67 protein-coding genes and 3 pseudogenes (1 of these 70 running past the window's edge) are annotated in these 57,671 nt (G+C 32.2%); 24 read left to right on the top strand and 46 right to left on the bottom strand.

Translation table 11 applies throughout. The features are described 5' to 3' along the window. Both SB717_RS27690 and SB717_RS27685 read right to left on the bottom strand, forming a co-directional pair. Positions 1-125, bottom strand: the 5' portion of a protein-coding gene (locus SB717_RS27690) for a sensor histidine kinase (RefSeq protein WP_410905788.1). The gene continues 1,168 nt to the left of window position 1, outside the view; the window shows 125 of its 1,293 coding nt (coding positions 1-125); its start codon is at positions 123-125; its stop codon lies off the left edge, out of view. Positions 126-205: 80 nt separating this feature from the next. Next, positions 206-838 carry an HAD hydrolase-like protein gene (locus tag SB717_RS27685; protein ID WP_410905787.1) on the bottom strand — a complete coding sequence of 211 codons (633 nt, stop codon included), beginning with the start codon at positions 836-838 and terminating at the stop codon, positions 206-208. 927 nt (positions 839-1,765) lie between these two features. On the opposite strand from SB717_RS27685, the gene SB717_RS27680 reads away from it, so the two are divergent. From SB717_RS27680 to SB717_RS27660, 5 genes are all read left to right on the top strand, one after another. Further along, a complete protein-coding gene (locus tag SB717_RS27680) occupies positions 1,766-3,049 on the top strand; it encodes a replication protein (protein ID WP_410905785.1) in 1,284 nt (427 codons plus the stop codon). Between the two features lie 107 nt (positions 3,050-3,156). After that, entirely contained in the window at positions 3,157-3,912 is a 756-nt protein-coding gene (locus SB717_RS27675; protein ID WP_410905783.1) for a ParB N-terminal domain-containing protein, read from the top strand. Further along, positions 3,896-4,861 carry a hypothetical protein gene (locus tag SB717_RS27670; protein ID WP_410905781.1) on the top strand — a complete coding sequence of 322 codons (966 nt, stop codon included), beginning with the start codon at positions 3,896-3,898 and terminating at the stop codon, positions 4,859-4,861. The genes SB717_RS27675 and SB717_RS27670 overlap by 17 nt, the downstream gene beginning before the upstream one ends. Before the next feature lie 304 nt (positions 4,862-5,165). Then, complete coding sequence (locus SB717_RS27665; RefSeq protein ID WP_410905779.1) at positions 5,166-5,735, top strand: MerR family transcriptional regulator; 570 nt, start codon at positions 5,166-5,168, stop codon at positions 5,733-5,735. A gap of 521 nt (positions 5,736-6,256) precedes the next feature. Continuing rightward, positions 6,257-6,484, top strand: coding sequence for a helix-turn-helix domain-containing protein (locus SB717_RS27660; protein ID WP_029325668.1), 228 nt, complete (start codon positions 6,257-6,259; stop codon positions 6,482-6,484). A gap of 295 nt (positions 6,485-6,779) precedes the next feature. On the opposite strand, the gene ltrA is transcribed toward SB717_RS27660, so the two are convergent. The 9 genes from ltrA to SB717_RS27615 form a co-directional block, all read right to left on the bottom strand. After that, positions 6,780-8,429: a group II intron reverse transcriptase/maturase gene (gene ltrA / locus SB717_RS27655; protein WP_410905777.1), complete on the bottom strand. Its 1,650-nt coding sequence runs from the start codon at positions 8,427-8,429 to the stop codon at positions 6,780-6,782. A 679-nt stretch (positions 8,430-9,108) separates the two neighbouring features. After that, entirely contained in the window at positions 9,109-9,516 is a 408-nt protein-coding gene (locus SB717_RS27650) for a hypothetical protein (RefSeq protein ID WP_410905775.1), read from the bottom strand. Positions 9,517-9,825: 309 nt separating this feature from the next. After that, a complete protein-coding gene (locus SB717_RS27645) occupies positions 9,826-10,062 on the bottom strand; it encodes a hypothetical protein (RefSeq protein WP_410905773.1) in 237 nt (78 codons plus the stop codon). Positions 10,063-10,154: 92 nt separating this feature from the next. Beyond that, a complete protein-coding gene (locus SB717_RS27640; RefSeq protein ID WP_410905771.1) occupies positions 10,155-10,850 on the bottom strand; it encodes a hypothetical protein in 696 nt (231 codons plus the stop codon). Beyond that, positions 10,847-11,980 (bottom strand): FtsK/SpoIIIE domain-containing protein, encoded by a 1,134-nt coding sequence (locus SB717_RS27635; RefSeq protein ID WP_410905769.1) that lies wholly within the window; start codon positions 11,978-11,980, stop codon positions 10,847-10,849. Before SB717_RS27635 ends, SB717_RS27640 begins: the two co-directional genes overlap by 4 nt. A gap of 12 nt (positions 11,981-11,992) precedes the next feature. Continuing rightward, positions 11,993-12,292 carry a hypothetical protein gene (locus SB717_RS27630; protein WP_410905767.1) on the bottom strand — a complete coding sequence of 100 codons (300 nt, stop codon included), beginning with the start codon at positions 12,290-12,292 and terminating at the stop codon, positions 11,993-11,995. A 461-nt stretch (positions 12,293-12,753) separates the two neighbouring features. Beyond that, positions 12,754-13,212, bottom strand: a complete 459-nt coding sequence (locus SB717_RS27625) for an SMI1/KNR4 family protein (protein WP_410905765.1) — start codon at positions 13,210-13,212, stop codon at positions 12,754-12,756. 27 nt (positions 13,213-13,239) lie between these two features. After that, positions 13,240-13,416: a DUF8096 family protein gene (locus tag SB717_RS27620; protein ID WP_410905763.1), complete on the bottom strand. Its 177-nt coding sequence runs from the start codon at positions 13,414-13,416 to the stop codon at positions 13,240-13,242. 63 nt (positions 13,417-13,479) lie between these two features. After that, entirely contained in the window at positions 13,480-13,764 is a 285-nt protein-coding gene (locus SB717_RS27615) for a YolD-like family protein (protein ID WP_410905762.1), read from the bottom strand. 482 nt (positions 13,765-14,246) lie between these two features. Here SB717_RS27615 and spxA point away from each other — a divergent pair, with 482 nt between their 5' ends. Then, positions 14,247-14,648 carry a transcriptional regulator SpxA gene (spxA, locus tag SB717_RS27610; RefSeq protein WP_410905760.1) on the top strand — a complete coding sequence of 134 codons (402 nt, stop codon included), beginning with the start codon at positions 14,247-14,249 and terminating at the stop codon, positions 14,646-14,648. A 199-nt stretch (positions 14,649-14,847) separates the two neighbouring features. Here spxA and SB717_RS40285 read toward each other — a convergent pair. The 4 genes and pseudogenes from SB717_RS40285 to SB717_RS27595 all read right to left on the bottom strand — a co-directional run. Further along, positions 14,848-14,931, bottom strand: a pseudogene (locus SB717_RS40285) (DUF8096 family protein); the annotation flags it as partial. Positions 14,932-15,093: 162 nt separating this feature from the next. Beyond that, positions 15,094-15,840, bottom strand: a complete 747-nt coding sequence (gene map / locus SB717_RS27605; RefSeq protein ID WP_410905758.1) for a type I methionyl aminopeptidase — start codon at positions 15,838-15,840, stop codon at positions 15,094-15,096. A 451-nt stretch (positions 15,841-16,291) separates the two neighbouring features. Beyond that, the gene (locus SB717_RS27600) at positions 16,292-16,501 is read right to left on the bottom strand and encodes a YolD-like family protein (RefSeq protein ID WP_410905756.1); all 210 of its coding nucleotides are present in this window, start codon (positions 16,499-16,501) and stop codon (positions 16,292-16,294) included. Between the two features lie 261 nt (positions 16,502-16,762). Continuing rightward, positions 16,763-17,308: a transcriptional regulator gene (locus SB717_RS27595; RefSeq protein ID WP_013059946.1), complete on the bottom strand. Its 546-nt coding sequence runs from the start codon at positions 17,306-17,308 to the stop codon at positions 16,763-16,765. A 125-nt stretch (positions 17,309-17,433) separates the two neighbouring features. On the opposite strand from SB717_RS27595, the gene SB717_RS27590 reads away from it, so the two are divergent. The 3 genes from SB717_RS27590 to SB717_RS27580 are packed head-to-tail and all read left to right on the top strand — an operon-like array spanning position 17,434 to position 19,360. Then, a complete protein-coding gene (locus tag SB717_RS27590; protein WP_053487859.1) occupies positions 17,434-17,673 on the top strand; it encodes a PLD nuclease N-terminal domain-containing protein in 240 nt (79 codons plus the stop codon). Beyond that, positions 17,670-18,575 carry an ABC transporter ATP-binding protein gene (locus SB717_RS27585; protein ID WP_230185158.1) on the top strand — a complete coding sequence of 302 codons (906 nt, stop codon included), beginning with the start codon at positions 17,670-17,672 and terminating at the stop codon, positions 18,573-18,575. The genes SB717_RS27590 and SB717_RS27585 overlap by 4 nt, the downstream gene beginning before the upstream one ends. Continuing rightward, on the top strand, positions 18,572-19,360 hold the full coding sequence (locus SB717_RS27580; RefSeq protein WP_410905753.1) for an ABC transporter permease: 789 nt from the start codon (positions 18,572-18,574) through the stop codon (positions 19,358-19,360). Before SB717_RS27585 ends, SB717_RS27580 begins: the two co-directional genes overlap by 4 nt. Before the next feature lie 586 nt (positions 19,361-19,946). Here SB717_RS27580 and SB717_RS27575 read toward each other — a convergent pair. From SB717_RS27575 to SB717_RS27545, 7 genes are all read right to left on the bottom strand, one after another. Then, positions 19,947-20,213: a hypothetical protein gene (locus SB717_RS27575; protein ID WP_410905751.1), complete on the bottom strand. Its 267-nt coding sequence runs from the start codon at positions 20,211-20,213 to the stop codon at positions 19,947-19,949. Positions 20,214-20,244: 31 nt separating this feature from the next. Further along, on the bottom strand, positions 20,245-20,988 hold the full coding sequence (locus tag SB717_RS27570; protein WP_410905749.1) for an ABC transporter permease: 744 nt from the start codon (positions 20,986-20,988) through the stop codon (positions 20,245-20,247). A gap of 13 nt (positions 20,989-21,001) precedes the next feature. Continuing rightward, on the bottom strand, positions 21,002-21,760 hold the full coding sequence (locus tag SB717_RS27565; RefSeq protein ID WP_410905747.1) for an ABC transporter permease: 759 nt from the start codon (positions 21,758-21,760) through the stop codon (positions 21,002-21,004). Then, positions 21,757-22,677, bottom strand: coding sequence for an ABC transporter ATP-binding protein (locus tag SB717_RS27560; protein ID WP_410905745.1), 921 nt, complete (start codon positions 22,675-22,677; stop codon positions 21,757-21,759). Before SB717_RS27560 ends, SB717_RS27565 begins: the two co-directional genes overlap by 4 nt. Before the next feature lie 305 nt (positions 22,678-22,982). Beyond that, a complete protein-coding gene (locus SB717_RS27555; RefSeq protein WP_410905743.1) occupies positions 22,983-24,092 on the bottom strand; it encodes a sensor histidine kinase in 1,110 nt (369 codons plus the stop codon). Next, a complete protein-coding gene (locus SB717_RS27550) occupies positions 24,089-24,799 on the bottom strand; it encodes a response regulator transcription factor (RefSeq protein WP_410905741.1) in 711 nt (236 codons plus the stop codon). The genes SB717_RS27555 and SB717_RS27550 overlap by 4 nt, the downstream gene beginning before the upstream one ends. 1,369 nt (positions 24,800-26,168) lie before the next feature. Then, positions 26,169-26,444, bottom strand: coding sequence for a GNAT family N-acetyltransferase (locus tag SB717_RS27545; RefSeq protein ID WP_410905739.1), 276 nt, complete (start codon positions 26,442-26,444; stop codon positions 26,169-26,171). 544 nt (positions 26,445-26,988) lie between these two features. Between SB717_RS27545 and SB717_RS27540 the strand changes: the two genes are divergently transcribed. The 4 genes from SB717_RS27540 (at position 26,989) to SB717_RS27525 (ending at position 30,859) form a co-directional block, all read left to right on the top strand. Beyond that, positions 26,989-27,831 carry a manganese catalase gene (locus SB717_RS27540; protein ID WP_182007513.1) on the top strand — a complete coding sequence of 281 codons (843 nt, stop codon included), beginning with the start codon at positions 26,989-26,991 and terminating at the stop codon, positions 27,829-27,831. A gap of 1,322 nt (positions 27,832-29,153) precedes the next feature. Continuing rightward, positions 29,154-29,381, top strand: coding sequence for an alpha/beta-type small acid-soluble spore protein (locus tag SB717_RS27535; RefSeq protein ID WP_061860437.1), 228 nt, complete (start codon positions 29,154-29,156; stop codon positions 29,379-29,381). Between the two features lie 436 nt (positions 29,382-29,817). Further along, positions 29,818-30,027 (top strand): alpha/beta-type small acid-soluble spore protein, encoded by a 210-nt coding sequence (locus tag SB717_RS27530; RefSeq protein ID WP_013084404.1) that lies wholly within the window; start codon positions 29,818-29,820, stop codon positions 30,025-30,027. A gap of 319 nt (positions 30,028-30,346) precedes the next feature. Beyond that, complete coding sequence (locus SB717_RS27525) at positions 30,347-30,859, top strand: DUF3231 family protein (protein ID WP_410905736.1); 513 nt, start codon at positions 30,347-30,349, stop codon at positions 30,857-30,859. A gap of 196 nt (positions 30,860-31,055) precedes the next feature. Here SB717_RS27525 and SB717_RS27520 read toward each other — a convergent pair whose 3' ends face one another. The 6 genes and pseudogenes from SB717_RS27520 to SB717_RS27495 all read right to left on the bottom strand — a co-directional run bounded on the left by SB717_RS27520 (position 31,056) and on the right by SB717_RS27495 (position 34,766). After that, positions 31,056-31,694 (bottom strand): spore coat protein, encoded by a 639-nt coding sequence (locus SB717_RS27520; protein WP_410905798.1) that lies wholly within the window; start codon positions 31,692-31,694, stop codon positions 31,056-31,058. 269 nt (positions 31,695-31,963) lie between these two features. Further along, on the bottom strand, positions 31,964-32,152 hold the full coding sequence (locus SB717_RS27515) for a hypothetical protein (RefSeq protein WP_221791026.1): 189 nt from the start codon (positions 32,150-32,152) through the stop codon (positions 31,964-31,966). A 524-nt stretch (positions 32,153-32,676) separates the two neighbouring features. Next, complete coding sequence (locus tag SB717_RS27510; protein WP_410905734.1) at positions 32,677-32,919, bottom strand: hypothetical protein; 243 nt, start codon at positions 32,917-32,919, stop codon at positions 32,677-32,679. A gap of 86 nt (positions 32,920-33,005) precedes the next feature. Continuing rightward, complete coding sequence (locus SB717_RS27505) at positions 33,006-33,566, bottom strand: sugar O-acetyltransferase (protein WP_410905796.1); 561 nt, start codon at positions 33,564-33,566, stop codon at positions 33,006-33,008. 80 nt (positions 33,567-33,646) lie between these two features. Continuing rightward, positions 33,647-34,228 (bottom strand): annotated as a pseudogene (locus SB717_RS27500) (MFS transporter); the annotation flags it as partial. A gap of 178 nt (positions 34,229-34,406) precedes the next feature. Continuing rightward, positions 34,407-34,766, bottom strand: a complete 360-nt coding sequence (locus SB717_RS27495) for a carbohydrate ABC transporter permease (protein WP_410905732.1) — start codon at positions 34,764-34,766, stop codon at positions 34,407-34,409. Between the two features lie 183 nt (positions 34,767-34,949). Here SB717_RS27495 and SB717_RS27490 point away from each other — a divergent pair, with 183 nt between their 5' ends. Continuing rightward, positions 34,950-35,090 (top strand): hypothetical protein, encoded by a 141-nt coding sequence (locus SB717_RS27490; protein ID WP_410905730.1) that lies wholly within the window; start codon positions 34,950-34,952, stop codon positions 35,088-35,090. Positions 35,091-35,517: 427 nt separating this feature from the next. Here SB717_RS27490 and SB717_RS27485 read toward each other — a convergent pair whose 3' ends face one another. Then, positions 35,518-35,829, bottom strand: coding sequence for a hypothetical protein (locus tag SB717_RS27485; RefSeq protein WP_410905728.1), 312 nt, complete (start codon positions 35,827-35,829; stop codon positions 35,518-35,520). A 446-nt stretch (positions 35,830-36,275) separates the two neighbouring features. On the opposite strand from SB717_RS27485, the gene SB717_RS27480 reads away from it, so the two are divergent. Continuing rightward, positions 36,276-36,548, top strand: coding sequence for a GlsB/YeaQ/YmgE family stress response membrane protein (locus tag SB717_RS27480; protein WP_410905726.1), 273 nt, complete (start codon positions 36,276-36,278; stop codon positions 36,546-36,548). Between the two features lie 33 nt (positions 36,549-36,581). Beyond that, a complete protein-coding gene (locus SB717_RS27475; RefSeq protein ID WP_263033319.1) occupies positions 36,582-36,707 on the top strand; it encodes a hypothetical protein in 126 nt (41 codons plus the stop codon). Between the two features lie 299 nt (positions 36,708-37,006). Here SB717_RS27475 and SB717_RS27470 read toward each other — a convergent pair. Then, a pseudogene (locus SB717_RS27470) lies at positions 37,007-37,312 on the bottom strand (ArsR/SmtB family transcription factor). 313 nt (positions 37,313-37,625) lie between these two features. On the opposite strand from SB717_RS27470, the gene SB717_RS27465 reads away from it, so the two are divergent. Beyond that, complete coding sequence (locus SB717_RS27465) at positions 37,626-37,763, top strand: MerR family transcriptional regulator (RefSeq protein ID WP_410905794.1); 138 nt, start codon at positions 37,626-37,628, stop codon at positions 37,761-37,763. A 129-nt stretch (positions 37,764-37,892) separates the two neighbouring features. Here SB717_RS27465 and SB717_RS27460 read toward each other — a convergent pair whose 3' ends face one another. The 5 genes from SB717_RS27460 to SB717_RS27440 all read right to left on the bottom strand — a co-directional run bounded on the left by SB717_RS27460 (position 37,893) and on the right by SB717_RS27440 (position 42,907). Continuing rightward, the gene (locus tag SB717_RS27460; protein WP_410905724.1) at positions 37,893-38,615 is read right to left on the bottom strand and encodes a hypothetical protein; all 723 of its coding nucleotides are present in this window, start codon (positions 38,613-38,615) and stop codon (positions 37,893-37,895) included. A gap of 76 nt (positions 38,616-38,691) precedes the next feature. Further along, the gene (locus tag SB717_RS27455) at positions 38,692-39,507 is read right to left on the bottom strand and encodes an HNH endonuclease (protein ID WP_410905722.1); all 816 of its coding nucleotides are present in this window, start codon (positions 39,505-39,507) and stop codon (positions 38,692-38,694) included. A gap of 444 nt (positions 39,508-39,951) precedes the next feature. Next, complete coding sequence (locus SB717_RS27450; RefSeq protein WP_410905720.1) at positions 39,952-40,500, bottom strand: L,D-transpeptidase; 549 nt, start codon at positions 40,498-40,500, stop codon at positions 39,952-39,954. Positions 40,501-40,791: 291 nt separating this feature from the next. Further along, on the bottom strand, positions 40,792-42,213 hold the full coding sequence (locus tag SB717_RS27445; protein ID WP_410905718.1) for a sensor histidine kinase: 1,422 nt from the start codon (positions 42,211-42,213) through the stop codon (positions 40,792-40,794). After that, a complete protein-coding gene (locus SB717_RS27440; protein ID WP_410905716.1) occupies positions 42,206-42,907 on the bottom strand; it encodes a response regulator transcription factor in 702 nt (233 codons plus the stop codon). The genes SB717_RS27445 and SB717_RS27440 overlap by 8 nt, the downstream gene beginning before the upstream one ends. 154 nt (positions 42,908-43,061) lie before the next feature. Here SB717_RS27440 and SB717_RS27435 point away from each other — a divergent pair, with 154 nt between their 5' ends. Then, positions 43,062-43,811, top strand: a complete 750-nt coding sequence (locus SB717_RS27435) for an ABC transporter ATP-binding protein (protein ID WP_410905714.1) — start codon at positions 43,062-43,064, stop codon at positions 43,809-43,811. Then, positions 43,808-46,423 (top strand): ABC transporter permease, encoded by a 2,616-nt coding sequence (locus SB717_RS27430; protein WP_410905712.1) that lies wholly within the window; start codon positions 43,808-43,810, stop codon positions 46,421-46,423. Before SB717_RS27435 ends, SB717_RS27430 begins: the two co-directional genes overlap by 4 nt. Positions 46,424-46,442: 19 nt before the next feature. Here SB717_RS27430 and SB717_RS27425 read toward each other — a convergent pair whose 3' ends face one another. The 11 genes from SB717_RS27425 to SB717_RS27375 form a co-directional block, all read right to left on the bottom strand. Continuing rightward, positions 46,443-46,850 (bottom strand): vitamin K epoxide reductase family protein, encoded by a 408-nt coding sequence (locus SB717_RS27425; RefSeq protein ID WP_410905710.1) that lies wholly within the window; start codon positions 46,848-46,850, stop codon positions 46,443-46,445. Positions 46,851-46,923: 73 nt separating this feature from the next. Beyond that, the gene (locus SB717_RS27420) at positions 46,924-47,121 is read right to left on the bottom strand and encodes a hypothetical protein (RefSeq protein ID WP_410905708.1); all 198 of its coding nucleotides are present in this window, start codon (positions 47,119-47,121) and stop codon (positions 46,924-46,926) included. A gap of 77 nt (positions 47,122-47,198) precedes the next feature. Then, positions 47,199-47,396, bottom strand: coding sequence for a hypothetical protein (locus SB717_RS27415; RefSeq protein ID WP_410905706.1), 198 nt, complete (start codon positions 47,394-47,396; stop codon positions 47,199-47,201). Then, a complete protein-coding gene (locus tag SB717_RS27410) occupies positions 47,365-48,099 on the bottom strand; it encodes a DsbA family protein (protein ID WP_410905704.1) in 735 nt (244 codons plus the stop codon). Before SB717_RS27410 ends, SB717_RS27415 begins: the two co-directional genes overlap by 32 nt. Further along, positions 48,096-48,365, bottom strand: coding sequence for a hypothetical protein (locus tag SB717_RS27405; protein WP_410905702.1), 270 nt, complete (start codon positions 48,363-48,365; stop codon positions 48,096-48,098). The genes SB717_RS27410 and SB717_RS27405 overlap by 4 nt, the downstream gene beginning before the upstream one ends. Before the next feature lie 20 nt (positions 48,366-48,385). Beyond that, positions 48,386-50,152, bottom strand: a complete 1,767-nt coding sequence (locus tag SB717_RS27400; RefSeq protein ID WP_410905700.1) for an ABC transporter ATP-binding protein — start codon at positions 50,150-50,152, stop codon at positions 48,386-48,388. Between the two features lie 26 nt (positions 50,153-50,178). Further along, positions 50,179-50,592 (bottom strand): MauE/DoxX family redox-associated membrane protein, encoded by a 414-nt coding sequence (locus SB717_RS27395; protein WP_410905698.1) that lies wholly within the window; start codon positions 50,590-50,592, stop codon positions 50,179-50,181. A 19-nt stretch (positions 50,593-50,611) separates the two neighbouring features. Continuing rightward, positions 50,612-51,025, bottom strand: coding sequence for a hypothetical protein (locus tag SB717_RS27390; protein ID WP_410905696.1), 414 nt, complete (start codon positions 51,023-51,025; stop codon positions 50,612-50,614). 59 nt (positions 51,026-51,084) lie between these two features. Further along, a complete protein-coding gene (locus tag SB717_RS27385) occupies positions 51,085-52,875 on the bottom strand; it encodes an asparagine synthase-related protein (RefSeq protein WP_410905695.1) in 1,791 nt (596 codons plus the stop codon). A gap of 3 nt (positions 52,876-52,878) precedes the next feature. Further along, the gene (locus tag SB717_RS27380; RefSeq protein WP_146273904.1) at positions 52,879-53,307 is read right to left on the bottom strand and encodes a lasso peptide biosynthesis B2 protein; all 429 of its coding nucleotides are present in this window, start codon (positions 53,305-53,307) and stop codon (positions 52,879-52,881) included. Next, complete coding sequence (locus tag SB717_RS27375; RefSeq protein ID WP_410905692.1) at positions 53,304-53,588, bottom strand: PqqD family protein; 285 nt, start codon at positions 53,586-53,588, stop codon at positions 53,304-53,306. Before SB717_RS27375 ends, SB717_RS27380 begins: the two co-directional genes overlap by 4 nt. A 390-nt stretch (positions 53,589-53,978) precedes the next feature. On the opposite strand from SB717_RS27375, the gene SB717_RS27370 reads away from it, so the two are divergent. The 5 genes from SB717_RS27370 to SB717_RS27350 all read left to right on the top strand — a co-directional run bounded on the left by SB717_RS27370 (position 53,979) and on the right by SB717_RS27350 (position 57,590). Continuing rightward, positions 53,979-54,554, top strand: coding sequence for an accessory gene regulator ArgB-like protein (locus SB717_RS27370; protein ID WP_410905690.1), 576 nt, complete (start codon positions 53,979-53,981; stop codon positions 54,552-54,554). Positions 54,555-54,682: 128 nt separating this feature from the next. Continuing rightward, on the top strand, positions 54,683-54,811 hold the full coding sequence (locus tag SB717_RS27365) for a cyclic lactone autoinducer peptide (RefSeq protein ID WP_410905688.1): 129 nt from the start codon (positions 54,683-54,685) through the stop codon (positions 54,809-54,811). Positions 54,812-55,380: 569 nt separating this feature from the next. Then, the gene (locus SB717_RS27360) at positions 55,381-56,118 is read left to right on the top strand and encodes a sensor histidine kinase (protein ID WP_410905686.1); all 738 of its coding nucleotides are present in this window, start codon (positions 55,381-55,383) and stop codon (positions 56,116-56,118) included. Between the two features lie 13 nt (positions 56,119-56,131). Continuing rightward, a complete protein-coding gene (locus SB717_RS27355) occupies positions 56,132-56,854 on the top strand; it encodes a LytR/AlgR family response regulator transcription factor (protein ID WP_161595656.1) in 723 nt (240 codons plus the stop codon). Positions 56,855-57,431: 577 nt separating this feature from the next. Further along, positions 57,432-57,590, top strand: coding sequence for a hypothetical protein (locus SB717_RS27350; RefSeq protein ID WP_410905684.1), 159 nt, complete (start codon positions 57,432-57,434; stop codon positions 57,588-57,590). Positions 57,591-57,671 lie beyond the last annotated feature (81 nt).

Here is a 57,671-nt window from a genome sequence, read left to right as displayed (position 1 = left end):
GCATAATAAAGGAAAGTGTTAAGCCAATTAAAGTTCATATGATGCGTATTCAAAATAGGGATAAATGACTCTATGATAGCCCTAGAAAGGCCTGCAGATGATGCACATGCCAATAGCAGTGTCATCCACCTTAACGGAGGATATTTAGGATCATAACAATAACATATTAAAGCAAATAGTCCACTGATAACAAATAGAGCAACCATTAAGTTACCCCATCTATTACATTCAAAATTTGATTAGGACATTTCACTAAGTAGTCTGGTCTACCTGTTATAAGAAGTTCTTCTAAGTCATATCCCCATGTAACGGATACAATTTTTATGTTACTTTTTTTTGAAGCAATAATATCCCTATGCTCATCACCTATAAGAATAGTCTCATCCCTTCTTAAGTTATGAGATTTAATATAGCTATTAATTGTTAAATTTCTTCCAAAAAACCTTTTAGATCTAATAATTTCGTCGAAATACTCCATATCATTTAATTTCATAAACTTCTCAATATTTTCTTTTGAATTAGCTGAAATTAGTACAAGCTTAAATTCTCGATTTTTTAATTCTCTTAAAACTTCTTTCATTTCACTATTAACTTGTAAATATGGAACTGATTTCTTATATTCTTTAACAACATCCATAACTAAGCTAGGAATTTTAAAGAAAGATACATTATACTCTTTAAAACGTTGGCGAAAAGTTATTGATCTAATGTAATCCATTTTCTCTTGAGGCATTTTTTCATAACTATACTTGTCTGAAAAGCTGTTAAAAAGGTCGTATACTAACTGGGCTGAATTAACTATCGTTCCATCAAAATCGCAAATCACTGTCTTTATCACGTTTCCACATCCATTTTCATTAAACAATCAGAATAAAAGGCGAACATTTATTCATGTTATCTAATCGTAACAAACTATAAACTTCTTTAAAATAGCACATTTTCCTTATTTTGTAATTAAACCCTTTATAAACAAACATTCCTTAGCACTATATAATCTACTTTTTTTAACTATATATGTAAAATATTTCTTTGATTATTTCCCATCACATACAAATAAGGACTATTGACTCTACTTCAAGATTTTAAATAATGTAATTAGCAATTACTAAATATGGAGGGAAAGTTGGGAAATACTCCTGCTAATAATTCTAAAAATATATAGTGTTTTCAAACAAAGTGACTACTTCACAATTCTTAATATCTCCTATTACTGTATCCCCGCCTTTATCTGCACTAAGTTTTGTAGTCTTTATTAAAAAATAGACTATAAAACTTAGTACTTTTACAAAGAAGAGACTATAAAAGTTCACACTACCCAACGAACCTGTTTAGCGCTATGCTAATAATATGTATTACCACCCTCAGTGCAAAAAAATACACCTTGAAAAGGTGATTTCTTCACCAAGCTAGAGGTGACATTTAATAAATATACTCGTTTTGATATATTTTGCTAATTTTTATTGAATTATGAGACTAGTTAACGCTATAATAAAACTAACAAAAACGTGCGGATAGAAAAAAGACTTCAACTGTTTAAGTAGTGCGTCAACACTCTTAAACCGTTCCCCCTAAATACGGTAGGGAAAACACTTGTCGAAGTCTCTTGTTAATAGAGTTAGTTTTGTACAAAATAAAACTTATGGTTTTATTTTATACGAAATTGACATCTATTTCAAGGGCTTAGTTTATCTTAATCAAGGCATTGTTTTCCTTTTATAAGGGAGATAATGTCTTTTTTATGTTCCTTAAAGGAGAAGATGAACAAATGACAAAGATATTGACTTGCTATTTACCCGATGTAAACACCTTCAACGGACGATTCAAATGGTTATGGAAAGAAAAACCGACCCTTCGTAAAAAGAAAGAAGCGTTTTTAGAAACCCTTCGTACTTATTTTAAACAACAACAAGAAGCCCTACATAAAGTATTCCCTAAAAAACGTATGGAAATGTTAGATTACGTGATTTATAACCTTGTTGCTACAGGCATTCAAGCGATTCACTCCAAAACACTTATGGAAAAGTTTGATGTATCCCAAAGTACCGTTTCTCGCTTTGTGAAATCGTTAAAGGCAACACCGTTTATGATCGTGGCCCGTTATATTAAAGAAGATACAACAGGTGCTCATCCTGATAGCTATGTGTTTATCCTTAAAAGCCATACGAACTTTGATCAAATTTGTGAGGAAATCTTTTTTGCACACGATACAACAGGTATTCAAACGCTTCAACAAGAAGAAATGACAACTCCTGTGACAACTCCTGTGACAAGTCCAGAACGTGCTGAAAACGTTGATACACCAAGCTTTGAGGACGAAAAAGCATCGTCCCCCTTTATTAACCTTGATTTACCTAAAAATCATTTAAATAATCATTTAATATCTGCTTCACAGGCATTTGCGTATATCAAAGGTGTGCCTAAAAAAGTAAATAATGTGTATGCAAGCAAGTATGGTCATCAACTAAAAGATTTTTATGCGCGTATTCGAAATGCTGCAAAAGCTGTAAAACGAGATACAGAGATTGAGATTATCAAAGGGCAAGTACATGAAGTTGCTTATACAGCCATTGTTGGCTTAGATAAATATGTCCATGAGGCGAATCATAAGGGTACTCCCCTATCACTGGATGAAATGTGTCGTCTTGTTTATCAAATTGCTTACAATCAATTTACGAATCTACTTAAAGGGAATATAGAAGAGCCATCATCTGAGTCAGACATACATACGGAAACTGAAACAGCTCTATTTACGCCTAAACATATCATCCGTAAGGAAATCGTTCCTGCTTGGTTACAAGCCGAACAGGAGCAAAAAGAGTCTACACAAGAAACAGCTATTTCTTTAGATCAACAGCTTGAAATGATTCAATTAAAGCAAGATTTAGGGCAAGAACTAACGCCAGAAGAAGAAAACTTACTCAAAGAGCACAGCTCTACGTACAGTTCGTTAGAAATGGCGCAGCTGAAGCAGGATCTAGGACAAGCTTTAACACCGGAAGAACAGGCTTTATTACACGAACATGCCCAATTACAGGACACCGTTTCGTAATCAAAAAGTGAAGAAATCCCTTGGAAGCTGATGTTTACTAAGAGTATTATTATTTAGAAACATGTTCTAAATAATTAATATATAAATCTATGTAGGAGGAGTTCACTATGCCACATAAAATGACCCTAACAGGATCTGCGACAGGACCATTACGAGAATACGATCGCTACGTTGCCTTTGATATGCGTGAAAAAGGTTCACCTTCTGCGCCTAAAGGGCTGAAAAAGAGCACCTTTATTTCGTATACGGTGTTTGTTGCGAAGAAAGCCTTTAATAAAACCGGACTAACAAAAAAGAGTATTATGCATGAAAAAATTTTAATTCAAGGGGAACCAACGTTAGATATTCCCATTGATGAGTGCCCTGGGGAAATTGGTATCATCTGCTTTCAGATTACCGTTCTCCCGAATAAAAACGATAAAGAAGCCAATGAGTCAAAAAATAAGAAAGAAGCCCAACAAGAGGTTTCTAAGGCTCAACAAGAGGTTGCAGCTACTAAGCAGGAAGAAAAACAAGAGCCTGTAGCAAAAGAGGCGAAAACTGTACAGCTAGAAGTGAACGAAACACCTGTTCAAGAGAAAAAGACTGCACAACCAACGAAGCAGCAACCTATTCAGCCAAAAGGGACAAAGGATGTCGTGAGTTTTGATGACATTATCGTTCCTGAAGCCTTTTTAAAGACACGTCCAAACCCTGTGAAAACAGAAGAAGTCATTGAATTCGTGAAGCGTACAGGACACCTTGACAAGCCGTTAACGATTGAGAAAGAAACGAAGGTCTTAAAAGATGGCTATCGTCGTTATATTGTGGCCAAAACCATGAAAATAGACGAAGTTCCAGTTATCTATGACTATCAAAAATGAAGAAGTCATCAAAATAAGGAGTGGGTGTAACATTTTTGAGGAAAAGCTGCTATCTGTTGGTGTCTCAAAGGAACATATATCTTTTTTGAAACAGAATAAATTAAAGTCCCTTGGTGAACTCGCTGAATTTTTTGAATTAGGAAAAGTCGAAGAAGTTAAACTCGTACCAGTAAGTAAAATAAAGGGGTTAAATGGTCTTAGAGGTACATCAAACTACTCCTGGTTGGATCATGCCGATGGGAAAGTAGGAAACCTTTGTAAACGGAGATTAGATTCCTTCCAAAAGAAATTAGATAATACATCCTTAGATTCCTTTAGAAAATGGTTTGAGAGCGAAGAATTTTTAAACACACATGATAAGGTTCAATTTAATTATTATGACGAATACGATGAATACTATGTCGGTAATGGAAATCATCGAACATTATGGGCAAAGCTAGTTGATGCAAAGTATATTAATGCTAGAGTTGTTACACATCATTATAACTTTGTAAAACATGAAAATTATAAGAAAAACTATGAAGAGTATCATCAAAAAATAAAAAATTCAGATGAAAATTTCTTAAAACTTTTAAACACTTGCAACTTAGAACTCAAATACGGTGATAATAAAGTAGAACGTGATCAAATTGCATACAAAGATTTTCGCATATCTACTTATAAATCCCCCCACTTAGACAGTAAATACCGTATTAATTATAATAACAAATCAAGTATTAAAGAGTATTTTAGAATGCTTACAGAAGAAAAAGTATTATTAGAAAAAATTATGGATAGGTACTTTTTTTGCTTAAACATACCAAGAAAGTGGAGAGTTAAATTTATAGAGTTTCGTATTTCACAATCTAAGGAGTATCACTCATACCACCTATTGAAAGCTTTGAATAAAAGGAATTGGTCTCCTAAATGTGAGTTTAAAGAATGGAAAAAGATCAAGCAGACATTATAATAAAAAGTATTAAACTTCTAATATATAATAATCTTAAAATCCCTCTGTATGTTATTCTATACAGAGGGATTTTATTGAATTAATTAAACAATTCGCTTTTAAAAAGAGAAGATAATAAGTTTATCTTGAGTTCAACTAGTTTGGTTTTTAACTTAGTAAACTTAAAAATTTATGACCTTTAGTTCAACTTCAATTGAACTAAAGTCATTATTATAACGTATTTATACTATATTATGAACGTTATACGAACAGGATAATGTTATTTAAAGAACGAATAAATAACATAGAAAGGAAGTGGAGACTGTTGAGCGAACAATTAGGCTATTTTGCTAAACAGGTATGCGAAAAATTGAAATTAAACCCAAATACGTTACGTAAATGGGCAATTGAATTAGAAGAAAACGGTTATAAATTCGAACGTAATAATAAAGGCCCGAACGGTCAACGAATCTATTACGAACGTGATATTAACGTTATAGCAGAATTTAAAGTACTAGTGGATCGTACACACAGTGTCGAGAACACTGCAAAGCTAGTAATGAAAAGGGTTGAAGAAGGCTTGAACACTGAAATAACACATAGTGTTCGTGAGGAAAAAGAGCGTTCGAATTCTGTTACAGTTACGTTCACTAGAGAAGAATTAGAACAATATACTCGTGGGATTATCGAAGAAACTTCAGCAAAAGTTGCAGCTGAAGTTTCAGCGCAAACAGCAGAAGCAGTCTATAAAAAAATGGAAAACCTTATAGAACAACGAGATCACAAATTAATAAATCAAATGAACGAAAGTATGGAACAACGTCGCTTGGAAATTGCTGCGGCAAAAGAAGAACCTCCCTCTAGCCTTTGGAGCCGCCTCTTTAATCGAAAATAAGAAATTGATACGCATCTAAAATAAAAATCTTTCATTACTTTAAATGCAGTGCTAAGAACGCTAAAAACCTAGTAATAAGAAAGGTTGAAGAAGGATCGAACACTGAAATAACATATAGCGTTCGTGGAGAGAATGAGCGTTCAAACCCTGTTATAGTGATGTTCACAGGATGGAAATAAAAAATAAGATGCTATATATAAGATTTCAAGCCATGAAGTAAACAAGGGTTCTTCTTCTATTTTAGAAATTAGAATCTTTTCTAATTGAATACGAATATCTACAACAAAGACCGCCCATTATGTATTAGTTTATAAGGCGGTCTTAACTATATTCATGCTATATGATTATGACAAAAATCTCGACAGTATTCTTATTTATGATAGATTCATTTAAATACCGTAGCTGTATTTGCTTAATTAAGTATATGCACTATAGCTTGTATTTCATGAGCAAATTTGAGCAAATCTATGTATATATTTTTTCATACTGGAAATGATGTTAACATCAAGGAGGTTTTCATAATGTTCTGGTGGAAAAATCCCAAACGCTCAAAATTCGGAAAATGGTTAGATAAAAACGGTATACAGCAAACTGATTTTGCAATGAAAAGTAGTGTTTCTAGAAGAACAATATGGACAATTTGTAACGACAAAAACTACATACCTAGTGCAGCTATTTTAAGAAAAGTGATGGACACTGTAAAGAGCATAGATAGTAGTAAACAATCAAAAGATTTTTTTGACATATAACAAGGCACAACTATTGTGCCTTTACTTATTACATCTACTTTTAAAAGTAATGACCCTCTATATCAACAAATAGAAGGTCATTGATCCGTGCCTGCCTGTCACTAGTCAACCCTCGGAAGGTGACATCTCTATTCTTATCCAAAATAAACAGAATCTAAACTGGCTATATAAACATATATTTTCACTTCTAGTTACGTCGGGTAGGCAGGCACTCTCACGAGCGCCCGCCCCCCTAAGAACCGCACGTGACAGATTTCCCGTCATACGGCTCAAGCCTTCTTTTTATCCAAACAACTTATTTAATACAGGGTACATGTACTAATTTAGCAAAATTACCTGTAGAAACCTCTAGGTTTCGCACTGTAACTTTCTCTCCATTTTGTAGAGTCTGCTTGCACAACGCACAACGATATCCTTGTTTTCTTGCGAGTTTCATCCTATCTAAAGTATTTTCGCTATTAAAGACCTTACGGTCTCTTTTTTCCCAATACTCTCTTAGACTTGGATCATCTGGGCTGTTTTTATAGGCTACCATGACATGCCGTTCTATCTTAATCCAGGACATCTTTAACAATTGAATGTTAGTAACTGGACATGTGAGAATCCATTTATTATTTCCACCGTGGTGGGGCTTCTTAAAATAACGCTGGCTAATCCATTTTCTCGACTTCTTTGGATGCAATTGTTTCAAATGCTTTCTCACTTTTAGGAAAATATAATTGTCCATGTAGCTGTAAGTCTTTTTGGATACGACATGTTTCCAATACTGTCCGTAGCCACGAATAATCGGGTTTAAAACACGTATTATTTCTTTTACTGGTCGTCCTCTCATCATAGAGAACGTATCCTTTATCTTGTTTTTAGCCTTTTTAATGCTGTCTCTGCTAGGTTTGATAAATAACTTCTTTCCTTGTCCCGTATTATATTGACGCAGCGAGAAGCCAAGAAAATCAAACCCGTCCTCAATATGTGTAACCCTAGTTTTATCCATACTAAGTGTAATTCCTCGTTTTTGTAAGTAAGGAGCGAGGTTCCGATACATGCTTTCCGCATTTTCCTTCGTTTCCGTTACGATGACGAAGTCATCTGCGTAGAGAACACGTCCTATTTTACATTTTGGATCAATTTTATATCCTCCGTTTGGTTTGTATGTCTTTTTATAAACAATACCAATCTCTTCTTCCATACCGCATAAAGCGATATTAGCTAGAAGGGGAGACAAGATCCCCCCTTGAGGGGTTCCTTCTGTTGTCGTACGAAGCATATCCTGCTCTATGTATCCCATTTTAAGCCACCTTTTAATGAGAGTGTTTCCCGGAAACATAGGTGTCTGTTCCACTATCCACTTATGATTAAGATGGTCGAAACATCCTAAGAAATCTCCTTCGAACACCCACTTTTTTTTACTATTGGTGTTAAGCTTCTTAAACAGATTACTTATTGCATCATGCGTGCTTCGTTTAGGACGAAAACCGTAGGAAGTAGGTTCGAATTTGGCCTCCCATTGCGGTTCGAGTGCGTTCTTTACTACGCTTTGATAAACTCGATCTCGCATTGTGGGGATGCCCAAAGGCCTTAGCTTTCCGTTTTTCTTCGGAATAAACGTTCGTTTTGCTGGCTTTGGACGATGTCGAAAGACATTGCATTTAACTAATTGTTGATAAAGCTTGATACGTTCGCTTGGTTTTGAGGCCGTATAGCCATCTACACCAGGTGTTCGTCTCCCGTTATTTTGTTGTGTTACTCTGCGAATAGAGAGTAGTAGATTTGCTTTACTCCGGAGGAGTAAACGTTGAAGTTCCCTTACTTTTCTTTGTTTATTTTGTTGTTCGGCACGATAAATTCTTTGTCGTAACTTCGTTACATATCTTTGTATAGTATTCCAGTCAATAGAGGACCAACCTTTATGCGAGACGTGCGCCGACGCTCGTAGCGAGGTATTCATAACAGCACGCTCCTTTTCGTTAGAAGATAGCCACAAATTTATTTTCGTGTTGAAGACCAATGAGAAGTGGGCGCTCTTCCGAGCCTGTTATTGTCTATAGGGACAACAGTATCCGTCCAGTTATACAGTGTTACTGCTTTCCTGTCCCTTTTCAGGGTAACGGCTTTCGCTTTTTCTCATATCCCATACCCTCTGCCACATCGTTTGACTTTACAGTCATTCTACTGCTTGTGCAGATGACATAGGGTTTACCAAGTTCCACTTTCTTCAGATTCGATGGGGGTAGGTAGGTTCTTTACTCCGGGCAAGATGCGGGACGCATCAGAGTAGCTTTATGATTCTACTGTTCCTCTTACCAAGACCCAAGCGAGACTTATGCATTATCTTGAGCTAACACTGACGAAGCTTACAAACCTTCACTTGCGTTTACCATACCTATCTTCTCCTAGCAGTATTCTGGACCATGCATTTGTCCTCTGTTTCCACATTTCCTCATGCAACCGACAGACTCGTTACCAAGAAGGCCGTTTCGGATGGAGATCATCTCTGCGTCTAGATGAGTAGCGTTAGCTACACTGTAAGAAAGCGACTTCTTGTCGCACCATAAAACGTATTCTAGGTAGTAAGGTAAAAACAAAATTGGGCTTTTTCCTTGAGGTTGCTGTTTTTAGAAATAATCTTATAAGAACTTTACTTTATGAAGTAAATGTTCTTTTCCACTCCACTCAATAACAAGTTCTTCATAACCCAAGAGGGCAGTATCTGGTTTGTTAATTTGATCTTCAAGCCATTGTTTAATAGTTAATAGTATTTGGTTATTAAAATCGTCAGAAGCACTGTTTGAGTAATCTGCAATTAAAAGAGGATAAAGCGAAAAATCAACAGTTCTATCCCTGGAATAAGATATTGAAGCCACTACATTACCAACGATATTTGGCTTATTAGGACACCTACTATCAAATTCAAATTTTCTTACCAAACCAAATAAAACATCCATTTCTATGTTGGAAAAGACTGATTTAAGTTGTCTTTTAGTAGTCGAGTATCTCTCATTCTTGTTTAAATTACGGAAATATTTAAATTTCATTTATAATCACCCCTTGCTATCTAGAATTATAGCTTAGTTCAGAATGAATATCATATGCAAATCCAGTTTACATAAACACTCTTCAAGGAAGCAAGAAAGCAAAAGAACCCTTACAGGAAAAGGGTTCTCTCGTGGGTACCTTTAATCGGATATACAGTCTTTTATACATATGTCGATTCCTCTAAAAATAGCCATTGTGGCAAAAATATGCTATTGTCTACTTGCGGTTATATTTTGGTACTTTATAATTAGCAGTCCTAATAAAAAGCTATTTCATCATTCTACGAGATAGCTTTTTACTTTTATCTTTTACAGCATGTTTTCGGGTAAGAAATCCAAAGAAAAAATTAGAATAATAAGAGCCAAAAGAAAAGAAATAAGATTAATCCACCATTTATTTTTTGATTTAATACCCCAAATGCCAACTAGTATTACAAATAAATATTTTGCAACGGTCTCATTTACATTCATTACTTCAGGGAGAAAAACACTTGCTAAATAAAGACAAACAGCTATTATTAAAGAATTTCTAATTACGATTAACAAAATAAGTATCCTCCGTAAAACCTATCTTTTGTAATATTTTACCGTATCTTTAATAATAACTGAATTAGAAATTTTACATACCCTAGAATAGCTTATGTTAAGTTAATTCTAATCCCACCAGAAGAATGAGCTGTTTTTGTTCTTGCTTCTTTTTGAGAGTTTGCTGAACTCTTGTATTTCTCCATAAGTTCATGAATACTGGATACTTGTATAATGCGGATGTGGTCAGAATTAACAGCATACCGAACAGGTGTAATCAAAATGACAGAAGGGAAGATAGGTGACCGTTCTTCTGGTTGCCAATGTAATGCTTTCCACTCATCTGAAAAGAAAAACTCCTCATAGAGATTGATCTTCGCTTGCATTTTCTGTTCTGAATACTGATTGCGTTGTATTTCAGTCCAAAAAGGAGATCCTTTAAAAATACAAAACAGATCCGGTTCAATCCCTCCTTTTTGTCCGGTGGGCTTATCTTCGACAATGACCTGTTTAGGTTTGCTATACGTACACATCTGCTTATAAATATCTAAAATAGAAAGGAAATGTAGTATTTTTTGAGAGTTCTTTTTGATCTTCGCATCTACAGGTAAGTAGACCGTCGGAGAATACTGCTGTGTACGTTCAATTAGTTCTAATCTATATAAACGTACCATCACACTATTGCATGCATTTATAGGCGATTTAAGCTGTTTAAAGAATAGGTCAACTAAAGAGTCTCGATCCACGGCTCTAAATTGATTAATAAACGCTATGATGTCTTTATCACGCTGAGATAACCGGAAACTCATCGCTGCTCCTCCTTCTCTAATAACCCAAAGATGGACTGCGATACCACTTCTAGTTCTGGTTCAGGATCTTTCACGAGCGTTTTATAAGGCAAAAGTATTTCCTTACAAGCTTCTTCATCTAAGAAATAGGCTTGAAACTCTTTGACCTCATCAATTTTAATTTTCATGCGCCCCCTGGCTGCGGCATCGATTTCTTCTGCCCCAAGTACACCTGCCACCTTTGCATTCGTAGCATCGGCTTGCCTTCCAGAGATCCGAACTCTTAAGTTTGCTTTTAATGCGGAGTTTAATAAATCCGCATCCGGGCGCTGCATCGCAATAATCGTATGAACACCTAACGCACGACCTTGACTCGCAAACTGTTGAATCATCTCTACAAGATCTGTTTCTCTCTTCACGATGGACATTTCATCAATTACCACAACGATACGAGGCAGCTTAAAAGGTAGCCTGCTGATATGAGTAACCCCATGCTCTAACAATAAATCGCCTCGTCGATACATTTCAGCTCGTAATAAGGCAAAAGGTTTTCTCATGTCCTTTGCCTCAAAGCAAAGCGCATCCACATGCTCAATCCCATGAAACAGCCCCAAATCTGCTCGTTTAAGATCCACCAACACTAAGCGCAAGTCTTCAGGAGAGGCATATTTCACCCATGTTGTGAGGATCACACGCATGAGACTGCTTTTTCCTGCTCCAATTTCACCAGATATAAGCAAGGTTTCCAGATCCGCAAAGTCCCACGAAATGAAGTTTCCATAGATTTCTTGACCAATACAGACAGGCAGCTCCATCTTCTCAATGTGAGGATGGATTGTTTCATAATCATATTTAAGCATGGTAGGTAAGTCTTTGTGATGAACGGTAATACTAAAGTTTTTTAAGCCGCCATTCACTTCAATATTGCTGCCTAATACTTGTCGTAAGGCCCATCTTTTTTTATTTAAAAGTTCAGGATCAATGCCATTCAGTAATGAAAAAGCATACCGAGTGTAGGTGTGCTCATGATCGATCCGATGGATCTTCGGAAATTGATAGGAGGTACGATCCCCACGCTTTATAACCCGATAAATCTCTGCTGTACGAAACGCTTTAATAAGCTTTCCACGCAATTTTAGTTTCTCAAACATCTAGAACCCTCCCTAAAACATAAATGTCGCAAAGAAGTAAAATAGAGCCCCATAAAAGGTGACAGGCAAGATAAAGCGCATTACTTTTGAGAACTGATCAACGAGATCAATGACACCCCATCGCTCTAATATTCTTTCGATTATAGCAATTCCTAAGACAATGCCTCCTAGAGTCAAAATAGTGGGGTCAAGCATAGCAAATGGACTAAAAGGAACAAACGAATAAGCTTTAAAAGGACGAGGTTTTATTGAAGAGATTAAAGAAGGTTTATGAATGAAGTTTCGAAAATCAAACCATTGTGTTTTTCTCATGTTGGTACCTACTTTCATTCTTTTTATTTTTTCGCTTTTCATGTCTCAGTTATTTCATTTCAACACATCCGGTCGCCCCCTTCGCCTCTTCGGCTCAGCTCCCTTACAGAATCCATGAAGGGCTTCAATAGGCGTATACAGCTTGTGTTAACGCGGTAGCGATACTGAACGAGCTACTAATTAGATAATGAAGTTAAGATTCTTTAGATACTATGTAGCTACTGCAGTAAGCTTGCCTGTCCAATCAAAAAATAACAAAGACCCCTTACCGAAGTAGGTAAGGGGTAGCTGATTATGTAAGAAGTAATGGGTTTTTATATGTTAGGGATTGGCCTAGTCGCTTATATTTTTCATGAAATGGACGAGAGATCTAAAGATGTCCCAAGGACTAAAGTTGAACGTAATAATAAAAAAAAGAACTGACAATTGAATGTCAGTTCCTTTGTATTGTATAAAAGTAGTCATTCTTCATCTTCATAAATAAATAAGCCGTTTACGAAGGTTTCGAAATCAGGAGCTAATTCAAAAATAAATGTGTCTGCTCCCCATTCTAGATCCATATAAATTATAGGAGGATTATCTTTTGTATTCCGATAATCCAATGCAACCCACCAATGTCCTTCTCCACATAGTAGAACAATATCTTTAGGTAAGTCCCATTCTTCTATATAGTAATCACTGGATAAAATGCCTTCTTTCCCTATTCCATAAATTTCGGGAACATTTACATGATCGTTTGCCCAATTTGTTGGAACAGAGGTAGGGTAGTCACAATATTTTAAAGAGCCTCCATTCTGCATTTTACATAACTCAATATAGGATTTTGGTAACTTCACACCCAACTTCTTTTCTGCATCGTTGACCATTTCTTCTGTTAATTTTTTTGATTGACTGTATCCATCATCCCAAATATCTCTCATTTCCCCAACCCTTTCGATCAATACCAATTAAATGCTTTTCTTCATGCCACGTTCGCGGCATTCACGCAAGAAAACGCCATCTTTTACCGAACTTTTGAAGTAAGATGAGTTGCAGTTGTCGCATCTTCCACTAACCTTATCCGGAAATTCAGCATAGTCATACATTTTATCAAGATCTATTTCTGGCTGCTGGTTCTCTTCCATGTTGACCACTCTTTTCTAATTGACTTTTATTAGATTACCACAAAAAGTGAAGGTGACATTATTTTATGTAAAGCGAATATCAATTAGTTCACTTAACCTCATTTTGTTCTTTAATTCAAATACCTCATCGATAAAAATAAACAAATTCCCCAGGGAATCAACAAATTGGATGAGTCCCTTTTCTGTAATACATTGTCCCTTTTTGTAGTATGTAAGATAAACTTGTTTATTTGTATGTAATGCTTCAATCAATATGAAATTAATTTGTTCCATTTGCTCTTCTGTTAAAAGAGGTTGAGGTACTTCTGCTTGATTGTTTATGACTTCCTGTAATCCTATGTATTGCACTGGCAGACTGGCGAATGGTCGCTACTTTTTCATTCCTCTGTTTGACATACTGCAGTACGTGAGGAGTAAGTAGTCATGTAAGATAAACTTGGCCTTTATTTTTAAACACCTCACTATTAAAGATAAAGCTTGATTATCCTCCAATTTTACATCATTTTAATCTCCTTCTTTAAAACACTTGCTGCGCTGTAAAAAGTGGAATTATATGTTTCATTTCCTTGTTATAAAATATAGAAGATTAGTATCGTTCTTAATCATATATCTCAAATTTTTAGTCATATTAAGACCGAAAATTTATTAAACAGATGCACAAACTATGTTATAATAGTGATGGAAATAATACGTGAATTATCTAATGTGTTCAACGTAGCAAAAAGCCACTTGTAGTATACAAGTGGCTTTTACTTATTAGAAATCTATATACTTTTATTTACATTGATTAATTAAAGATAGAAAAAATACATATAGACGAGGTGTAAAAAATGATTAATCTATATACGACAACCAGCTGCGTTTCTTGCCGAAAAGCAAAGGCTTGGCTTGAGGAACATCAAATTGATTATATTGAGAGAAATCTATCGTATGAACCTATTACAGAAGATGAGATTAAAAATATTCTTAGTATGACAGAAAAGGGTACAGATGAAATTATTTCTACAAGGTCAAAGATCCCTCAAAAGTTAAATATAGAGATTGATGCACTGTCGTTACAGGGTCTGTATGATTTGATAAAGAACCATCCTTTTATACTTAAACGCCCTATTATCATACAAGATCGTAAAATAATGCAAATCGGATATAAAGAAGAAGAGATAAGAGCTTTTATTCCTCGGAAACTTCGTACTCTCACGATGACAGAACAGGCAGTAGTAGGTGATCATTAGAGGGTAATAGAAGAGCAATCAAAGGCTGCCTTAACTTCTAAAGTAGATTGTAATAAAAGGCATCGGCAGTGTAGTAAGGTATATATTTTAGATTCTAAAAATGAGTAAACACAACTACATCTCCATAAAAAGGAGAAGAGTAAAAACCCTTCTCCTTTTACTATATAATCCTCTATATTTAGATACTTTTCTTCATGCCTCATTCCCGACATTCGCGTAAGAAAATACCACCTTTTACAGAACTTTTGAAGTAAGATGAATTGCAGTTGTCGCATCTGCCACTGACCTTATTATCAAGACCCAAATCGAAAAAAACATAGAAAATGAAAGTTGATACATATTGCACATGAATAATAGGTATTAACCTTTTAATCTTTGCTCAACAAACACGCCCGGTTGATGAACTTCCTTAAACACCTATTGGCCTAACATCTGAAAACAATATCTAAGCTATCGTTGTAATTATTGGTTGATCCCTTGTAATAATTATTGTGTGCTCATATTGTGCACAATGACTATTATCGGGCACACATAAAGTCCACCCATCCGAACTTACAACTGTATACTCTGCTCCAGTTGATAAAAAAGGCTCAATAGTAATAACCATACCTTCTTTCAATACCCGTTTATCACCCTTGTCATAGATAGGTAAAATATCTTCAGGGGCCTCATGTAAAGACCTTCCAATACCGTGACTGCAAAGATCCGTAATTACCTTGTAACCACCTTTTTGGGCTTCATTTTGAATAATTCTTCCGATTTCATTCAATCTCACCCCATGTTTAAGTGAAGAAATAACTTTCATCATGGTATTGTGTGTGTATTGACAGAGACGTGTTACAGAAGGGTTATATAAAGGAATCTGAAAGGAATGACCTGCATCGGCAAAGTAACCATTTAACTCAGCAGAGACATCAATATTTATTAGGTCACCTTCTTGAATCTTCCGATTCCCCGGTATTCCGTGAGCAACTTCATGGTTAATGCTAATACATGTGTTACCGGGAAAATTATAGGTTATCTTTGGTGCAGAGACCGCACCATATCTTCTTAAAAAACGTCCCCCGATTTCATCCAATTCTTTGGTCGTCATTCCGGCACGTGTCTGATTTTTCATTTCACTTATTGTTAAAGCAACGATTCTGCCGATTTCCTTAAGCCCGTCAATATCATCCTTACCTTCAACTGTCATATATGAATCCTCCAATTTTTTTGATGTTTTCATTTTACCCAAAGTAATGTTTCCGATTATGCATAAACTGGTCCGATTGCTTAATATCACTTATTACAAAGTTACAAAACTCATACCACTCACCCCCTTAATCATGTTAATGCCCAATCTGAAGACCTCATCACGCTCCCATTTGCAACAAACTTAAGATTCTTTATAATCTATACATATTAAACTATATGTATAGTATCTAAATAACGAATCTAATACTTATAAGAAAAGAGGATATATGCTCGTATATTGAACATAATATCCTCTTATTAGTTTATTCTATTTAAACCTTATCTGGATATTCAGCGCATTCATACACTTTATCAAGATCTGTTTCTTACTGCGGTTTCTCCTCCATGTTGATCACTCTTTTCTAATTGACTTTTATTAGATTACCACAAAAATTGAAGGTGAAATTATTTTATGTGAAACGAACATCAATTAGTTCACTTAACTTCATTTTGTTTTTTAATTCAAATACTTCATCGATAAAAACAAACAAATTCCCCAGGGAATCAACAAATTGTATGAATCCTGTTTCGGTTATACGTTGCCCGTTCTTATAATATGTAAGATATACTTGCTTATTTGTATGTAAGGCTTCAAACAATGTAAAATTGATTTGTTCCATTTAATCTTTTGCTAAAACAGGTTAAAGGACTTCTAGTTGTTTGTTTACGACTTCTTGTAAGGGTCCCTGCTAACAAAAGCGAAAAACATAAGCCTAGCAAAATTGGACAAAAAGAAGGCCGATTCTCCCCACGCTAAGGAATCATCGACCTATACTTTTATAAGTTTTGAAGCTACCATAATCAATTAATTGACTGTCGAGTAAATAATGGATTCTTGTCTAGTATTCTAATCACCAAATCCCCCTAAACATTCACTTAGTTTAAGTTTCTGGAATAATTGTAATAGCGATGGTGCGAACTGGTGCTTCTTTTTCGTTTCCCTTACTCTGGTTATGGTAGTATTTAGTCATTAATTCGTTTAATTCGTTTTGAAATTGTGTAAAATGTTCCTCATCTATCTGTAATTCCACTACAGAAAAAGTAGCACCATCCTCTTGGCTGTTTTGTTCGCCTAATTTCTTAAGGTAACTTTGATACTGTGTCATAAGTGATAATTGATAATACGAAATGTAGTCTAACTTTTCCTTGCTAGATAGTTCTCTCCACTCACTTCCGTCAATTTTTGCCTCTTCTTCATTTATAGCGTAATATTTTTCAGAAACAGATTTTACTTTTTTTTCTTTAATCACACAAACAATACCAGAATCAAACATAATTTGAAGATGCCTATATAGAGTTGCTTGGGGTACATCTTTGAGAATCTTTACCATCTCTAATGGTGTTAACCCATTTTCTCTATTTCTCATTAATGCTTGGCAAATTTTTATTCTTACCGGATGCATTAATATTTCAACTTTAGTACTCATCCAATCACCTAATTATTTATCAAATTTAATTCTTATTATAAATAATGAGAATAATGATTGCAACGAATCCACATTTAATTTATCATTATTAATAATGATAATGAGATTAGGAAGGAATGTTGAAAATGCAACTACATTATGGATTAAACGACCTTAAAGACCTTGATTTTATGACTTTTCTGCCCGTTATATTGCCAGTTATTGCAGTGGGGGCGCTTTTAGTTTTAATTGCACTAATTGATTTATACCGAAATAGAAAGATAAGAGAAAATGTCCTTATATGGGCCCTAATTATTCTTTTCGTTAATACACTTGGACCTATTCTTTACTTTGTTATAGGGAGAAAGGATGGTGAGAACTCTTGAAATTAGAGATTATAAATGTAACAAAATTATTTAAAGAGAAAATTGCTGTCAATAATTTCTCGATGGAACTGAAATCGGGGGAATGTGTCGGGTTAATTGGGCCAAATGGAGCAGGCAAATCCACATTAATAAAAGTGATTTCAGATATCATTGATCCAAATTCTGGTGAAGTTTTATTGAATGGGAAAAAAATATCTAAAATGAAAAGAGAAATTGGTTACCTACCACAGTACCCTAATTTTTTTCATTGGATGACAGCAAGAGAAACTCTTACGTTTATGGGGCAACTTTCGGGATTGAAAAAAGAAGTATTAACAACCTCAATACCGGAGATTCTGACAAAAGTTGGGCTAAAGGGCGAAGAAAATTCAAAGGTTGGTACATTTTCTGGAGGAATGAAACAACGACTCGGTATAGCACAAGCCTTACTACATAAACCTTCTCTTATTGTCATGGATGAACCGGTATCAGCATTAGATCCACTCGGTCGAAGAGAAGTTTTAAACCTGATTGAAGAAATAAAAAAAGATACAACCATTTTATTATCAACACACATATTAAGCGATGCTGAAGAAATTTGTGAACGATTTGTCATTATGAAAGATGGAACAAAAATAGAAGATACAAAAATTACCGACCTTTTAAATCGCAATAGCGAAAATAAGTTAATAGTGGAAATTACAGCGAAGGATCGAAAGTGGGTGGACACTATAAAGAAATTGCCTTACGTGAAGGACATAGAAGTTGTTGGGCTTAAAGTCAAAGTAAAGGTTGAAAGTATCGAAGAAAATAAAGCTTCATTGCTACAAAATGCACTCGAACATAAAGTGGACATCGTTAAATTTGAAATGAATAACGATACTTTAGAAGAAATCTTCTTAAAATTGGTGGTGCAGAAATGAAGAATTTGATTGTACTGATAAAAAAAGAATATGTTCAAATGCTACGTGATTTTAAGGTGATTTGGCTACCGATTGTTTTTATATTTTTAGGGGCAACGCAGCCAATATTAACTCATTACTTGCCAGCCATTCTAAAAGCATTAGGCGGTAGTCAGGGAATTACTATTGATCCAAGTATGACAGCACAAAAAGGAGGCCAAGTATTGGCAAGTACTTTAGGATCTCAGTTTGATCAGCTTGGTCTTATGGTTCTTGCAATTTCTATGATGGGTATCATTCAAACAGATAAAGCCAATGGTATGCTGGCCTTTATTTTAACACGCCCTGTTACTGTACCTTCATATATAGGAGGAAAAATGGTATCAAATTACTTAATGGCAGCTTTTAGTGTAACAATTGGATACTTTACTTCTTACCTATATGTAAATTATCTTTTTACTGCAGTTCCATTTTCACAAATGATTACTGGATTAATATTTTATCTCGTATGGATTCTTTTTATCGTATCTTTCACGACAATGACAAGTGCTATCTTTCACAGTCAAGGTATTATCGCATTAATTTCAATTGTTTTCCTTATAGGCTGCAGGATAATCGTTGGTTTGAACCCAATAGTGGATCAATTAAATCCAGCCAGTATGAGTAAGCATGCAATGGAAACACTAATTACGGGATTAGTAAATTCAAATGCAGTAGGTAACTTACTACTGACATGCGTTTGGATTTTATTGACACTCTTTATAACAAATTATTGGATTGCTAATAAAAAGTTTAATCATGAATAAGCAGAGAATAATCGTGATGAGAATTAGAGATTTTTTATCTAGTTTGCGTCAAGGAATTCCCTTCTATTTTTACTACGTTACTATTAATAGTAGTAATTAAATAAGCCTTTGCTCTCTTGAGCAAAGGCTTATTTTTGACTAGTTTCTTCTATTTCTATTTTTACACTAATTTTATTTTTTTATCGTCTTTTTCTACCAAAGACGTTCGTAAAAGTTTGTGTGTTTTAGAATACGTTCGTAATTTATTTTCGAACTTAAACGAACGATGAAAATGATAGATTTCTTATGTAAAAGAAAAGTCCGTAAACGTATACTTTTTTGAACACTCTTCACTTATAGGGATAATTACCAAATCTTATTTTTTATAATTCAAGTTTTGCCTATTGCACTCCCCCTACGAAAAGGGTCTATCTTTCTATTATTAAACAATGCTCCATAACACCGTTAATTAATGACAATGCAATTGTAATAAAAATGACCATTTTTGTTACACTAACCTGTAAATTAATATAGAGAATAAAAAGAGCCTGCATCAAAATGACGCGGGCTCTCCTTATAAGGCAATTATCAGCTGACTATATTGTATTTATATAAATGTAATGCCTGCTCCAAATAAAAGAACTGAGGCAATTAAATAAATAATAAAAGACTTTTTCTCAAATATAAGTTTTTCAATTGCAATAATAACTAATGAAATAGCAATAGGATATATTATCACGCTTGAGAAACTTTCTTCTCTTACAAAACTCCATGTTAAATAATATACTGCTAGCAGAAAAAAGAATACTGCAGCGCTTCTTGTCATTATTTTCAATTTCTTTTGATAACCTTCATTTTTTTCTGTAGGTTTCACTTTTATTTTTCTTTCCCTTCTATGAGTAAGATTAATTTTCTACATCTGCTCTTTTAAAGCGAAAAGATGTTATGGTTACAAAAATCAAGAAAGTTATAAATACTACACCTGTAAATATAGGATACGATTGAATTGGACTCTCATCTGGTGTGGAAATAGCAAATGACGGTTGAGCCCAGGGATAAAGCATACCCCACTTAGATGTATACGCTGCAAAAACTAAGAATGATAAGAAGATATTAATACCTAATGGTATCCCAAAGCTTTTAATTTTAAATGATAACCACAATTGAATTGCAGATAAAGAAAAAGTCCCTAGCCAGCTTAGAAGAATTGCGGATAGAATAAAAGTGACAGGAATAGGATTATCAATATGAATTATAGTGCCTCCAATAAGGTAAAATAAAACTAAGAACAGTTGCATTAAAAGTATTAGTAATAATATTATAGTTAGTTTAGATAAATAAATAGTGCCTTTAGAGATAGGTAAAGAAAATTGTAATTTCCACCCACCATTTAGATGATCAGTTCTACAAACCATGGCTGCATAAATACCCGAAGAGATAGGCAGAAGTAACATACCATAAAATAAAGTGATTTGTGTCCAAGATTCTAGCCAGCCATTATCCCCTTTTTCATCCATTAATACATCATAGTTCCCTAAAAAACTCGCCAATCCCAGGATTACGCTGATAAAAGGAACTACCATTAATAATATCCATATTTTTTGTCTTTTTAATTTAAACCATTCAAACATAAGGTAATCACGAAACATAAGGTAGTCCCTCCTAGTCTACTTGTTGTTTATTGAACTTACTTAATCCTATGAGCAAAAATAACAGGCCAAAAATAATACTCAATGTTGTATATAGTACCAACCCATCATTGGTTACAATGTCCCCTAAAGAACCATTTGTAATCGATAACTTAACTGGCGTCATTATAGCCGGATAAGCCCAGAATAGATATGACGTACTGTCATTCATTTGTAAAAAAAACGTAGAAATTGCTCCTAAAATACCAATACCAATTGGAAATGCTTGATTTTTAAATTGTATTGACATCCATAATTGAAGAGTAATGATAGGAAAAGATCCTAGATAGGGCAAAAAAGCAGCTTTTAACAAAAGTAAATAAGGCACTCCTCCACTAAAACCTAAAGTTTTCCCAATTAGAATAAAACCTATAAAGATGATTAATGCTGAAAAAAAACATAATTTTAATAAATAAAAAAGCTTACTAAAATAAAATTGAGATTTACCTACTGGAAGAGTAAATAAAAATTTCCATGAATTTGTTTGGTGTTCTACATTAATCAAATTCGAACTTATAATTGTGATAGCAAGAGGAATTAAAAACATAATAACAAATTGAGTCATCACTACCATTGCATCCCACATATTATAGTTTCTTTCCATAAAATTATTTTTTTGCATCAGTATAAGTAAAAAGGATAGCATAACAATTCCAAGAGGATAAATTAAAGTAACCGGTGTGATAAAGGTTCTCTTCAATTTCATTTTTTCTGAATGTATAACATTATTCACGATACTCTTCCACCTTTGTGTGTAATTTGGAGGAAAATATCTTCTAAAGATTGTTTTTCTTCTTGTATTCGATATATGGCTAACTGTTGACGCATTAACGTATCGGCAATATATGCGATTTTACTATCTTCATTTTCATTAAGTACTATTTCTTTGTTCTCATTAAGGAATACATTCCATCCCTCTTTATTCAAAATTGTTTGAGCTAAATTTGGATCGTTAACCCTTATGTTGATTTTGGAAGCACTCTTCTGTCTTAATTCTTGGATATGATCTTGAAAAATTAAGTTTCCCTCATTTATAATGCCTACTTTGTTGGCCATTTGATCAACTTCGCTTAGTAAATGACTAGAGATCATAACTGTAATTCCATAACTGGAAGGTAACCCTTTAATTAACTCTCGAACTTCTTGTATACCTGCAGGGTCTAGTCCATTAGTTGGCTCATCAAGGATTAATAGTTTGGGAGAATTAAGCAAAGCAAGTCCAATTCCTAAACGTTGTTTCATCCCTAATGAATAGTTTTTTACTAGTTTGTCTTTTGCTTTCATTAATCCAACAATATTAAGTACTTCGTTAATCTGGTTTTTATCTTTAATACGTAATAATTTATGGATTGCTTCTAAATTTTCATAACCTGTTAAGTTCCCGTAATATGAAGGGTATTCAACTAAAGATCCTACTTCGCTTAAAATACTAATTCTGTTTTCCAACAAATTCTTCCCGAAAATTCTAACGTCCCCTGAAGTAGGCTTAATTAATCCTAATAGCATACGAATGGTTGTTGTCTTACCAGCACCGTTAGGGCCTAAAAAACCATAGATATCTCCTTGTTCTACAGATAAGTTTAGTTGATTTACTACCTTTGATTTCTTATACTTTTTTACCAAATTAGTGGTTTCAATAATTTTATTCAATTTAATCACCCCAAGGGTATTATAGATTGTGGAGTTAAACAGAGAAGAAAAACAACCTTAACATAACCTTAAAAATTAAATTATTTTGTAATAAATCCAGGAAATAAGAGAAGGGGTAACATAATAAACAAGACCGTTCTAAATTTAGAACGGTCTTGTCTATTGAAAAATAAAAGGTCTTTCAATAAGTCAATACTAACGCTTAATTCTTAGCAAGATCTAAAATGATTAAAGCAGTTATTGCGAGTGATTTTTAAAATTAATATAACTTATATCTTCTATCTACATCCTAAATCTTTATATATTCAAAGTGGGAGACATATTTTTAATGAAGTTCCAGTCTCTACATTGTTTTCAAGTTTTATATTACCTCCGTGCGCCTCTATAAACTGATTAGAAATATGTAAGCCTAATCCTGAGCCTTTCTTAGCTACAGAATTACCTTTATAATAACGATCAAATATATGGTTTCTAATATCTTCTTGAATTCCTACTCCATCGTCTTTAACAATAACCATTAAAATATTTGATTCTACCTTTATTACAACACTAATATTCGTTTCTTTAGGGTTATGTACAATAGCGTTTCCAAGTAAATTATTTAACACACGTTGGAGTAAAGGAGCACTAAACGAATAGTAAAACTCTTCTTCGTCCATTTCATTAAAAAGCTCAATTTTATAATCTGTAGCTGATGGATTATTAGCAAATTCAATAACGATCTTTTTAACAAAAGCTATTATATCCTGTTCTTGTTTAACTATATCTTCACTCTGATACTCAAATTTAAATGTATCATTTAAATCTTGTAATAAAGTCTCCATGTATTCCGTTTTTTCTTCTATTTTCTTTAAAAATAAAATTCGATCTTCTTCAGTCCACTTATCACTAGATAAGAGCATAGAGGAATAACCTTTTATATAAGAAAGTGGAGTTTTTAAATCATGGGCAATATCTGCTACCCACTCTCTTTTCTTCTTCTCAATCTCTTTGTCTTTTCTTTTGCTTTCTTTTAGGGAATTAGTTAAGTACTGTAACTGGTTTAAAATGTTTTTGTATAGAACAAATGTATATTTTACATTTTTTGTCCTTGGAGAAACACTTCTGGATAAACCATTCTTGCCCATTGGCTCTTCATATTTATCCTGAGATAGGTAATTAATCCACTCTAATATATGGAATAAAGGGTTGCTCAATATCCAACCATAGCTAAAGATTACTAAGGTCAGTATTATCAATGTATGATATTTAATAATAAAATTACTAATCTTCTCGTTTAATGTATGATCCTCTATAAAAAAATCAATTAAATCCAAACTAAATGAGTTAACTAAAGCAAATCCAAAGTATACAAGGTTTAAAAGTAAAAATAAATTAATTAGAAATAAAAGGATAAACTTTACTCTTATTTTCAAGCCCGTTCACCCTTAGGGGGTATAAATTTATATCCTAAACCTCTGACATTGATTAATAACTCGGGATTATTGGGCATTTGTTCAATCTTTTTCCTAATCCGATTAATATAAACCATTACTGTATTAGTATCTCCTAAGCTCTCATTTCCCCAAATCTTCTCGTACAAATCTTGTGTACTAATAATATAATTTGGATTCTTAAAAAAGAAAGTTAATAATTTCAATTCTTTAGCAGTACAGGGCACTTCACAACCTTTAACAAAAAGTTGCCCACTAGCTAAATTAAGGGTTAAAAAACCATATTTATACTCTAATCGTTCAGATTTATCTGGTTCTCTATAATTTTGTTCCCTTCTAATTTTCGCTCTGATTCGTGCGATTACCTCTAGTGGTTTAAATGGCTTGGTAATGTAGTCATCTCCACCTACATTTAAACCGGTGAGAACATCTAAATCAGAGGTTCTAGCTGTAAGAAACATTATAGGTGTATTTGTTACTTCTCTTATTCTGGCGCACAATAAATATCCATCCATATCAGGTAAAGTAACGTCTAATAAAATTACAGAATATTGATGTTGTCGAACATAATTTAAAGCTTCATGAGAAGTAGTAGCTTTATCTACTAAGTGAAAACCTTCGAGATTTAGAGCTGTATCCATCATCTCTAATAGCCCTACTTCATCATCCACTAATAATAATCTTTCCAATTATTTGTAACACTCCCGTTTATTTAGTTTAATAACTAATTATACCAAAAAATATCAATGGATTTTAATTAATAATCGTGGCTCACAAATTACAATTATAAAAAAAGACCCTATCTAATGATGGGTAAATAGAAGTCAGATAGGGAAAAGATATATATATAAATTAACAGATATTAGTTTTCATAACTTGAAATATAAATTTAAAATAAAAGATGTTTGTCGGTCCTTTTGGCAAGGAAGAGTAGCTTTTTTATAACCATACTATTTCAGGGGCTTATAGCATATGAATAAAAGGTGCACTTTTTATTCATCTTTAGGTCATTCATAATCCTAAGAAAAGCTGTCATATCAACGATGTATAAAAAGCTGCATACTCTGTAAAAAGTGGCTGTTTTGAAACCCTTGTCTCCCAAGGGTTCTTTTTGGTGGTGTGTACCGGAAAGAGACATTATGTTAACTAGCAATGCATATCGTATACAGCTTAAAAAGAGAAAAAACTCCTGCTGTTGACCAGGAGTTTTTTCAGTAACGTATCAAGGTATTAAAAGTGATACCTCTCTTGAGTAGTTTGCTTAACATAGTCAGTAACTATACATAATAAAAAAGAAAGTCTACTGAGATCCCCAGTAGACTTTCTTTTAGTTCATTTATAAAACCCCGAAGTTAATTTTACTTCTTGTTATAAGAATATGTACGTTTATTCTTTTTATAACCAGTTCCAATATATAAAACCAGTTGAAAAAGTGGTTCTTTCACTGGCTTTATACGAGGTGTATTTATTTAATGCATTATAGCATCGTAGATAGTTTACGCAAATTCATTTTGTATTATAAATACTGGTTCTTAACTACTGCTGATTTTCATATACTATAGAACTCGGAAAAGCTAATCTTCTTTTGGGACTAAACCTTCAAAAGTAGAGGGAAAACACCCTGACTATTTAAAATATAGTCAGGGTGTTTTCGTTTTGGTAATCCTTATTGAAAACAGAAAAAAACTACTGGCTCATCAGGGACCAATAGCCTTTTTCGTGACGTAATTAGAAGTAGTCATGATGATTTTATACATCTTCAGTAGTTTGCTCAAATTATCAATAACATATGTATCAAAAAGAAAAACCCACCTGATTTGTCAGAGGTGGATTTCCTTTAGGAATTCTACATATAGCTAGTTTGCTCAAAATACTAGTAATTATCCGTCCGTATAAGATTCGAGTATAAATTACTTTTAATAGGGGTTCCGAAAATACATTTTACGTAAACCGGAAATACATTATATATACAGGATTCTTATTCATCTTCCTACCAACTACTATCATGAAAGCTGAAGGAGAAGACTTTCTACTACTGTCGACTTAATAGGGACATAATCATCTTGCTAAAACGTCATGATAATCTTCATTATGCTCAATTTTATTTTTCACAAAAGAACACGATGGGATAATCTTTTTTCCCTCTTCGCGGGCAAATTCGACTATTTCTTTAACTAATGCCTCTCCCACTCCTTGACCTCGCAGACTTTCTGAAACAAATGTGTGATCCACTATAATTTTATCCTTTCCAGTTGGAACATAATGTATTTCTGCATCTTTTTTCCCCTGCTCTCCTATATAAAAAGTGTTCGTATCTTTTTTAATACTAATCATTTTAATATTTCCTCCCTCTATTAAAATAAGGCTTTTTATATTATGTCTTTTTTTTTAATACTTATAAATTTTTTAAATGACTAGCATCGAATTGTATCGTCCCCCTACTTAACGGCTAAAGTGCCTCTAGGATATATTATCCTAGTTTTAATTGATATGGGGTGCTTTCTTCCCAGGAGGGAATGCCCTTGTATTATTTAGCTTGAACTTGCGACGAATCGCTTTGATTCTCTTCTCAATCTGTATCTTTAAAAGTACATTAGTTTAGCTAGAGGTGTACATGATACATAGCTTGAAAATAAAGAAAGACTACTGATCCTATACAGTAGTCTTCTTTTTCTAAACCTTGCCCTTCAAGATAGATACATCATATTTTCCCCCAAGTATCTTTCTCACGATTTTAGTAGCTTTAATAGGTTTTATTATCTATTTTCTTACTAGAACCACAAGAAATGAATACCAAACGATTAACTCATATGAGAACAGGGTACTGGAAAAAAGAGAAAAAACTAAACAATATAAAGAACCTAAAGGAGGAGTTAATATGTTTCGTCACCAAAAAGAATTACAATTTGAAGTAAAAGTAGATCGTCCTGACCCTATGCTTGCCCGTCAAATCCAAGAGGTATTAGGTGGACAATTTGGAGAGATGACGGTGATGATGCAGTATCTCTTTCAAGGGTTTAACTGTCGTGGAGAAGAAAAATATAAAGATATGTTAATGGACATTGGAACAGAAGAAATTGGACATGTAGAAATGCTCTGTTCACTTATCAGTCAATTATTGGACGGTGCTTCTCCAGAGGACCAAGCAGAAGCTGCTAAAGATCCTGCCACTGCAGCTATTATGGGTGGAATCAATCCCCAACACTTATTAGTCAGTGGACTTGGCGGTTTACCTACTAATTCAAATGGGGTGCCTTGGAACGGATCATATATTGTTGCTAGTGGAAATTTATTAGCAGATATGCGTTCCAACTTACATGCAGAAAGCCAAGGGAGACTTCAAGTAGCTAGGCTTTATCACATGACAAAAGATGAAGGTGTACGTGCCACTTTCCGAAAGATGCTAGCACGTGATCGTTATCATCAATATCAGTGGATGGAGGCCATAAAAGAACTAGAAGAGAAAAATGGGGTAGTTGTTCCAGCATCCTTCCCTCCTGAAGCTGAAAAAGAATCCCAACCCGAAGCATATGAATTTTGGAATCTTTCAGAAGGAACTGAATCTGAAGCAGGACCATGGGCTACTGGAAGCGCACCTGACGGAAGTGGAGAATATGTATATCTTAAGGAACCTGTAGCAAAAGGACAGATTCCTAATCCTGAGGTTCCTAATACAGCCTTACATCATGATTTAACCCATAAGCAAGTATTATCTAAATAAATTAGTAAGAGGCCCTTGAATTCATTTACGAGGGCTGTTTTTATTTTCTCAGGGTGTTAATAATTGCTCATTTTTTTGCATAGACCCTACTTTGCGGAAAATTACGAAGATAGGACTAATCATCTATAATAATTAATGTATTGAAAATAGTGCAGCACTTATTTAGCTAAAACAGAAAAACTACTGACCATGCTATTCAGTAGTTTTTTCTGTTACACATATCTTATCAAAGGAAGAATGCCTTACGGCATCTTGAGTAGTTTGCTCATATTATAGACAGCTTATGTATTAAAAAAGTCTACCTGATTTGTCAGAGGTAGACTTTTCTTAGAAACTGTATCTGTAATAAATAGTATGGCTTAACATTGGTCTTTTATTCATAACGAAAAACCTCCTGATTGCTTTTGTATCAGGAGGTTTTTTGAGTAGCATGCTGTCAACTCGAAAAGTGAGGATTACCAAACGGAAGCTTCACAGCGTCTTAGATAGTTTGTTCAATTTAGTAAGAAGTTATGTATAAAAAATAGAAAACTACTGGTGCCTAATCAGTAGTTTTCTCCGTAAATAGTGCTTATTTAGAAGTTGTTTTGAAATCATATATTGACCTCTAGATTAGTATGCCTACGAAATAAAGGGTTATACAATGAAACAGCAAGAAGTTCACCTTATATAACAAAATATAGGATTTTTGTTTGAAGCAAAAACTGTATATTAAAGTAGTTCTTTTAAAAATAAGATGGTCATACATTTTAATTAAAGCTCGAAAAAATCTTCTTTCCTAGGAGCTCAACATTCACAGGTGAGAAGAAAATAAACTCACTATTTAGCATATAGTGAGTTTATTTTGATTATCTTGTAAATTTAGACGTAGAAACCCCTACTGATAAGATCAGTAGGGGTTTCTATTTAAGAAGGTAGCTGGTGAATGAACTTCACTTCTAGAATAGTCTTCTATATATATTTCATAATATACATCAAATTACCAATAAACATGGTGGTACAATGAGTTGGCACACATATGTTACCTTTGACGTTGTGATACTCTTCTAAATAGAAAAGTACTCTTCTTTTTTTTCTTAATTGACGAGATACCTTTTAAAAAAGGATTGCAATAGCGATTGCAATCCTCTTCCCACATGGCAATTATAATTTAAATAACAAGGAAGTGAAGGAGGTATTTCGATTATTTGCGGAGAGAAATAGATCCATCACTTTCTTTATTATCACAGTTGCACCACCTTTTATTCAGTTAATACTTTCCTTGTATCTATCCTTGCGTAATACATATGATAAAAGCATACACACAAGGGAGGTGAAATAATATGTCAAACAACAGTGGTAATAACAATGATTTATTAGTACGTGGTGCTGAACAAGCAATTGATCAAATGAAATATGAAATCGCGAGTGAGTTTGGTGTAAACCTTGGTGCTGAAGCGACTGCACGTGCAAACGGTTCAGTAGGTGGGGAAATCACAAAACGTCTTGTAGCTACAGCTCAACAACAATTAGCTGGTGGTTTCTCAGGCCAATCAGGTACTTCTCGTTAATTTGAAAGCGCACATATAAATTTAATACGCTTTATGGCTTTAGTTACCTGTCTTTGGCAGGTAACTTTTCCGTTGTTTATCGAACAAAAGACTGTCTCTAAAAGAGACAGTCTTTTGTTCTACTTTAAGGAGAATTTAGTTATGGACTTACAACGAAATTGATCCCTTGGATCTCTAATAGTTTAATTCATTAGCTTAAAAACATACGTACCAATAGAAAAAAGAATGACAAACGAGGTGTCATTCTTTCTCTTACACATGGCAAGTGTATAGATTTTATAACAAGGAAATGAAACATGTAATTCCACTTTTTACAGCGTAATTTGTTTCTACTCTTTAGTATGATTAATGGATAAGTTTTTATCCATCCATTAATTACCATGTATGTCCTTCTTCTATAATAGGAAACTTAAGAAAAACAAGGAGGTGACACAACATGGCAAACAACAAAAGCAGCAACAACAACGAACTATTAGTATACGGTGCTGAACAAGCAATCGATCAAATGAAATATGAAATCGCTAGCGAATTTGGTGTAAACCTTGGTGCTGATACAACTGCACGTGCAAACGGATCAGTAGGTGGGGAAATCACAAAACGTCTTGTACAAATGGCTGAGCAACAACTTGGCGGTGGACGTTTCTAAGACAACCTTATAACGTGATGGCTGAAGGAAGAATGGACCCCCATTCTTCCTTTTATGATTACAAGTAGGAAGTTTAATAAAGTATCGATAAGTTAAAACAAAAAAGCCACCTAAGAAGGCAGCTCTCTTTATAACAAGGGTAGTGTGGCTGATGCTTATCTATGCATCTTGATTAGTATGATTAAAATACTGAAAAGTATTCACATATCAACCTTATTTTGTCTACCTAAAAGAATAATAAAGCAAGATATGGAAATGTTAAGCATGTGCATAGAAAGAAAGGTGGCACATTATCATGAATATGTTAAGGAGGATAACAATGGGTATTTTAAGTGGAAATCCTACAGATGAACCGATGCATTACGGTGAAGTATTTGGAACATGGTCGTTTCTTTCTGCTTCAAAGGGGTTAGTAGCTGGTTATCAAACGTTTCTAAATCATGTAGGAGACAAGGATCTACATAAGTTAGTACAAGAAACAATTGAACAATGCCAGCAAGAAATGAAAGGTATAGAGAATTTGTTAAAAGAGAATGGTGTGGCTTTACCCCCAACTCCACCCGAACGTCCAGAAGCTTGTTTAGATGATATTCCGGTGGGTGCACGTGTTCAAGATCCAGAAGTCGCTGCTGCCATCTCAATGGATATCGCTGCTGGTCTAGTTGCTTGTAGTCAATTAATTGGACAATCTATTCGAGAAGATATTGCAGCCATGTTTGCACAAATCCATATGCAAAAAGTAGCTCTTGGAGGTAAGTTCTTGCGCCTCAATAAAGAAAAAGGCTGGTTAGTTCCACCGCCTCTTCACAAGTCAAAAAGCACGGATTGTTAATCATTAGATTTCCATTAGTAAAAAAGATGTTCCTATCTGTTAGGAAACATCTTTTTTATTAATGGAAGTCACATGAAGGTAACTAAAAATATGTATTCACTATTGTCTAAAGATAGAAAAACTCCTGAAGCCAATCAGGAGTTTTTTTACTGTATATATTGAATTAAAGGATACAGTCTTTAGCCACTTCTTTATGTTAATGGGCAGTATTATTATTTGGCATTTGCGATCCACCTTGGGCAGATGCAAATGCATTGACCATTTGCTGCATATCTTGTTGAGCAAGCTGTGGGACTTGGTAATAATGATGTTTATTTTGATAAAGAGAAATTTCATACGCCATCTCAATGCAATTTGGAACAGAATCGGCTAATACACGGCGTACAACAGGATTCGTTGTTTCAAGGGCCGCCATCGTTTTCATAGGCGCTGATGCTTTTACAGCACCAAGCATGAGACTAGAAATACACTCATCTGTTATTTCTGAAGCAGATTGTAATGGTTTCTTAGGCTGAGAAGGCTTAAGTCCATAAACAAAATCATTGCCTTGTTTCATTTTATAACTCTGTGTAGGAGTTGAAGGATCTTGTCCTGTTTTGAAGCATTCTACTGTTGTGTTATATTCCTGTTGAATAAATTGATATTGGCGATTCAGAATATCCTTTAGTTCTGGATCTTTTACGTGTGGGCTTAATAATGTGTATGTGTTTAATGTATCGATTGCTCCTGTTAATACTTCTTGTACATCAAACACTTCGTGTCCTCCGTGGTTCATTTGGGGAGGGACATTTCCCGTATGCATATTTTGATGTGTTTGACCCAGTTGATTTTCCATCATGTAAAATTCCTCCTACTTATACTAGATTATGTATCGTCGTTAGTTTGTATAAAGAGAGGAAAATTATTCATATATCTTATATATGATGATGAAGCTTCGACAAAAAAAGCCCTCGAAATAGATTTCAAGGACTTAATATATGGAGTGAGAAATACCTTATAAGATAATTATCCTCTATCGAATAAGATATTTCTATAAGAAAAAAATGTATATAACCTTTGTTATAGTAAGTACGATGGTTGTATCAGAATATCAAAAATAAATTTTTATTCTTTATCGTTTCTTGGCGCAGCATTAGAAACCATAGAAACGTCTCCAGTATAATATTTATGCGGATAAGGATCAGAAGGCTTAGTAGGCTTTGTTACAAACTCTTTCTCAGATTCATCCAATTCGGTTTCATCTGTATTGTTCTCTAATGCCTGTTCTAAATCATTTGATTGTTTATCACCCATATAAAATTCCTCCTTTTAATTAAACAATGCTCATTAGGGATAAGTTTTTTAATAACCTGGATATAAACCCCATTTTTATTTTATACTTTCCTGTGCCTTTTCTTCATTTAGTATATATTTCAAATCAATATTTATTACTTTTTTGAAATTGTGAACGATTTATTTATACCCATAAATCCCATTATGTAAATAAAATGCAGATTATAAGAAAAAAAGCTCACCTTTTTTAAGTAAGTTTGAAAACGGAAAGGGAAATATCTATGAAAAAATGCTTTGCAGCATAATTAACAATTAATTTATCATTTAATAGTGAAAAAAAGATGAAAATTAACCACACTAAAAGGACATATCATAAGATATACCCTTCTAAGTTTTTTTACTCTGTATTTATTTAAAGTGCAAATCATTGTTTGGTTTACACCTGGACCAATAAAACTAGCTTTAAAGATAAGATTTCTTGCCATCATGACCTTTCACTTGAAAAATTAAATATTTCCCCATCTTTTTATCCATACTACTTTTGTTTATTTCTTTAAAAGAGGGATTTTATTTCTAAATTTTCTTTTAAGTACCTCTACACTTGAACTGTACAATATTTTATCTTTTAAATACTTATTTTCATCTTGCTTTTTTAGCGTATATGCTGGATTAAACGATAATGTCATTTTATAAAGCATCTTATCTTGTTTCTCTATAATTGCTTGATAGGTCCCTAAATAAAGACCCAAATGATTATAATCTCTAATTTTCCCCATCCATATATCCAATTTAATCACCAATTAACTAATAAGTTAGAAATTCAAATTTCATTTAGAGTACTGTTACTAAAATTTAGTAAAATATTCTTACAACCTTAATTTCCAATCTTTTTAATAATTTTCGCTGGATTTCCTCCTACCACTACATTGTTAGGTACGTCTTTAGTTACTACTGATCCAGATGCAATAACAACATTGTCTCCTACCGTTACTCCTGGGTTTATTACAGCACTTCCTCCAATCCATACATTGTTTCCAAAAGTAATCGGTTTTGCATATTCTTTACCTGAATTACGTTCAGTTGGATGAAGTGGATGTGTTGCTGTATAGATTTGTACTCCAGGGGCAAGCATGCAATTATCTCCGAATCGCACTTCACACACATCTAAGATAGTACAATCGAAGTTTGCAGAAAAGTTTTCTCCAACAAATATGTTATAGCCATAGTCCACTCTGAAATTTGGTTCGACATATACGTTTTCCCCAGTTGAACCAAATAATTCTTTTAATAATTGAGTACGCTTTTCACCTTCAGTTTCTAAGGTTTCATTATATATTCTAACCTGCCGCCTTGCATTTTCCCGATCCTTTACTAATTGAGTATCTGCAGGGTTATACATTTCTCCATCTAACATCTTCTCTTTTTCAGTTTTCATCATTTAGATCCCTTCTTTTAATCCTTACTTGTATTATAAATTTTTCTACAAATTCTTAACTATAGTTAAATATTTTATTAAACTAATGTTACTCCAATCACATACATCATCAAAAACCAAAACTTCTTTAAAAGAAAAAGTTGTCCAACATCCTTTAATTTAACGAATTCAGCTTTTTCCCATTCATAGTTTGTGACTTCTATTTTCACTGATAAAATAATTGCAACTAAGATAATTGCTGAAACAGTTGCCACCCAAAAGTTGATATTGGGATTAATATTAAATAGCTGACCTGCAAAAAAAGTTGCTGACACCCAACCTAACGAACCCCACATTCTAGACTTTCCGTATTCGAAATTCTATTTGCGGCTAACTTTTTCAACATAGGTTTCAAGGGCGCCAATACCTGCAGAAATACCAACTCCTAAATAAATAGCTTTCACAGCTGCACCTAAAATCACATTATATTTTAAAAGTGGCCCATATATATAAATATAAAATGGTCCTACAAATACAAGCAGTAAACTAATAAAAGATAATATATTTTTCTTTAGACCTATCTTGTCGGAGATATAACCATATACAGGCTGTATACACAATGCGAAGACAGCGTTTACAGAGAAAATCAAACCTGTGTCTGATCCACTTAAATTTAATTCTTGCTTGTTGCTCCTTTAACTAGATATATAGAATCTTTGAAACAAAAACTGAAAGCACTTTCAGATTCATTTTATGTCAACCGGTTTCACAAGTCAATATTTTTATGTCAACCGGTTGACATTAGGTTTAAAAATTAACCATACATAGTTAATGGTTTCGCAACAACAACCTAATTTTTTCTTATTTAATACCTGTTCCTGAACCACCAATCCCTTCTAAAATATATCGATGAGCCACTATATAGATAAGAATTAATGGAATGGTGGATATTGTTAAAACAGCCATAACTTGATTCGTGTAAACCGGCTCCGTACTATTGATAGCTGTAATTGCTACTTGAATCGGAAATTTTGACTTATCCGTTAAAACCATTAAAGGCCAAATATAATCATTCCAACTTCCGATAAAAGCTAAAGTTCCAACTGTAGCAACAGCCGGTTTAGACATCGGTAACATAATCCTCAAGAATATTTGCCACGTATTTGCTCCATCCAATTTGGCTGACTCAATAATTTCTGCCGGAATAGCCTTTGTAAGCAATTACATTTATAATGAGAATTAGGTTGGACAACAAGCGTGGCTGTCATTGTATATGGCGTAGGCGGGGCCAGTATAAGATAAAAATAGCTTATCATACAAAATACTTTATTGATTTGTATGTATAAGAGATTGCTAGTTGGGCGATAATGAAAAATAGGAACTCGCATAAAGGAGGTCAAACTATTGAGCCAATATAAACAGGTTTTCTCTACATTCATTAATGAAGAACGATTTGACTTACATTCATACCTTACTTATCTATTTATCAATGAATGTCAGGAGGATGTAGTAAATCAGTTAGAACAGGAACATGTAAATCAATAAATTGATAAATATGAAAAACTGAAAGGATAACTAATAATGAATGGGAAAATTGTGTAGGTGACTTTATCTTTCTAAACAGAAGGAATGAGTCGCCTATTGGTATTTCTTCTAAATATTCACTCTCATTAAAAAAATTACAATTTCTACTTCTTATCATCTACTAATCTATCTTCCACTTTCCTTTCAAGAAGTTGTTAAATATATCATAATCAAAAGTTAATTTTATAATAATCTAACTTTAATAAACCTTTAATAATGTAATGTTTATTAAAAATAAAATATAAATATATTTTACAAATAGAAGTAAATGAATAAACTCTATTATAAAAAGTAAAGTTTTATCATTTACTTTAGATGACGACAAATGTGGACTTTTTCTACATTCTATGTAAATACTAAAGGTATTATAATTAAAATATTTTACTATTTACTTAACGTTATAGAGTTTCCATATATTTTTCTCTTTATAACCTATATATTCACTCCAACGTTCTCCTTGTCTGATATAATCTTCAAACGTATCGTTTCTAACTACAATATAACCACCGCATTCATCTGCGGTCTGTTTCGCAATGGATAGTGTATCAAAGGGGAATGCAAACAATTCATTGTTTGTAAATTCGTAACTAGAAATTTCTTTCCTCTTTACGTTTCTACATGATTCATTTACATAATATAACCTACCTAACTTTATAAAATAATATGGATATTCTTTGTTAGGCAATTTACTTCCCTCCATTTCTACACCCTTCAATTTCTTTATAAGTAAATATTAACCTGTTATATGGATTTAAAAACCTAAAATCTTTCTAAAAAAGCTACTCTTTTAGAGTAGCTTCAATTACGCAATGTTACTGGTTACGCTACCGGAATAGATACCAATTAGGTAATGGCGTCGGAATTCTTTAGATATCATGTAGCTATTAGAGTAAGTTTGCCTGTCTACTCAAAAATAAAAAAGACCCTTACTGCGGTAGGTAAGGGGTAGGTGGTGATGCAAGTTATTCTTGGCTTTTATATGCTGATAGCTGTCCTAATCGCTTATCTTTTTCATAAAACAGTCGAGAAATGAGAAGGTGTCCTTTTATATAAGAGAAAAGCTTTAATCAGGAAAAAAATAACAAGGTTAATGAGTTTTAGTAAGGGGTAAAGTCAATTAAACAATTTAAAAGGAGGGAAGTATTAATGGAGATTCTATGGATGCTAATTGTAGGTGGAATTATTGGGTGGCTTGCCGGTTTAATTACAGGACGCGACGTTCCTGGAGGTATTCTTGGTAATATTATCGCAGGCTTTATTGGTTCTTGGTTAGGCGGCCTTATCTTAGGAAGTTGGGGGCCAGTCATTGGTGGTTTTGCAATTATCCCAGCAATTATTGGATCAATCATTTTAGTATTAATTGTAAGCTTTCTTTTAAGAAAAATGAGTCAAAACAAGAATCATGGTCATCATGTATAAAAATTGAAAAAACTTAAATTGGAGTGACTAGAAATGAGAGAAGAAAATAATTCTATGCTATATGATTTTATTGAAGATAATCAATTTGAACTAGATTCTTACCTTACTTATTTGTTCGATGAAATTAATAATGATAGCGAAATTCTGCCAGAAGATTAATGAGATTACAGATATTTTATTATAAAGAAAAAGACGAAAAAATAATAAATCAGAATATAGTATAAGCGACCTTAGTAACTTTGTTTACGGTATATAGGGTCGCTTATTATTATGGACAATAGTTAAACAAGAACCAAAACGATTAAAACAATGCCTGATAACCGGCATGTTTTCTCATCTTTTATAGCATCAACTGATCTCTATAAATGGGCCAGATTGTATGTCTTAGGTTGCCGAATTACAAAAACTAATGTCACTAAAAACATTAATGATGCTAAAACTACTGATACCCCCAATTACTAACAACAACTAATGCGTAATCCTTGTTTTTCTAATTCAATTAAACGATCATCTTGAGTGGGTAACGAATCGAGTATACTTACTAGAAAATCATAATGTTCGTGTGTTTGATTACTCGAATAGAAAATCCATTAACCTTTTCTCTTCTCTTTTACTAGCCCGATATCTTTTAACTTACGTAAATGCTGACTAATGGCAGGTTGACTGGCCTTATAAATTTCAACTAGTTCACATACACAACATTCATTTGTTTGTAAAAATTTCATCATTGATAGCCGTGTTTTATCTCCTAATAACTTGAGGATCTGAGCTGCCTTTTACATCTCGATTTCTTGCTGCTGTTTCTCTTTTACGTTGAGTACCTTCTTCTTTATTCTCATTTCATCACATGATGTTTTTGGGATATATTTAGATATTTAAATGGTACAGATTAAAATATTTTTTTGTTTTTTTGTTGACTTAAACCACGGTTTAGGTCATATCATATTCCTGTCGACAGTAAAAGATAAAATTTGGAGGTCTCCAGATGAAATATTGTTCAATTAGCGAAGTTTCAGTCAAATTCAATATTCTAGAATCAACGTTATGTTATTATGAAAAAAAGGACTCCTACCACTAATTGAGCGAGATGAAGCTGGTAGAAGATTATATTCAGAAGACCAGATTTCGCTCCTTGAAACCGTCATTTGTTTAAAAAACACGCACATGCCCATACGTGGTATTAAGCAATATATTGATTGGGTAGTCTTTAAATAAAGCTTCTGAATTTACAAAAAACGCTATATAAAGTTTAGTCTTTTTTGATGTAAAGTACTGTAGAAATATTAAAGAATGAAAATATAGCACCATCCTAGTGATTAATAAAGTAGGTAGTCAATAATTTAATTATTCTTCTACTACAAACTCTTCCCTCATTATCTTTTTCAAGGAAATAACTTTATTTGGTATCTTCTCTGCTAAAGACTCATTGGCCTCAAAAATTTCAGCATTACCTAAGTACATAGGGTCATGATTATTTATGTACTCGAATAAATCATCCAGTAATTCTACACATTTTTCAGCAACCGTTTCCGAAAAGAATAATTCTTTATAAAGAAAATAATTATTTGCGTCAATTAGTTTTTCTTTCGCTAGATGATAATCATACCTATGCCTAATTTCAGCAGTTTTTCTAACCGCTTCCTCTATGTTGCTTGAATGTAATAATTTTATCATTTCCATTTCCTTATGGCTTATCTCTAGTGTTTCAAGGTATTGACCTAACTCTTCCACTGTAAGTCTTCTTATATCAGGCATCGTTCTTATTCCCCTGAGATGAAATGTATATCCTATAACATCTTGCATTAATGCATAAAACTCAGGGTACATTTCTCTCCTTTTTGAATTATACGATTCAAAACTGAACATTAATTTTTGCTGATTATGCTTCAAATCTTCTATTTGACTATTAAAATCTTTTTTTACTTCCTCTAGTTTTGTATCATATATAAATTTTATGCCTGATTTCATTGCTGACCTTATTATTAAACCCAACCCTGCTAATATTATGGCAATGAAAGAAAAATTAACTTTAAAATCATCCCAACCATTCAGTAGAAAATCTTTCATAAACTGTCTTTCTCCTCTCATACCCATGGTAGACTTTATAAATAGAGATAAATAAATTTATATATCATTTATTTAACTAATCATCTTCAAGTAAATCATTTTTGTAGTAGCTAAGAAAATTTTTATAATCGATAAAAATGCCTCGTTTTTTTAATCCCTCTACTCTTTCATCATATAGCTTACTAAGTATTTCTTCTTTTTCTTTCAAGTTGGAAGCATGATGAATTTTCTTATGGCAGACTACACATAGAGAAACCATATTTTCGATAACATCTAGACTATTGTGAAAATACTTTTGAAAAGCTAATGGGATTAAGTGGTGTGCTTCCACATAATTTTTTTGAGTAGTTGATGAAATAAAATGTAAATGTTTAGCATTGAATTCACATAAGTAATTTGCACGTTTAGTTACCTCAATAGATAACATGCGGTTTCTAGAATACCTTACCCCTGCACTTATTAGTTTTTTAGGTGATTTATTTGAAACCTCATCGTCTTGAGTATCATGTCTTACTTTTTTATTAAACAATTCTAAATAAGCTTCCCTACCGTATTCTGTATCATAACATTGACGAGATAATTCATACATATAGTTAATTAATAGATTATTAGACAAGCTTATTTCTTTATTAATTCCTAAAAGTTCTTGAAGAAAATTTATCATTTGTTTTGTTTCTTTAATTGATAAGCTATTCGCAGTTTTCCTGTTTTTAATTCTTTTAATGACACCGGCTTTTAAAATCCTATAAGAATCAGGCATTTTTCTTCCTTCTTTTCTCTCTTTTAAAGCAACAGCTTCTAATACACTAGATAAAATTTGTCTGTTTTCATTTAAAAAAGCCTTTCTCTCCTCTGATAAGCTTTCACTTGCACTGAAATATAACTTGTCCATTGTTAACTCCTTTTTAGATTATAATAATAAACCTTGATACAATCTCTTCAATTAGCTAGCAGAACTATCATTACTTGTTTCAAAAAGTAAAGTATTACGATAGACAATTTATGGTGTTCACTTTTAATAATTCAACAGTCAGATGAAAATTTTTACACTCATACCTGTATCGATTTTATCTTTTGGTGTCTTAATAAAGTTCTCAATTTGATATTGGAGTTAGTATAGTTTCATGGACACCATTTAATTAAGCCCTTACAATGATGAGTTTAAGAAAACCATCATTACCACATGTTTAGCCTTTTCGATTTTTGCTCGCATAATCATATCCTCCTTCACCATATTTTTCATCTATTTCTATGATAAGGGCTATATGGAAAGAAGACAAAGAAAAAGCAGCATCCCGTAATAAATACGGAATGCTGCTTAGTAATTAATTGTTTTTCATTTTATAGCCTTTGAATTTATATCCATATACGCTTGTAAGATCAACAAAGCTCTTATAGGAATAAGTAATGGCAACCGGTGTCCTACTTGAACTTTATCATAAAGCTTTTCAATATCTGCATTGTGCATTCTCACGCAGCCTTGACTCACGTATTTTCCAATGCTGCTTTCATTGTTATTGCCGTGAATGCCGTATGTATCACCATACGTACCATTCGCATTTAATCCTAACCAACGTTTTCCTAACGGATTACGAGGATCGCCCCCAGGAATATGTCCTGTATAATAAGGACGATTTTTAATCTTATTCACGACTTTAAAAAAGCCAACAGGCGTTTTATCCCATGTTTTCCCCGTTGCTACTGGATCAACGATTTCAATATAGCCATTGTGAAAATACGCAAGCTTATTGTAATACTTGTTAATAATAATCAAATCCTGATTCGCTGGCTTGCTTGCTGCTTCTGTTTTCCCCTGATTTACTCCACATAATGCGACCATTAATAAGGTAAGAACGGTCATTGATTTAATAAAAATGTTCTTCATAAAAATTCTCCTCTTTTTTATATTTTTATATGAAACGAAAAAAGCACCTTCCAATTAGAAAGATGCTTTTTCATCACACTCATTTATAAATAAAAACCTAGTTAATTGACGATTTTGACGTGCAGAGAAACGCTCTCTGACGAAATTAACTTTTGTTTTGCGTATAACTACTCATTCGATGCAAATTTCAGCACTTTAGAAATTTTTAATTTCTTGCTATGGTTATATTTTATTAACAAAATCCTGTTTCAGAAAGAAATGAATTATTAGTAAAATAAAAAGACTACATTGCTAAGATGTAGTCCCAATAGGTAAGACAATTTCGAAAGTAGTTCCTGCCCCATCATTACTATAAACTTTAATAACTCCTCTATGTTGATCTATAATTTGTTTAGCTATAGACAACCCCAATCCAGATCCTCCTGTTTTTCTATTTCTGGATTTCTCTCCACGATATAAAGGCGTAAATATATGAGGAATCTCACTAGGTAGGATGCCAATACCGTTATCTTTTATAATTATTTTGCAATACTCTCCATTTAATGCTGTCACTGTAACACATACTTTTCCTTTGTTAGGAGTATATCTTATAGCATTTCCTATTATATTTTCTAAAGCTCTAGATAAAAGATACTGATCTCCATTTATAATCATAACTTTTTCATTATTATAATCAGATTGTAAACTTATCTCTTTGGTTACAGCTGATAGATAAAATCCTTTAACAGTAATATCGACTATATTAATTATATTAATTTCCTTAAATTTAGGCGTTGTTTCAATATAATTGACAGTAGTAAAAGTGTATAAATCATTTATGAGTTCATTTAAAATATTAGCTTTATTATAACTAATATCAACATACTTATTAATTTTTTCTGGTGTACTAGCCACTCCTTTCTTTATCCCTTCCAAGCAGCCTCGAATAGAAAAAAGAGGAGTCCGTAAATCATGTATGATAGAAGATATGAAAATTTTTCTTTCCTTTTCCATTTCATTTTGTTTATCCAGAGAATTTTTTAATGTTTTTTGCATGATTATTATAGCTTCAGATAGCTCATTTATTTCTTTTACCGGAGTATAAGGTACTTTAAAATCAAAATTTTGCTTACTTACTGAATCAGTAGCCTTTCCGAATTCCCTCAAAGGAAAAAGGATTTTCATTTTAATAAATCTTATACTGATAATTAGAATTAATAAAAATATAAATAACCATATGAACGCTCCTCCCCATTCATTGATTATATATGATATCCATTTATTGGGGGTTTGTTTTATTTCAAAAGTCCGATTATCTTGGACATAAGCTACGCCTAGGAGCTTGCCATTAGAATATACCGTATATTCCTCCAAGAAACTGGACATTCCTAATTTAGTTTTTGGAATATCTGAATTTAATTCATATTTATTAGAATTGGTAATGTTAGAGAATATTTGCTGGTTTTTCCGGTCTATTAGCCTTATTTTAATACCTAATTTATTAGTTTTTTCATTAATTGACCTCTGCCAGGATAAATTATTCCATTCTTTCACATCATCTAAAACAAATTGTTTCATCCATACATCTAAGTTATCCAATTCCACATTCTTATAAGGAGAGTAAAAATCTTCATACAGATGAACTGTTAATCTCGTAATCAATAAAGGAATGACTAAAAATAAAATTAAAAAGATTAAAGCCCACTTCTTTATAGATAACTGAAAATTATTCACATGAAACCCCTTCTGCTTTATAACCTACTCCCCACACTGTAGATATCTTAAAATCATTTGTTTTCTCCTCTATTTTTTCTCTTAACTTACCAATGTATACTCTCACACTATGAAAATCTCCTTGATTATAACCCCAGATTTTTTCAATAATTTGGTCATATGTAAAAACTTGATTAGGATAAGTTAAAAAGAGCTTGATAAGGTCAAATTCTTTCGCTGTTAGAGTAACTTTTTCATTCTCTATAAGTAACGATCGCGTCATTATATTTAATTCTAAACTCTTAAATCTTATAATATTATTTTTTTTATTTTTCGATTGAGTATCAAAATTATTTAGCCTTCTTTCAATTGCCTTAATCCTAGCCACTATTTCCCCTGGGGTGGCATCTTTTACGATATAATCATCGGCCCCAATGTTTAATCCTCTAATTTTATCTGTATCATCTTGTAGAGCACTAAGAAAAATTATTGGAATGCTATAAATTTCCCTTAAGCTTTTACAGAGAGTAAAGCCCGATTCTTCTGGCATCATAATATCTAATAATATAAAATCAATATCTACTTCGGAAAGAATTTTTTTGGCGCTTGTTCCGTTTGTAGCCTTATAAATTTCATAACCTTCAATACTTAAAAAATCTTCTAGAAGCTCAGCAATGTCTTCTTCATCATCTACAATTAAAATTCTTTTATCCACAATAAATCCCTCTCATTAAGTAAGATATACCTAATTATAGCAAAAAATCCTTTTATTTGTTATTTTCGCTAATTTTTTATACTTTTTTGATATTTATTGAATAATATTTTTAGAATTTTTTACTATGATAAATCCTATAAGGAGGTTATGGAATATGAAAACAATATTAAATGTAGAAAACATTACTAAAATATATGGTGAAGGATCTAGCGAATTTTATGCACTAAAAGATGTAAGTGTGAGAGTAGAGGAAGGCGAATTTCTAGCAATTATGGGGACTAGTGGGTCTGGAAAATCTACTTTATTAAATATGATGTCTGGCTTAGATAAGCCTACTACGGGTGAAGTAATTTTGGGTGGTCAAAAGGTTAACGGTTTAAATGATTCTGCTTTAACAACTTTAAGAAGGGATAATATAGGGTTTATATTTCAATTTTTTAATTTAATACCCGTTCTTACAGCTTTAGAAAATGTTACTTTACCCATCGATCTTGCAGGAAAAAGAAAAGCAGAAACAAAAGGAAAAGAAATTTTAAAACTTTTAGGAATTAGTCAATTAAAAGATTCATATCCTTCTCAAATGTCTGGCGGTCAGCAACAACGTGTTGCAATAGCGAGGGCATTAGTAACAGAACCTAAAATTATATTAGCTGATGAACCAACTGGTAGCTTAGACTCTAAAACAGGAAAAGAAATTTTAAATATATTGAGGCATTTTTGTGATAATTTAAATCACTCCTTAGTCATGGTTACTCACGATGCGAATGTAGCATCGTACGCACATAGAGTGATTTTCTTACAGGATGGGGTAATCCAAGATGAATTAGTATTAAAGAATAAAACTTTATCTGCCAAAGATAAAGTTTCTAGTATAACTGGAAAAGTAGAAGGTATTTTATTATGAGTTTAATTTTTTCTCTAGCAAAAAATTTTCTTAAATCAAGAAAAAGCAGAACAATATTGTCAATTATAGGTATTTCAATTGGCTTCATGTTACTTATTTCATCTAATATACTAATGAGTACTTTAGAAAAATCAAATGAGGACATAGTTGAAGACAAATACGGCAATTATGACTTAATAGTAGGGTACCAAAAATCCAGTTTATTTTTAGATAGTAGTGATATAGACAAAATTAATAAATTTGACAATGTTCAACAAACTAGCCCGTTTCTTTATCCATATATCGGTAAAGATAACCCTTATAAAAAAGAGATGGAAATTCAGCCAATGTATGTGGGACTGAAAAATGATTCTTTATCAAAGGAGCATGAATTCACAAAATTATCCTCAGGTCATCTACCTGGAAAATCTGAAGTAGTTATTCCATATAGCTGGTCTAAGGCAAAAAATTTAAAAATTGGCTCTACATTAACTTTGCCATTTCCACCAAATGAAGAGAAAACCGTACGTGTTTCAGGAATTATGAAGAAAAGTGAATACCTTCACTCAGTTGTTTTATTCCAATATGACTGGTTAGCTAAGGCTACCTCTCAAAATAATCATGTCACAACATTAATGATTAAACTAAATGACTGGCATGCAAAAGGACAAGTAATAAATCAGTTGAAAGAGATTGATCCTAAATTCTTTATTGATAGACAAATAAAAATGGATAAAGAGCGTGAGCAATTAGGGGGACTAAAGCCTGTTGTTCAAGGATTAAATATAGCTGTATTAATTGGAAGTGCCCTTTTATTAATTAGTACATTGCAAATGTCAATTCAAGAAAAGAAAAAAGAATTAGCTACTCTAAGGTTATTAGGGGCAAAGAAGACACAAATAGCATGGTTAGTTATTTCTGAATCAGTAATTATTGCAACTTTATCTGCTATACTAGGTGTCATTTTTGGTATAGGAATTTCTTTTATTCTAAAGGGTGTAATAACAAAAGTGAGTGGAATATCAATAGAAAACATTTATATTGAATGGACCTCCATTATGTATAGTGTATTATTAGGTATTCTTATAACAATAGTAGCAAGTATAATTCCTGCTACCTTAGCTAGTAAATTATCTCCTATTCAAGCATACAGACAATCCATTGACACGGAACATAAAACAAAGATTGTTTTACCTTTTATTAGCATTTGTTTAATTTTCTCATCTATTGCTCTAAGCTTTTTTAATTATATAAAAATCCACGACCCTAAGGTCTATATACTTTCAGCTGCCATATTAATTTTATCTTTATTCTTGGGTATTTCTTTCTTGTTAAAATGTACCGTTAAAATATTGTCTTTTATAATTAGACCTTTTTTAAAACAATATAGCTTATTAGCAAGTCGTAATACAATTAGGCAATTACGAAGAAGTATACAAATAGCTGGTGTAATCATGCTGGGTGTTATTATAAGTATTGTTGGAATAAGTGTTTTAACTACAGTGAGAGATACAACAGAGAAATCAATATTAACGAAGTATCCTCTAAGTCATGTAATTGACTCTAATTCAGAGTATGATGAACCTGGATTACCGTTAACTTTTTATAAACAAGTAGACAGTATTCCTGGGGTGAAATCAGTCCCAGTTTATAAAGATATTACAGTATTTACTCAAAACTTTGATGAATCTAATATTAAAAAGGATTCAAAGCTTATGTTGTACGATGTAAATAAAAAAAGCGAAGTCATGACAGGTCTACAAGGTGTAGACTTTAATAAGATGAAGAGCAGTTTACCCTTAAAAGTGACTAAAGGAAGTATAAACACAAACGAATTAAACCAAGGTGGAGTGGTCATAACAGATTACGGTTCTAAAGTGTTAGGCTATAAATTAGGGGACCACATTAAAGTTATCCATGATACTGAATTAAATTTTAAAGAAGATAAACTTGAGTATAAAGATGGAAAATCTAAAGAGCAAGTACTCAGTCTAAAAGTAGTTGGTATTATAAAAGATTATCCTATGCAAGAAGGTCCTGACATAGGTATCTATACTTCACCTGAATTTATGAAAAAACGTTTTAATATAGATAGTATAAATGAAGTCTATTATAAAATACTCGATAAAAAATCTCAAAGTAATATAGAAAATAAGATTGAAACTTTAATCGGAAGTCAGCCTTCATCTAAAGTTATATTATATAACCGTCAAACTGAATTAGAGACGTTGTATAATCAATTTAATCAAAGGGTTGCAATTTTATTATCATGTGTTGTGTTAATTTGTTTATTAGCTATGATAGGTCTAATGAACGGTATGGCAAGTAGTCTTCAAGAACGTTCACGAGAGTTTGCTACAATTCGCGCTTTAGGAAGTAAGACCAAAAATATAGTTCGTTTGACATTAGTAGAAGGTGCCATGGTCACATTAGGTGGTGGAATCCTGGGAGTTCTTTTTGGATCCGTACTATTAAACCAACTATTACTATCACTTGATAATAATAGTATTACTCTCCCTTGGAAGATGATATTAATTTGTTTAATCACTACTCCTGTAATGGGTTTAATTGCGACCTTAATTCCAGCATTGTATTTATCGAAAAAAGATATCCTCAAGGAATTATCTGAGTAATAATATAAGCCAGCTATAATTAGCTGGCTTGATTTAATCTTGTATTATTAAAATTTCTTAACTTGATGTTTAAGGAGATAAATAAAAAGGATATAATAATAAAAGAGAGGGTACACCAAAAACAAATCGCATTAATTTTAAATATGGAAATATAAATTAAATAGATTGAAAATACGAATGCTATACCGGTAATAACTATACCTACGTATAGATAACTTTTACTCTCCCTAAGAAAGAATAAGTAGTTTATAATGATTATATAGCCAAATATTCCTATTAACGAAATTGGTACCATGCCTATATGTGAATACGAACTTTTTGCAACTATATCGCATCCTCCAGTTGGACAATAGGAAATATTATTTTGGCTAAAATATAAGTAAGAAGAAATTAAAAGGCCAACAACGCTTAATACTTTATTGAACATATTATTTACGCTCCCAAATTAAAACATGTACCACTGGAGGTGCGACTCTAGTGATACATGTAATATTTTCAAATTATTGAGGATTACCTTGGCATGTTGATCCATTCATTGTTGTGCAAATACAATGTTTTCCAGTTGATGTGGAAACAAGACGGTATTTTCTGTCTGAATCATCAAGTTTCCAACCTTCGATACCAACTCCACCACAACCTTGGATCGTAGTTAAAGCATCACCAAATTCAATAATTGACGGGCGTGTATATGTTTTCATAATAAATTCCTCCAAAAAATTAGTTATTGTCTAATGCTGTTTTTGGTCTTTTAATTACATTTGCAATATTAAGTTTTTTAGTTAAGGATTGGTTTACAAGATGTACCACTCAGGCTTGTACAAACACAAAGCTTTCTTCCACTAGTAGTAATGTATTTATATTTAGAATCCGAGTCATCAAAAGTAAAACCTTCGGTTCCCCATCCTCCACAACCTTGGATTGTAGTTAAAGCATCACCGAATTCAATAATTGATGGACGTGTATATGTTTTCATAATAATTCCTCCCAGTATAAGTAGTTAATTTTTTATTTAAAGCTGTATGATTTACAGCATTAGACTCTTTAATTGAGTTATCAATGATTTTTTTTAGTTCCTTAGAAGACGTAGGGGTACCTAACATCTTTTTATTGTCGATAATCATCACAGGAGTTCCTATAACACCTAATCTCTTAGACTCTGCAACATTTTGATCTAATGATTCTCTTAAATTCGAAGATTCTAGGTCAGACTTAAATTGTTTCATATTTAAATTCATTTTTTTGGCATAAGACAATAATTGATTTTTATCTTCTACCCATGAAGAATTTTCAAATAATAATGTATGCATTCCCCAAAATTCACCTTGTTTATTAGCAGCCAATGCTGCCATAGATGCTAAATCAGCATTCTTATGCTCACTTGGCGGTATATCTTTATAAATAACCTTGACTATACCTTTGTCTAAATACTTTTCTTTAAATTGTATATCTTCTAGTTGTTGATTCAATTCTTTACAAGCTTCACAACCATAGTCAGAATAAATAAAGATTGAAATAGGAGCTTTAGGTTTCCCCACTTCAGTTCCACTCTTTGAACTAATAAGTGACATATCTATTTTTTTATTGGCCTCTACTTTTACCTCGGGCTTTAAAGCAAAGTGATAAAATAAAAGTCCAAATATGCAAATTACACTTGTTACTAATATAATTTTCTTCATGTTTTTCTCCTAAAAGCCACTGCAGATAATACTATTGATGTAATTAGTGAGGCTACACATACAATTTCATATAATAATATTTTTTGCTCACTGAGTGCAGTGTTATCACCACTTAGCTCAACAGTATTTGATGCATGTTGACTCGATGCTTGTTCTATTATTTGATCTACTCTTTTTACTTCAAGATTCTTTTCTCGTATAAAGAGAGTAGCAAATGTTAAAAATAATATAAAAAAGCATATTGATAAAATTTTAACTATCTTCATTAAATTCTAATCTCCCTCTTTTAAGAAAATACTTGCTGCTTATATTGTTTTTGGTATAGAGACGAATAAAGTCCTTGGGATGCGATTAGCTCCCTGTGGCTCCCCATTTGTACAATCTTTCCTTTTTCAAGAACTACAATCTTATCACACGATTCTATAGTAGAAAGTCTATGAGCTATAATAATTACAGTTCTATTACTTGCAAGATCTTCTAATGCACTTTGGATCATATATTCGGAATGAGTATCTAAAGCAGAAGTAGCTTCATCCAAAATTATAATTGGTGGATTTTGCAAAAAAGTTCTTGCAATAGCTATTCTTTGCTTTTCTCCTCCAGATAATTTATAACCTCGCTCACCTACTATGGTGTCGTACCCTTGAGGAAGAGAAATAATTTTGTCATGTATATTTGCCATTTTAGCTGCATTAATTAATTCTTCTTTACTTGCATCAGGTTTAGAAAGTAAAATATTTTCTCTTATCGTACTATGTAATAAATAGACCTCTTGAGAAATCATCCCTACAATATTGTGATGATTATCTGAATCCAAGTCGTTAATATTATGATTATCAATCAATATTTCCCCATTATTTGATTGATATAACTTAGCAATTAAATAGGCGATTGTTGTTTTACCAGCCCCACTATGTCCTACTAAGGCCACTTTTTCTTTAGGGTCAATTACTAAATTAAAATTATTGATAATTTCGTTATTCTCATCATATCGAAAAGAAACATTATGAAATTCTATTTTTCCTTCCACGTTAGATAATTTTTTTGTTCCATCCATCAAGCACATTTCATTCTGTAAGTCTAAGTACTCAAACAGTCTTTCAAAATGTATTTGTCCACCCTTTATTGTCATACCTAATTGACCAATTTGTTGTATAGGGTTAAATAAAGAACTTATGTATCCAGAAAAAGCTACTGCAATCCCAGCTGTTATTTCAAATGGACCTCCTGGTCTGCCGAACCAGTAGACAAGGAGTGGAGCAATCATAATCCCAAGATCAAACACACTGTCAAATGCAATTCCTAATTTTGTTTGAGATAATGTATAGTTCCTTATGTTTTTTGCTGATTTTTCAAATTCTGTTTTACCTATTGCTTTTCTACCGAATAATTTAGATAAGATAATACCATTAATACTCAAATTTTCAGTTACATAAGAGTTAAAATCAGTTATACTTTCAACTAGTTTCTTGCTAAACTTATAAGCCATTTTCCCTACCAAGGGCATTGGAATAAACAAAAAAGGTATAATTACTAACATTATGAGAGACAGTTGCCAACTGATTAAAAACATTGCAACGAGTGTAGTGATTAAAGATAAAACAGTTTGTATCGTGTAAATAATTGGTTTAAAGATGATATCACCTATTGAATCTACTTCAGTTGTTAAACGACTAATAAATTCACCAATTTTTGTGCTTGTAAAGAAACTAATATCTTGATTAAGTAATTTATTATGTAAATCCTTTCGAAGATTAAATGTTAAATTACTTGTAAAAAATACAATTAAATAATCTTGTAATGAATGCAAAATTGTTTGAATCATTTGAATCCCTAACACAAGAACAAGCATTGTACTCATGTTGTGAGAACTTTTTCCTGAGAACCCTTTATCGATTATTTCAGCTATAATTAAAGGCGTGAGAGGACTCAAAACTGCTTGAATTATAATTATTAAAGAGATTAAGGTTACTGGCCCCCAGCGGTTTCCTGATATTTCAAGCACTCTTTTCCAAATACGCCAAGAAAATTTAGGGGGATCTATATATTCCATTAAGATTTTATACCTCCTTCATGGTGCTAAGCATGTATCATTAAAAGAATTATTAGTAATAATAAGCTATAGGCTATATTGAATGATAATTTTGACCAAGTTACTTTATCAGGGGCGTGTAATCCGAAACAACCACAGCCAAATGGCAAAATCTTGTTAAACCTTAACACCATGAGAAAGATAAAGATTATTTGCAGAAGCATCGCAATAATTAACGCGTATTCACGAAAAATATTTAAGATAATCATACAGCTTAATACCATTTCTAAAGGCCCTATTACAATAGAAATCGGTAGTGTCAATCTATTAATAATAGGAACATCATAACTTTCTACTACTTTTCCAAATGCATAAGGGTTTTTAATTTTCCCACCACTACTTTTTAAATAAACTGCACCTGCTAATAAGCTTAAAATGTTAATCAAAATATTATTAGTCATTTCAATTCCTTCCTTTAAATCAGGAAACGCCATAGTTAGTGTTTAGTTTTATTTTCGTTAAGAAGTTATTTAGCTCTTCAATAGATAATACATCAGGCCCTTGTTTTAGCTCTGAAGTCTTTTCACCTTTTTCTAAATATATAATCGAAGGTGTAACATCAATTTCATATCTATTAGTAAACTCACATGTAGGACAATGTCCAGTTAAAGGATCTAATCCTTCTACAGCATTCACAAGTATATATGGAAAATTACTTTTTTCTAATACATTCGTTATTAACTTCATTTTCCTTATAGTTTGTACGCAAGTGTATTCATCAAAAATTACAGCAATTAAATTTATATTTTTATTGATAATGTCTTCTACTTGATTAATAGGGGTAACTTGGCTGTTCAGAACTTTATTTGTTCTTGAAACTCTAATACCTGTCAATATCAGTAAAATAGAAAATGTGATTAGAATAATTATTAATTTTAAGATTTTAAATCACCTCAACAAGAATGTTCTTGTAACCATAGTTCAAGTTGAAGAGCAGAAATGTAATCCATCCCCTGAGTTAGTTCTCCATGTCTATAACGATCAATCTGCTCTATGAATTTTTTCCCATCGACAATTTTCATATCTGCAAGTATAGATTGTTTTAACATTGGATATATTTTGTTCCACTCTCTTTTTAACCCTTCAAAGAGCAACATATTAGTAGTTGCTTTGCCATATTGATTTAATACGTCAGATGGAATAATTCCCTTCATTGCTCTCCTCAATAAAACTTTTGTTTGTGCATCCTTTATCTTCTGATCAGTAGGAATTGCGAACAAAAATTCTACAAGTCTTACATCCAAAAATGGATAACGTGTTTCTATCCCTAAATTCTCAGAAATCACACGAGTATAATTAAGATTTTGTGCCTGGTCAATGTAGTCATACTGTGCCCTTAAACTTGGATCTTTGATAGTATTACGGTCACTAGCTCTTTGTAGTGCAATTTCATGGCATTTAGGTAATAGGACAGTGGGTTTTTCGTGCTTTCTCTTAAAAGTTTTTAAACCGTACTCTCTTATAGCCCACAAAAGAGGATCATTATTACTTTTGGCCAGCTGCTTTGATTCGGATAAAAATTTGATAATTTGAAATTTACGTAAGTATTCAGAGATATAATAAGGATTAAAACCAAAGACCTGATCACCTGCATAACCTGTGAGTACTACATTAGAGTTATGTTTTTTTGCTTTCAAATAGGAGTTATATACCATGGCATGCGTCATAGAGTTTCTACAGGGCTCATCCATATCAGGAGCATAATTAGGAAATCCTTTTAATATCCAATAATCATCACTTACTAAAAATTCATAATTCTTTTCGTTATATTTCTCTAAGACAGGCATTATATAATGACGTTCATCAGCTTCAGTATATTTGTCAAAGACACAAGAAATAGGAAGAACATGATTAGGTTGATTAACAGATTTAGCTAATGCATAAATTGATGTAGAGTCTAATCCTCCACTCATCATTACCGAAACTGTTGAATTTCCTCGCAAACGAGATGATATTGCACTTGTAAATACTTCTGTAAAATGTTCAGTGTAATCTTGCTTATTTATGTAGGTTATTTTTTTATTCGGATTTAGTTTCCAATACTTTTTTATCTGAAAATCCCTCGACGATACGGTGATACTAGAACCTTTTGGTAATCTCTTTATGCCTGGATACGGTGTTTCATAATCATTTGGCATACCTTTTCTATATAAAAAATCAATTAAATAATCTTCATTCCAATCCGTTATATTTTTAGTATTTTGAATATTCCTTATATTAGTGGAAAAAGAAAATTCACTGGCCGTTAATTTATAGAAAAAAGGTTTTATACCTAAGGGATCTCTTGCCCCAAAGAGAGTGTTATTATCTTTATCCCAGATTAAAAATGAAAAATCTCCTAATAAATAATCACAACACCTTTCGCCCCATTTTTTATAGGCAAGTATTATAAGCATAGAATCTAATACGTCTCTTTTATCTACTTTTAAATTTTCTATCAAAAACTCCCTATTATCTAATCTACAATCAGCAACGATATAATAAGGACCCATATAAGTAACTTTTGCTGAAGAATTTGTTTCTTTATTGCCACTAAGGTTAACTTCGGCCATTGCAACATTCAGTTGAGTCATGACATATTTCGTTCCAAGTATGGAACCTTCTGTACTTTGTAACATTCTATTTAAAAAATCTAATGTTACATTTTCATAATTTCTTTTATAAACGCCACAAATTAACCCCATTGATTATATCCCCTTGAGTATTTTTCTAGTATGAAATTGAACTTTAAGATCTTTTATAGTTTCAGGAAAATCGTTTATTACTTGGCTATTAAATTCAAGCCAGGCATGGGATGTAAAAGGCTTTTTCATTACACCAATAACTAAATCTATAGGTATTCCTCTTTCTCTAAATATATGATAGCTAACTAAAGACCTGTGAAGACACCTAGCATTTCCAAAAAAGTTAAAACAATTTTTCTCAACTACTTCAAGGATCATTTCAATAAACTCCATATCTTTTTCAGTTAAGTCCCTTAACTTTGGCGGGGGAATACTACCCTCTGAAAGATAGTTTTCATAAATAAGTTTAAAGCCATTTTTTTTCATTTTTGTATCTAATTTTTTTACTAATAAGTACGATTTTATGTACCAATAATATTTTTTGAAACTCATGTTATTTTTACCAATCCTTTACTCTCCAAAGAATAGATAAAATCATTAACGTCTGCACTTATAGTTTCTTTGTCATGCTCAGAGATTTGGTACGTAATTAATAAGTAGTCCTCTATTTCTTTTATACGGATACTATCTCTAGAGTTAGAAATCAAACTCCATATATCAAGTCCAATTTCATCCAGACTATAGTATATTCCACTATCAATACTAAATAGAATGGCCTCGTTATGTAGTTCTGTTAATTGTACATTTTGAATAACACATATTTCCCTACTCATTTCCTTCCTCCTTGAACTAAGAGGTATTAAATACTGTTCCTGCATTTAATAATAGATTATTGTATAAAAAAGAAAACGATATTTAGACAAACAAACATTATAGGTGGATGAATAAATTAAATTAATTGATGAATGAATGGGATATTAGTCGAAATAAAGCCTAAAAAACAGAAAATATTGTAGATTTATTGATTAAAAGGGAAAATACACAAAAAGTTAACCTATTTTTACATTTCCTAAGTTGAAAAGAAATAACTGTAACTATATACTATAATTTGTATTAAATACTAATATATGTAGATACGTAGTTTTTACGAACTATGTAAATTGATGTGTATGTGTTAGGTTCTTCCATGAATTTGTACTTTAGTAAGGAGGTAAAATGTTTAGATGAAAGTTCTCTCTTTAAAAGTGGGGAGGTATTTAAATAAGTATTCACAAGATGCTTATGAAGAATCAATTATTTGTTATGGAGTAGAGGTTGTATTAAACAGCTTGATCAAAGTAGCAACTTTATTAATGCTAGGTATTATGTTTAACCAATTATTCTTATTATGTGTAATTTTATTTTGTTTCTGTATTTTGCGTTTGTTTTCTGGAGGTTACCATTTTAAAAGTTTTTTATATTGCTATATAACATCTCTTCTTTCTATTGTTAGCTTAGTATCTTTGTCTATATTCTTAAGCGATTATATTTCAAACACACATATATTCTTTATCTTAGTGTTTAGTACTTTTTTTTCGCTAAATATTTTAATGTTTATAGGTCCACAAATTAATAAAAATAGACCTAATAGTAACAAAAAGATTTTTTTTCAAATTACTTCAATTCTTATAGTAATCTTTTTATTTTCACTCTCTGTATGTAATTTTTATTTACACGTACTTCCTAGAAGCTATTCTATTGGCATTTCTTTAACCGTTTTTTATCAATGTCTATTACTAACATTGTCCAAGTCTTCATAAAAATGTTTTTGTATTTCTTTAATCTGCTTAAACCCCTTGTTTAAGCTAGGTATAAATCATACTATCAATTATTACTTATACATTAAGAATTTTAATTTAAGGAATTTCTAAGGACAAGGAGAAAAAATATGAGAAAAATACACAAATTCTTTGCATTTATTTTTTACACTATAGCCTGTAAAGAAGTTACAACTGCGAGCTTTTTTTTAATTCACGAACCCACAATTCCTAAAGAACTTAGAAATAAAAATTTATAACTTTTTAATATTAAACTATGATTGTATTATTTTTGAGTATTATAGAAAATATACTTTTTTTCATTTTCATATTACAACTTCTTGGTCTTCAATCTAAAAAATATTGGAAACAACTTTTGTTTTTTTCTGTTATCTATGGTTTATTGACAAGTTTAATAACAAATTTTAATTTATTACTAAATTTCAAATTATTATGTAATATTATCATCCAAATTATATTGTTAAAATATATATTAAGAATAAAATTAGTCGTTAGTATAGGCTTAACCTTAATTAGTTCAACCTTACAAATCGTGATAGAAAGCATAATCTTTTTTCTACTACAAATTTTAAATCTTAAAATGTCAGGTCTTGATCTAAAGCTTTGGATAAGTGCTTTTACGTTCCTAACAATAGGCGGAATATCTCTACTTTTATATAAGTACTATAAACCATATAAGAAAGCTAAAAAGTTAGATTTTTTCTTGAAAAACAAATATATTTTTTGCATTTTCAGTTCCACTTTAATTTTGATAATAATTAACATTCTAAATTTTTTCAGTTACAGTTTAATGCCTTCCTTGGATAAAATGTTTAAATGGTTTACTCTAGTATTCACACTTTTTTATCTTATTTTCATATTTTTATTATTGCTAAAAATTTTAAAAATATATGAAGACGAAAATCTAAGAATTACAGAAAAAGCATACTCAAAAAGCTTCCAAGATCTACTTTACTCTATAAGAAGTCAAAAGCATGATTATTTTAATCATATACATGTATTACATAGACTAATTATAAACGGCAACTATAATGAAGCAGTTAAGTATATAGATTTTACTTGTTCAGATATCATTTACACACAAGAGTTAATTAAGATTAATAATCTTCCCATTTCTGCTCTTTTAAATGCCAAATTCGAGATAGCTAAATCAAAAAAAATACTATTCAATTTAAATATTAATCAACAATTACCAGTTTCATTAAAAATAAAATCTTTTGAGTTAGTACGTGTATTAGGAAATATTATTGATAATGCAATTGAAGAAGAAATGCGTAGTAATAAATCCGAAAAAAAAATTGATATAAAAATCGATTGTTTCATGGATGCATACCTAGTAATTAGCGTATGGAACAAAAATTCTTTTATTAGCCAAGATACAATGAGGAAAATTTGCAAAGAAGGATTTAGTACTAAAGATAGTTTTAAAAATAAGGGTTTAGGCTTATCCATTGTTTCTAAAATTTTACGTGATTACAATGGACATTTGGACATTGAAAGCAGTATAGAAAACGGGACGACATTTTCTATTTTTATCCCATATTAGGTAGGTGACTAGAGTGTCTGAAGTAATTATTATAGAAGATAATAGTGCATGTCGTAAAATCCTAAGAAATTATTTGGATAAATATCATATTAATGTTCTTGGAGAATCCTCTTTAGGATTGGATTTATTCAGTTTATTAAACGACAACAAGCCTGAATTTATATTTTTAGATATTGATTTGCCAGATACAAATGGAATGGAATTAGCGAAAAAAGTACATATATTATATCCAGAAGTAGGTATAATTTTCACAACATCACATGCCCATTATGCAAATGAAGCTTTTGATATTGAAGCAATTGATTTTTTAACTAAGCCCTATAATGAAGAACGTTTGTGCACTTGTCTAAAAAAGATGTCTAGATGGAAATCTAAGGAAAATTCTACTTTACAAGTTCCACTTTATATAAAACATAAACATGGACTAGAATTGATAGAACAAAATAAGATTATTTTTATAACATCTGAAAATAAGTACACTGTATTACACTATTCTACCCAAGAAGGTAAGCAAAAGGTTTTAAAGACTCATGAATCTTTAAAATCTATTGAAGAAAGGTTAGATCGTTCAAAGTTTTCAAGGGTCCATAGAAGTTTTATAATTAATATTCAACAAATTAATCGTATTGAAGCTTCAGGACAAACTCATTTGATTTCATTTAAAAACTCCAATAAAGTTGCATTTTTGAGTAAACAATATTTGTTATCACTATACAAAAAATTAAATATTGTCTAAAACGTAAACCTACAAATAATATTTTTTATTTGTAGGTTTATAATTTTATACACAGGAGATTTACATAAACCGTACTTCTAACTATCATAGTATACTTTATTAGGGATTGAGGTTAGTATATGCTTTTAATTTAACCATAAAGATAGCATTATCTATACTAGCTCTTGTAATAGTATATGAAGTTATCTCTGAAATAAAAGAAGGTAAGAAAGATAAGATTACTATACATACTTTCACTATATACCTATTAGTACTTGGAGCTGTATTTCCTTAAAATTAGGCCTCCTCTTATGTAGAAAAGCAGATTTCTTATGTGTAAATAGCATGAGAACTCTGCTTTTTATTAATTTTCTTTTAAATGGTAGCATTTAAACTTATAGGCATATACATGCGTTAGCACTATATAATATCGGAAAAATTTATATCAAAAGGTCCAAAATGATTCTTATCAAGAAACCATTTAAACCATTTTTTTAAATATATATAATATAAGTATTGTTTTTGGGAATTATATCCTTTAAACTAAATACAAGTCACTCATTTGAGTGACTTGTATTTGAAGAGTGTGAGGGATTATATGACTAAAACACCGTCCGGATTTAAGCGTTTAAATGCTGATATTCCCGAAGAATTGTTCAAAGCATTCGCAAAGAGGTGTATTGAAGAAGGCATGAGCAAAAAAGAATTTCTTGTTCAACTTTTGGAAAAAGAACTCTTTAAAGATTCAAAGAAGTAAAGTAAAAAAACAAAATAAAAGGGCACTTTCCCTGCCAGGAAAGCACCCCATGTAGAACTCGTAAGGACTTCTATTATAACA

The sequence above is a fragment of the Priestia sp. SIMBA_032 genome, assembly GCF_046535215.1.
GTDB lineage: Bacteria > Bacillota > Bacilli > Bacillales > Bacillaceae_H > Priestia > Priestia aryabhattai.
Note: the sequence above shows the minus strand (reverse complement) of the source record. Positions and strands in the feature narration are given on the sequence as shown.

Bases quoted from the DNA above. Each gene is read 5' to 3' on its own strand.
- SB717_RS27680 (WP_410905785.1), top strand. From the start codon at position 1,766: ATGACAAAGATATTGACTTGCTATTTACCCGATGTAAACACCTTCAAC.
- SB717_RS27675 (WP_410905783.1), top strand. From the start codon at position 3,157: ATGCCACATAAAATGACCCTAACAGGATCTGCGACAGGACCATTACGA.
- SB717_RS27670 (WP_410905781.1), top strand. From the start codon at position 3,896: ATGACTATCAAAAATGAAGAAGTCATCAAAATAAGGAGTGGGTGTAAC.
- SB717_RS27660 (WP_029325668.1), top strand. From the start codon at position 6,257: ATGTTCTGGTGGAAAAATCCCAAACGCTCAAAATTCGGAAAATGGTTA.
- ltrA (WP_410905777.1), bottom strand. From the start codon at position 8,429: ATGAATACCTCGCTACGAGCGTCGGCGCACGTCTCGCATAAAGGTTGG.
- SB717_RS27650 (WP_410905775.1), bottom strand. From the start codon at position 9,516: ATGAAATTTAAATATTTCCGTAATTTAAACAAGAATGAGAGATACTCG.
- SB717_RS27640 (WP_410905771.1), bottom strand. From the start codon at position 10,850: ATGAGTTTCCGGTTATCTCAGCGTGATAAAGACATCATAGCGTTTATT.
- SB717_RS27635 (WP_410905769.1), bottom strand. From the start codon at position 11,980: ATGTTTGAGAAACTAAAATTGCGTGGAAAGCTTATTAAAGCGTTTCGT.
- SB717_RS27630 (WP_410905767.1), bottom strand. From the start codon at position 12,292: ATGAGAAAAACACAATGGTTTGATTTTCGAAACTTCATTCATAAACCT.
- SB717_RS27625 (WP_410905765.1), bottom strand. From the start codon at position 13,212: ATGAGAGATATTTGGGATGATGGATACAGTCAATCAAAAAAATTAACA.
- SB717_RS27620 (WP_410905763.1), bottom strand. From the start codon at position 13,416: ATGGAAGAGAACCAGCAGCCAGAAATAGATCTTGATAAAATGTATGAC.
- spxA (WP_410905760.1), top strand. From the start codon at position 14,247: ATGATTAATCTATATACGACAACCAGCTGCGTTTCTTGCCGAAAAGCA.
- map (WP_410905758.1), bottom strand. From the start codon at position 15,840: ATGACAGTTGAAGGTAAGGATGATATTGACGGGCTTAAGGAAATCGGC.
- SB717_RS27600 (WP_410905756.1), bottom strand. From the start codon at position 16,501: ATGGAACAAATCAATTTTACATTGTTTGAAGCCTTACATACAAATAAG.
- SB717_RS27595 (WP_013059946.1), bottom strand. From the start codon at position 17,308: ATGAGTACTAAAGTTGAAATATTAATGCATCCGGTAAGAATAAAAATT.
- SB717_RS27590 (WP_053487859.1), top strand. From the start codon at position 17,434: ATGCAACTACATTATGGATTAAACGACCTTAAAGACCTTGATTTTATG.
- SB717_RS27580 (WP_410905753.1), top strand. From the start codon at position 18,572: ATGAAGAATTTGATTGTACTGATAAAAAAAGAATATGTTCAAATGCTA.
- SB717_RS27570 (WP_410905749.1), bottom strand. From the start codon at position 20,988: ATGTTTCGTGATTACCTTATGTTTGAATGGTTTAAATTAAAAAGACAA.
- SB717_RS27545 (WP_410905739.1), bottom strand. From the start codon at position 26,444: ATGATTAGTATTAAAAAAGATACGAACACTTTTTATATAGGAGAGCAG.
- SB717_RS27540 (WP_182007513.1), top strand. From the start codon at position 26,989: ATGTTTCGTCACCAAAAAGAATTACAATTTGAAGTAAAAGTAGATCGT.
- SB717_RS27535 (WP_061860437.1), top strand. From the start codon at position 29,154: ATGTCAAACAACAGTGGTAATAACAATGATTTATTAGTACGTGGTGCT.
- SB717_RS27530 (WP_013084404.1), top strand. From the start codon at position 29,818: ATGGCAAACAACAAAAGCAGCAACAACAACGAACTATTAGTATACGGT.
- SB717_RS27525 (WP_410905736.1), top strand. From the start codon at position 30,347: ATGGGTATTTTAAGTGGAAATCCTACAGATGAACCGATGCATTACGGT.
- SB717_RS27520 (WP_410905798.1), bottom strand. From the start codon at position 31,694: ATGGAAAATCAACTGGGTCAAACACATCAAAATATGCATACGGGAAAT.
- SB717_RS27515 (WP_221791026.1), bottom strand. From the start codon at position 32,152: ATGGGTGATAAACAATCAAATGATTTAGAACAGGCATTAGAGAACAAT.
- SB717_RS27505 (WP_410905796.1), bottom strand. From the start codon at position 33,566: ATGAAAACTGAAAAAGAGAAGATGTTAGATGGAGAAATGTATAACCCT.
- SB717_RS27485 (WP_410905728.1), bottom strand. From the start codon at position 35,829: ATGGAGGGAAGTAAATTGCCTAACAAAGAATATCCATATTATTTTATA.
- SB717_RS27480 (WP_410905726.1), top strand. From the start codon at position 36,276: ATGGAGATTCTATGGATGCTAATTGTAGGTGGAATTATTGGGTGGCTT.
- SB717_RS27475 (WP_263033319.1), top strand. From the start codon at position 36,582: ATGAGAGAAGAAAATAATTCTATGCTATATGATTTTATTGAAGATAAT.
- SB717_RS27460 (WP_410905724.1), bottom strand. From the start codon at position 38,615: ATGAAAGATTTTCTACTGAATGGTTGGGATGATTTTAAAGTTAATTTT.
- SB717_RS27455 (WP_410905722.1), bottom strand. From the start codon at position 39,507: ATGGACAAGTTATATTTCAGTGCAAGTGAAAGCTTATCAGAGGAGAGA.
- SB717_RS27450 (WP_410905720.1), bottom strand. From the start codon at position 40,500: ATGAAGAACATTTTTATTAAATCAATGACCGTTCTTACCTTATTAATG.
- SB717_RS27435 (WP_410905714.1), top strand. From the start codon at position 43,062: ATGAAAACAATATTAAATGTAGAAAACATTACTAAAATATATGGTGAA.
- SB717_RS27430 (WP_410905712.1), top strand. From the start codon at position 43,808: ATGAGTTTAATTTTTTCTCTAGCAAAAAATTTTCTTAAATCAAGAAAA.
- SB717_RS27425 (WP_410905710.1), bottom strand. From the start codon at position 46,850: ATGTTCAATAAAGTATTAAGCGTTGTTGGCCTTTTAATTTCTTCTTAC.
- SB717_RS27420 (WP_410905708.1), bottom strand. From the start codon at position 47,121: ATGAAAACATATACACGCCCGTCAATTATTGAATTTGGTGATGCTTTA.
- SB717_RS27415 (WP_410905706.1), bottom strand. From the start codon at position 47,396: ATGAAAACATATACACGTCCATCAATTATTGAATTCGGTGATGCTTTA.
- SB717_RS27410 (WP_410905704.1), bottom strand. From the start codon at position 48,099: ATGAAGAAAATTATATTAGTAACAAGTGTAATTTGCATATTTGGACTT.
- SB717_RS27405 (WP_410905702.1), bottom strand. From the start codon at position 48,365: ATGAAGATAGTTAAAATTTTATCAATATGCTTTTTTATATTATTTTTA.
- SB717_RS27400 (WP_410905700.1), bottom strand. From the start codon at position 50,152: ATGGAATATATAGATCCCCCTAAATTTTCTTGGCGTATTTGGAAAAGA.
- SB717_RS27395 (WP_410905698.1), bottom strand. From the start codon at position 50,592: ATGACTAATAATATTTTGATTAACATTTTAAGCTTATTAGCAGGTGCA.
- SB717_RS27385 (WP_410905695.1), bottom strand. From the start codon at position 52,875: ATGGGGTTAATTTGTGGCGTTTATAAAAGAAATTATGAAAATGTAACA.
- SB717_RS27380 (WP_146273904.1), bottom strand. From the start codon at position 53,307: ATGAGTTTCAAAAAATATTATTGGTACATAAAATCGTACTTATTAGTA.
- SB717_RS27375 (WP_410905692.1), bottom strand. From the start codon at position 53,588: ATGAGTAGGGAAATATGTGTTATTCAAAATGTACAATTAACAGAACTA.
- SB717_RS27370 (WP_410905690.1), top strand. From the start codon at position 53,979: ATGAAAGTTCTCTCTTTAAAAGTGGGGAGGTATTTAAATAAGTATTCA.
- SB717_RS27365 (WP_410905688.1), top strand. From the start codon at position 54,683: ATGAGAAAAATACACAAATTCTTTGCATTTATTTTTTACACTATAGCC.
- SB717_RS27360 (WP_410905686.1), top strand. From the start codon at position 55,381: ATGTTTAAATGGTTTACTCTAGTATTCACACTTTTTTATCTTATTTTC.
- SB717_RS27350 (WP_410905684.1), top strand. From the start codon at position 57,432: ATGACTAAAACACCGTCCGGATTTAAGCGTTTAAATGCTGATATTCCC.